We start from the raw sequence: 57,671 nt of genomic DNA, 5'->3' as shown, positions 1-57,671 counted from the left end.
TTTCATGAATTAGTCTCCTTTCAAAATAAAACAAATTGGGTTTTATCATAAGGCAAGTGGATATACGAGCAGAATTCTCTTGTAGGAATATGCTGGTTGTCTCGATAAAAAACAGTCTGCACATTCCCATTTTCGTTGCATTCCCAATGATGCTTCACTTCAAAAAATCACCCCCCCCGAATGGTTAAGCTATACCCTTTACTTCCGGATTGATATTCGCAGGGTCAACTTTTCTCAATACTTTGGTTATTTTCCAAGATCTTGGAGCTGTCGTGATTGTCATTTTTCCAAAGATATTGTAAAGCCAGCAACACGATAAAAGCGGATATCCCAATGATGTCCGATACCGTTTCAGGGTAGATCAATAGTAAACCTACGATTACGGCGAGGACTCTTTCTAACCAGTTCATTCCCCTCATCCAGTAACCTATGACACCCGCCCCAATTGCAATCATACCTGCCATTGCAGTAAGTACTACCCACGCAACCTCCATCCATGTTGTATCGATCATTAGCATTTGCGGGGAGAGAACAAAAATATATGGAATGATGAATGCAGCGATGGCAAGTTTCGATGACTCAATCCCCGTTTTTATCGGCTCGCCTCCCGCTACCCCTGCCGCTGCAAATGCCGCTAAAGCAACTGGAGGAGTTATATCTGCTATAATGCCAAAATAGAAAACGAATAAATGTGCAGATAGATCAGGAACACCAAGCAAAATTATCGCAGGCGCTGCAATCGTCGAGGTGATTACATAATTAGCAGTCGTAGGTGAACCCATACCTAATATAAGTGCCGCTACCATAGTTAGCATCAGTGTTGGAATCAAATATCCACCAGATAAATCAATCAAGCCATTAGCAAGCTTAAGTCCTAGCCCAGTTTTCGTGACGATACCGACAATAATGCCTGCTGCTGCTGTTGCAGCGGCCACTGCAAGAGCTGTTCGGGCCCCATCCACCAATGCATAGATGATATCGATGAATTTCATGCGGACATCCTTGTTTATGAAACCTACAAGAACCGAGATGGCGATGGAATACAGTGCTGCATGTGTTACCGTGATATTAGCCATGAGCAAAATGATAATGGCAAGAATCGGTATTAGTAAATAAAACTTGCCGAACACTTCCTTTTTACTCGGCATCTCTTCTTGCGTTAACCCACGCAGCCCAAGTCGTTTCGCTTCAAAATGGGTCATGATCCAAATTCCTGAAAAATAAAGGATAGCTGGAATCGCAGCCGCCTTTGCTATATCCCAATACGTTATTCCATTCCCAATGAACTCAACCATTAAGAATGCCGCTGCCCCCATTACCGGAGGCATCAATTGACCGCCTGTCGAAGCAGCCGCCTCCACTGCCCCGGCAAATTCCTTCTTATATCCAAGATTTTTCATCATCGGTATCGTAAAAGCTCCTGATGTGACAACATTAGCCACAGAGCTCCCGCTAATCGTTCCTTGAAGAGCACTTGAAAAAATCGCAACCTTCGCAGGTCCCCCTATCCGTCTGCCGGCAATTGCGGTAGAGAGATCATTAAAGTATTGACCGACGCCTGTTCGGACCAGAAAAGATCCAAACAGTAGAAATAGGAAGATGAATGTCGATGACACCGCTAACGGAGTACCCAAAATGCCCTCTGTCGAGAAGAACATCGTTTGCACCAGTCGCTCCAGGGTCAAACCGCGATGAGCAAGGAATCCTGGCATATACGGTCCAAAAACCCCATAGAAAATGAATAATAAAGCAATGACCATGATAGGAAGGCCAACTGCACGCCTGGTCGCTTCCAAAACCAGCAGAATGGCCATTAAACCGACTGCAAAATCCAATACGCCCAAACGTCCTACATTCATGACGATATCTTCGAAAAATAAGGGCCAATATGCACCTACCCCAATACTAAGGATCGCTAATATGATATCGTACCAGGCAATTTGAAATTTTCCTTTTTGACCCTTCTTTCGGTTTGCAGGAAATAGTAAAAATACTAAGGAGAGTGCAAACCCTAAATGTATCGTCCGTTGGATTTGTGCTGTAAAAACGCCAAAAATGGCTGTATATAATTGGAATAACGAAAAAGCTAAAAGTCCAAAAAATGCAATGTGGCCCAAGACACCTGTTAATTTTCTAGTTCCGGCCTCTGGGTCATATTTTTCCAATAATTCCTGTTGTTCTGCTTCGGTTAAATATTTCATTTTTTCATTATCAGCCACTAATCTTCACTCCCTTCAACTGTTCCCATAATGAAATTCTTTCCGAAGAAATTCTCACCCATGTCCCTGGTTTAATGAAGTCTGCCAATGTGTATGTTTTTTCATCATATATTAATCGATGGTTGGCTTTAACTTGTCCTACCCGTAAATCTATATAGGTGAAAGTGCGTTGCATATTTTTTATGAAGTAGGTACCGTCTTTTTCTTCGAATACTTCCTCACCCTCTGCATTGGAAGGCATACCGACCGCAAAATCATCATAGGCAAGTTCGGTTTGTTCGATTTGCTTATCCGATAACCGATATGATTCCAAAACATCTGTGAGGTGGATGGAGTGTGTATACTTAATCTTGAATTCCTTTTCTTTTTCCAAAGGAAAGTATGCGACTAATTCCCCTTGGTCCTCGTATGAAAAGGCTATTACATGCTTATACGGAAAAAAGAATAAAAAAGCGATGAGCAAAGGTGTACCAAAAGCCATGAATCTCTTGAATTTCATAGACACCCCTTTCATAACCAGTTTCACATTTCAGAAAAAACGAAGCCGATAGGCCACATAAAGCGAGCTACCGACCCAATTGCATTACTTGGAAACACCTTTTTCTTTAAAGTATTTTGCTGCTCCAGGATGAACTTCCATTTCCCCTAATCCTTCAAGTGCAGTCTTTGCTGTAATGAACTTGCCTTTTGCATGTGTGATTTGATCAGTGTTGTCATAAACTGCTTTAGTCATTTCATAAACTAAATCTTCATCAAGATCCTTAGTGACCACTAACATCGCTTTAACAGCAACTGTTTTCACCTCGGATTTGATTTTGTACGTACCACTAGGAATTGTATCTTCAGCATAGTATGGGTACTTTTTAACCAATGCTTGAATTTTGTCATCTGCAATAGGCAGAACCAAAATATCATTTTGGACGGATAGCGCTTCAACTGCACCAGTAGGCGTGCCTGCCGTAATGAAGGCTGCGTCAATATTGCCTGCTTGGATTCCTTCCGCCGACTCATCGAAAGATAGATTCTGCCCTTTAATATCCTTTTCAGACAACCCATGAATCTCCAGGATTTGCATGGCATTGATGTAAGCACCAGAACCCGGTGCGCCTACTGATACCTTTTTACCTTTTAAATCCTCGATTGATTTAATTCCGCTTTTTGCAGTCGTTACAATTTGAACAGTTTCAGGATATAAAGAGCTGATCGCCATAATATTGCCAATGGGGTTCCCGTCGAACATTTCTGTTCCTTCAAGTGCATATGCCGCGATATCCGTTTGCGAAAAAGCGATTTCAGCCTCTCCAGCCCTTAACGTTTCCATATTTTCGGCGGAGGCGCCAGATGTCTGAGGTGTTATGTTCGCTTTTGTTTTATCGGAAATGATTTTTCCAATTTGTCCTCCAAGCGGATAATATGTACCACCCGTTCCACCAGTCAACAGACTCAAGTTTTGGTTACCGCTGCCTGAAGCACCTTCATTGCTGTCTTTACAAGCTGTGATAATACCGGTGACCGTCAAAATCATGACCAATAAAAAGCACTTATGAAATCTTTTCATAAAATTCCCCCCTCATATGTTTTCTTCATCCGCAAGAGATGATAGTGTTATTATTCTACCGACCGCCTCACTTTCCCTTTTTTTACAAAATCAGACATATAATCAAAAAGGACTAGTAATTGATTTGAATTTTTTTAAAGAAATCAGAATAACAAGCACAAATATGTATAAACACCTATTAAAAACAAGGAAAATCCGCTATCCAATAGTAATATTCTACCTTTTATTACCTATTCTTCCTTTCTTTAAGGATAATATTGACTCTTCCATTTTAGAAATATATTATTGTTATAAACTTATAAGTCTATATTATAAAATGATCTTCTAACCTTAAATTTTATATCCAGCTTTTTTTTGCGAGGGAATATTAGGGATTCCCCCTTTCTTTAGCCTTGTATACTCAAATCCAATTGAAGTGGGTGATTGTTTGAATTACCTATCCCTCCGCTATTTCATAGAGGTTTCTAACCATCTTAGTTTCAGTGAGGCTTCCAAAACCCTGCATATATCCCAGCCCGGACTTAGCCAACAGATTTTATCCCTCGAAAAACAATTAGGCTTTAAATTATTGAATCGAACGACAAGAAAAATTACATTGACGGAAGAAGGAGAATACATCTATAAAAAGCTTGCGCCTTCCTTTGAAGATATCGAGAAAACAGTGAATTACATAGTTGAAAACAAAACCATCCCCAAGCCTAAACTAAAGATTGCTACCGTACCCTCTGCAGCTAGTATATATATCCCAAAGTTATTGAAAAAGATCGTGGGGCAATACCCGGAAACAGAGTTTTACGTGCATGAAACAACATCTTCAAGAGCAGTAAAACTCGTAAACCAACAAAATTATCACATCGGTTTCATCCGAACGCCCATTCACAGTGACATCATCGCCAATGAAGGATTAAGCATGATTGAATTCATGAAGTTCCCTTTACAATTAGTCGTCTCCATGGAGCATCCACTAGCCCAAAAAGAGGCCATACATTTATACGAAGCAAAAGACGAACCTTTTATCCATTATGATGCCGTTCAAGCGCATTCCCTTCAATTCCTTTTGGAAAAGGCTTGTCTGACGGCTGGATTTTCACCTAAAGAATTATGTAAAGGCTCTGAATTACTGACGATTGCCAATCTAATATCCAATAACTTAGGCGTAGCCCTCATGCCGGAAGATATGGTGAGTTTGTTGGGAAAAAGCCAAGTAAAAGCCTTGAACATCGATAACTCGGAATTAACCAGTTCGATATCGGCAGTATGGAAAAACACGGATGCCTCCATTCTGACTAAGCATATTTTGAAAACGCTTGAAAATGATGATGATTTTAACAATATGTAAGATTCTTGGTTGGGTAATTGCTGTGAAGCGAGGTAATTATAGTAAAATGAATGATACTTATCGGTGTTAAAAAGCCCCATTTCTCTTTTATGACACCGAGAAACGGGGCTATTAATATAGGATCTTTTCACCTTTTAAACTTCTTTTTGGCGATGGGGCGTTCCCCCTTTTATAACTTATGAAAACCTTAAATTAGCAAACTCCCCTTATCGGTAGTGACTAAGTATATCAATGCATAGCATGCTTTGACTTCAGAAAATATAAATACTCTATTCCTTCAGCGGTAATCTTAGTGCCGGCCCTTCCTCTGCCTTTGACGACAAACCCTTCGATTTCTAAAATATCCAAACGGCGACGAATCTGCTGAGGGGACAAGACAAAGTCCGATTCTTTACTTTGACTGGAAATCAGTTCTCTGCTTGCCGCTTTTCCTTTATCGTTGTATTGCTTAATTACTTCCAAGATGAAAGCGCGCTCCTGATTTTCCAACACACTTTCACAGACGGGATAATCAGCCGTCACACTGTCTTCCTTATTCCCGTGCATGAACGGAAGGTCACTTTTCGTCACGACATTCCCCTCACAAACCGTCAACATGTAATCGATTGTACTTTTAAGTTCCCGTATGTTGCCGGGCCATTCATATTGCATGAAATAATCCAGTACGTCTTCCTCTACTTTTACCCACTTCCCGCTTTTTGTGATGAGGTGCTTTACCAAAAGTGGAATATCCGCTCTTCTCTCTTTGAGTGACGGTATGTAAAGATTGAGCACATTCAGCCGGTAAAACAAGTCTGTTCTGAATGAACCGTCCCGCATTTTATCATGAAGATTTTTATTCGTCGCGGTAATCACCCTGACATTAACGGGAATGATTCTCTTGCCGCCAATTCTGCGGATTTCCCCCTCCTGAAGAACTCGAAGCAGATGGGATTGAACTGTGAGACTTATGTCACCAATTTCATCCAAAAAGATAGTCCCTTTATCCGCCATTTCAAACAGTCCTTTCTTTCCTCCCCTTTGCGCTCCTGTAAATGCCCCTTCTTCGTAGCCGAACAATTCACTTTCAAGTAAAGTTTCTGTTAAAGCACTACAGTTAACCGCTAGAAATGGCCCGTTCTTTCGCAATGAATGCTCATGAATCGCATGAGCAAACAGCTCTTTTCCTGTACCCGTCTCTCCCTGAATCAAAATCGGATGCTCCGACAAGGCAAGCTTTTTGGCAATCTGCTTACGCTCTTTCATTACTTCATTCTCGCCGATAATATCGTCAAAGCAGTATTTTGAATAAAATCCTTGATTGCGCATTTCTCTTTGTGCAGTCTTTTCTATTTCAAAGGCTTGATGTACACTTTTGAAGGTTGCGACAATTGTATTTTCTTTCATCATTTGCAACCGGAAAATCACGACATCCACGCCGTATATGTTGAAGAACTTACTTTGATCATTACTTTCCATGATGAAATCGATAATATCACGGCGATTCATTACATGCTCTAGATACTGATTAACCTCATCTTTTGCATCAACCTGGAACAATGCCGCAAGTTGGTCATTGAATACCGTTATCAGCCCTTCCTCGTTAACGACCAATATTCCGTCATCGACAGTACACAACACATTTTGGATATGATCACTCATCTGCTTGGCATCCCACTCCGCATGTAACAGCTTACGTTGTAATTCAATTATATTACTAATATACCTTTCAGAAATCTTAGAGGATATATCCTTGTGTAAACCACAGCATTCTACAACTTCCAGAATTGTTGTTATATCAAAAAGACGCACGCCTATATCGATTACTTCTTTTATGTAAGAGGGGCACAGATGAGTTTCTCCTGGCGATACAGCTATTTGGACATTCTCATAAAATAAAATCCCCTTCCTGAAAGGGATAAATTGAACATGATCGACACCAAGCTGATATAAGGATTCAATAAGACTTATAGTTGCATCGTCATCATCATTCACCAAAAGCACTGTCGAACCCTCTGGTATTCTTAATAGCTTGTCAATGTATTCATGATTAACAGTTCTCTTTCCCACAATTATTTTCTGGGCATTTACGTCATCCATTCCCATTTTCTTTTCATAAGCTGCATCTGATGAATACAAGATAATTCCCTCTCCCAAAGAACGAGGTATTCCCTCATCGGTAGCATGGCTGTTGACATGAACGTAGTCTCCAAGCAGTTGTTCCAGTTGCTCCTGCAAGGCTTCCTTTGTTTTTGAGCTTCCCGCTATAAGTGTAAGTGAGGATTTTGACATAAAAGCACCTACCTGTCTTTAATTGGTTTTATTATATCACCAAAAAGAACCAATAATGACCTTTAACTTCGATCCACCCAATAAGTTCTCATTAAAATCAATTACCCCGTATTGGCACAGAATTTGCTTATATATTTAGTTGTTGTGATTGAGTTGCCGTGATTGAGTTGACGTGCCCATGGATTTGAAAAGGAGGGAAACAGCAGAATACTAGAAAAACAGATGATAGTCGATAGGCTGGAAAATTTTTGTTAGCGTATTAGTTCCATGTACTTATTTTAAATACGAAGGAGAGACACTTATGAGCCAGGTAGAAGAGAAGGCTGTTTCGCTTGAAACAGCGGGAGAAAAAGAGAGAAAAATCAATGTTTTTGTATTGCTGCTCTGCATTCTCGCAATAGCAACTCTATTTACTTACATTTTGCCTGCCGGGGAATATACACGGATTGAAGCAGATGGACGGACTACTGTTGACGCCAATTCTTTCAAATGGATAGAATCTGCACCGGTGGAATTGTTCGATATGATAAAAGCTATTCACACAGGCATGGTTGAAGCCGGCAATATTATCTTTTTCTTATTGATTATTGGAGGGTTTTTCGGTGTTTTAAGAGCTACAGGGACGGTTGATGTGCTCATCGCCACAATGGCCCGGAAGTTGGCGACACGTGAAAAGCTATTAATTCCTGTCGTGATGCTATTTTTTGCTGTAGGAGGCTCCTTAATGGGAATGGCAGAAGAAACACTAGCTTACCTTCCTCTTATCATTCCGCTGGCGTTGGCCCTGGGATTCGATACAATTACAGGTACTGCCATCGTCATAGTTGGGGCATTGTCAGGGTTCACAACTGCTATCATGAATCCCTTCACTGTAGGACTTGCACAAGGAATTGCTGAATTGCCGATGTTCTCAGGAATAGGGTTACGCCTTATCTTATTTATTATCGTCTACCTTGTTTCCGTTCTTTATATCTATCGTTATGCTATGAAGGTCAAGAAAAATCCTTCTATAGGAATCTACGGAAAATATACAAAGGAAGAAGCAAAAAAACTGCTCCAATCAAGTGCGAAATTAACTGCAAGACATAAATTCATCTTAATCTCTTTTTTAATTAACTATATCGTGTTGGCATTTGGTGTCATCAAATTCCAATGGTACATTACAGAAATTACAGCCTTATTCATTGTTTTGACAATAGTAATTGGAATATTCGGTAAATTGTCCGCGGATCAAATTGTCAACTCCTTTACCAATGGATCTGCCGCCTTGCTAGGCGGTGCTTTGATTATTGGCGTATCACGCGCCATTCTTGTTGTATTGAATGATGGGCATATCGTCGACCCTATGCTGCATCAAGTATCTGAAGCTATCCAGCATATTCCGGCCTATTTAAGTGTTGCCGGCATGTACAGCTTCCAAACTCTTATTCATTTTATTCTAGCATCCGGAACCGGTCATGCGATGTTGACCATGCCAATTATGATTCCGCTCGCAGACTTATTGGATATTACACGCCAAACTGCGGTGTTGACTTTCTCTTTTGCGGACGGAATCGGAAATATGATTTTCCCAACCGCTACCACCTTAATGGCGGGCTTGGCAATTGCAGGCATACCTTGGACAAAATGGGCGAAGTGGATTCTGCCACTGGTACTTATTCAATATCTCATTGGATTAATAGCCGTCATAACGGCTCACTTCATCGGATATGGCCCATTTTGATAAAAATCACTAATTCATTACAGGAGGAAAAACGCATTGCTTACTTTAATTAAAAATGGCGAGATATACTCACCCAATTACTTAGGACGGAAAGACATTTTGATTACAGATGAAAAAATTGCATTCATAGATGACAGAATCGAGATTCCTGACAACTTTGCTCCTATCCATATCATTGATGCGACCAATCTTTTAGTTGTTCCAGGTTTCATAGATTCACATGTTCATATTATTGGCGGAGGAGGTGAGGGAGGATTCAAAACCCGCACCCCTGAGCTGATGCTTACGGACATTACGACCTCAGGTATTACAACGCTTGTCGGATTGCTTGGTACGGACGGAACTACGCGTAGAATGGAAAGCCTGCTTGCCAAGGCCCGGGCACTTGAAGAAGAGGGTATTTCCTGTTTCATTCATACAGGCTCCTACCAAGTGCCAGTAAAAACATTGACAGGAAAAATTGAAGATGACCTTATTTTCATTGACAAAATCATCGGTGTCGGGGAAATTGCCATCTCCGACCATAGATCATCAGAGCCCACTTTTGAGGAATTGACCAAAATCGTCGCAGCCGCACGTAACGGGGGTATTCTGTCAGGAAAAGCAGGTATTTTAGAAGTTCATGTAGGAGACGGTGATGGCGAGCTCTCGTTGTTACATGCAATCGCTGATAAAACCAACATTCCGATTCGACAGCTCCATCCGACACATATCAACCGAAATGAAAAATTATTCAAGGCGGGAATCAATTACGCAAAACGGGGCGGGTTCGTAGACTTTACAACAAGCACCATTCCTCAGTTTCTGGATGATGGCGAAGTAAAATGCAGCATTGCCTTGCGCATAATGCTGGAAGAAGGGATTCCGGTAGAACAAATCACCTTCTCCTCAGACGGCCAGGCAAGTCTTCCATTTTTCAACAACCATGGGGAGTATGCAGGCCTTCAAGTAGGAAAAGTATCTTCGCTATATCACGAAGTACGTGATTCTGTTTTAGAAGAAGGAATCCCACTTGAAACGGCACTGAAGGTCATCACCACGAATCCCGCACAAGTGCTGAAACTATCAACCAAGGGCAGTATCCAAACCGGCAATGATGCTGATATTGTGCTATTGCAAAAGGAAACTTTTGCAATTGTCACTGTAATGGCAAAAGGACAAGTTATGGTAGATAAGGGTATTCCGTTGATAAAAGGGACATTTGAATGAGTTTAGACAGGATACCAGATTTCGAAAAATTTTCACGTCTCGCATTAATATTGTGAAAAATCGCTATAGGGGCGATACTTAAACCAATCTAAAAAGTCGAATTCCTAACTGTTGAGGAATTCGACTTTTAATTATAACAGTCATATTAACCTGTTCCCTTGTTAAGTAACAAAACATGTAAAGCCTCGAATATATCAAACTTAACTTTTTTTCGATTTTAACCTGGAAAATCGAGACCCCCTATCCATCACTTTTATCTTAGGGACCCAGCCTATGTACTTTAGTCTTCAGAAAAGTCTTGTTGTTAGAAAGAGGTCATCCAAATAATGAAGTACTATGGAGCGGCTGAACTTTCGCCAAAGGATCAATATAGGCTTTGGCATTATTAACTGCCGTAGGACCTTCACCGAATCCGGAAGCAATTAATTTAACCTTTCCATCATACGTACAAATATCCCCGGCTGCGTATATGCCTGAAATATTTGTTTCTTGCTTGGAATTAACGATAATTGCATTTTTATTGATGTTTAGACCCCATTCTTTAATCGCTCCAAGAGAAGAGACAAAGCCGTAATTAATAATTAAATCATCTACGTCAACAACTTCTTTTTGTTGAGTCTTAGTGTGTTCTAAAACTATTTGCGTAATGTGATCTGTTCCTACCAATTCGGAGGGAATATAAGGTGTTTTGACCTCAACAGAGGAATTCACTAATTTTTCTACACTATGCTCATGTGCACGGAATTTATCTCTTCTGTGTATCAATGTTACCCTTTCAGCAATCGGCTCTAACATAAGGGCCCAATCAACAGCAGAATCCCCACCGCCCAGAATCGCCACTTTTCTTCCTTTAAAACGGTTCATATCATTCACGAAATAATGCAAATTCTTATCCTCGAACTGTGTTGAATCTTCCAATTCTAGTTTACGAGGCTGAAAGGCTCCATTTCCAGCAGTAATGATCACTGATTTAGAGAAATGAGTATCAAGGTTTGTAGTGATCTTAAATGTTCCGTCTGCTTGCTTTTCCATTTGTTCAACTGCTTCTTCAAGACAAATTGTTGGTTCGAGTACTTTCATTTGTTCTATTAAATTCTCTATCAATTCCTGCGCCCTTACTTTTGGAAAACCAGCTATATCATAAATGAATTTTTCGGGATAAAGAGCCGAAAGCTGTCCACCCAGTTGAGGAAGACTTTCGAGGATTTTCACCTTCGCTTGCCTCATTCCGCCATAGAACGCAGTAAACAAGCCAACTGGGCCGCCGCCAATAATAGTTATGTCATAGACCTTCTTTTCTTCTGTCAATGCAATCACTCCTTGTTCTTCTAGGTTGGTTGTTCATACTGAACGTGATTTACTGGTTGTAAGCGATAAACTTGTAATGTTTCCACAAGTAATTCTTCCTTTTCCTTTGTTTCAGAAATGATGGATAAAAGCAATTGAATATCCACCCTTTCAAAGACAATCTGGATATGTCACCACATTAAAAATCTATAAAGCTACTGGACACAAACGCACCTGAAATTATTATTCAAATTTATTAGGGTTACCATCAAAGGATGTATGAGCCACTTTTATAGAATCTGTTGGACATCCTTCTAAAGCATCTATCATATCTTCCTCGAGTTCATCAGGTATAATCGCTGCCCCAACATTATTATCCAATATAACGAACGCAATCCCTTCTTCATCATAATCAAAAATATCCGGAGCTGAAGCACCACAAGCTCCGCAAGCAATACACGTTTCTTTATCAACGATTGTATAATTAGCCATTTTTCCTATTCATTCCTCTCTCTAATCTAGGCCCTGGTTTTACTAAAGTATTTGTAGAAGCCTTTTCCTACTCAATATCTTTCAAAAACTCCAAAATGCTCGAATTAAACTTCCTTGGATTTTCCTGGTAACACAAATGACCGCCATCTGGAATAATCACTAGCCGGGAGTTTATTAGCTTTTCATGAATGGCTTCTGATTCCTTAATGGGAGTTACAGTATCCAACTCACCACAAATCACAAGAACAGGAACAGCTATATGAGATAACATACTCATTTGATTTAGATGATAAAGTGAATATGCTACCGATCGATATCCTGCCGGTCTTATCTGTGTCATAATCTCTTTGACTCGTGTATGGACATTTTCTGAAGCATGGGGAGATAGCAGTGCTTGTATCCTCTTTTCCGCTATCTCCTTTGTAGAAAGGTTTTCAATTGAAAATAATCGATTTTTCAATTTCGTCTCGTTCTCTTCTGGTGATAGAGCAGCAGCCCCCCTTGTCGAATCTGCTAATATGAGTTTATTAACCTTATTAGGGTACAGGCTACAGTACTCTATCGCAATTGCCGCTCCCATTGAATGGCCGAGCAGATGGATTTTTTCCAGCTTTAGCTGATCTAGCATGCCGTTCAGAATACGTGCGAACTCTTTAAAATGTCTATATTCTTCTGCTGGATCTGAGCTTTTCCCATAACCCGGAGCATCCCATGCGATTACTGTATAATGCTCCTTTAATTCCTGGATTTGTTCCTTCCATGACTGTGAATTATTGCTCATACCATGTAATAATACTAGAGGTTCTCCATTACCTTCTATTTCATAATGAATGCTTAAATCTTCTACTTTTACGAATGGCATACGATCAGTCCCCTTCTAAAGGTAAGTCTCTAACTCTTAAAGCCCCCAAACTGTATAACTTTCTTAAATTAGAGAATGATTTACTATTTTTATATTTTGCTTGAAACCCTATAAAGAAAGTGCTTCCTTTCCCGTCTTACAATTCAGCTAACGTATTCAAATACCTCTCCAGCTTAGCCAAGGCCCCGCACTGACAATCCACCGTCGCTGGAAATGACTTCACCGGTGATTGCGCGTGATTCGTCAGAAGCTAACAGTACATAAGCCGCAACGTGATCTTCCGGCATCTGGGCAAGTTGAAGAATATTCCGTTTTTTAATGCTGCTTGCTTTCGTATCATTATCGACGATTTTCACAAATGGACGCAGCGGTGGAATCACCGTGAGTGCTGTCAATGTACCCCCTGGGGCTACGGCATTTACCCGGATGGAAGGCGATAGTTCGAACGCAAGCTGGCGCATCAATCCAATTTGGGCGTGTTTGCTCGCTGTATACCAAACACCGCCGCCATCTGGATAAAAACTTGCACCGGACACGGTAAAAATAATATTGCCATTCGTTTTTTTCAGTTCTTCAAGAGCAGCTTTAGCTCCGAAAAAAGAGCCTTTTACGTTAATATTGAATAGGAAATCATACGCTTCGGAAAGCGCCTCGGGAGTCACATCGGCAAATTTGGCAAATCCATCGAACACGCCTGCATTCGCAACGAAAACATCTAACTTTCCGAATTGCTCAACAGTAGCTTGGACCGCTTGCTCATTATCTTGGTATTTGCTTACATCTCCCTGATAAGTAAGGATATTTTCACCAAATTCTCCTTTCATTTTCGCTAATGTCTCTTTAGAGCGGCCGATAATGCTCACTTTTGCTCCTTCTTGTATAAAACGGCGTGTGACAGCTTCTCCTATTCCAGAAGCTCCCCCTGTAATCAAAACGACTTTATCTTTTAAGGCCATGCCCATTGTCTCCACCCCTTCTGATTTCTTTCAAACATAATGAACGGTTATCCAAAGATCGGTTACAGTTCAAATATACGGTCTTGTAGCGAGGACATAACCCCAATAAACGTTTTATATATAAAACTATGTTTTTTTATATAAACAATTCTAAAATGTAATCGCTTCATTGTCAATGTGAGCTGTAAAAAAAACTGAAACCATCGTTCGGGAATATGTGCCTTGTACTATATCAAGCTGTGTTCATCCTTATTCCTGTGTACACGTCAATGAGTATTCAAGATTTATTGTGGTTCTCAGTAAGAACCTAGCGTCCCTTCTTACTGAGAGACCCTTTCTAAAAAACGTATGATATTACTTTTTTTTGCTCTCTATAAAGTTACTTTGTTTCCTGTTGTATTACTTAGGTGATTTTCGGCAACTTCTTGTTTAATCATAAACAAGTACGCGACAAACCCCAGAGTGGCTGCTACTATCAGCATGGCAATGGAGGGACCAAAATCACCGCCAGACATATCGCGGCTCCACCCCATGATATAGCTTGAAAATCCACCCATAATATTCGTGAATCCCATTAAACCGGCCGCGCGTCCCGCTGTTTCAGGTGTTGAAAATTTGATGATGAAGAAATTGGTTAGATGAAACATTCCCCCCTGAGTTCCCATGGCGAGCCCCATTGAAACCCCGGCCATAATAGGACTAGGTGCAATGACAGCGATTGTCAAAAATACAGCTGTTAGTATGAAAAGAATCGTCGCAAGCAAGCTCGGGCGTTTCGTTTTGTCCGCCAGAAATCCGCCAGCCAGGACAAATCCTAGCGCGAATAGCCATGATAATGAGGTAATCCCAGTCATTGCATCTCTTTCAAAGCCTTTGGCCTCCACAAGATAGGTAGGAAGCCAAATACTGATTCCAAAGAACAGAAAGGACGACATCAAATTGCCAAACCAGACAATCCAATAACGATAATCCTTTGCGAAGAATTGCTTCAACTGCACATCATGCATTTCGTCCTTTTGGCGAATATAGGAGACTTCCTCTTTACTCATGCATGGATGTTCTTCAGGCGTATTACGAGCCAAATACAGGAACATTGGAATATTTATAAACAAGTTAAAGGCGGCAAGAGCAAAGAACGCGGCCTGCCAATGAAATGTTGAAATAATGAGGATGAGCATAACGGTACCCACTGCCGGGCCAAGGTAGTTTCCAGTAATCCAGAATGACTGTGCCCTTCCAAGCTCTCTTTTATTAAACCAATTCGATATGAATTTACCCGATATCGGGATCATCATGCCTTCCCCGATTCCGAGGATGACCCTACTAATTAAAAACATTTCGTATGAGGTGGACAGCCCTCCCATGACCATTGTCGCAGTCCATACCAGTAAACCTAAAACCGCTGTTTTCCGCGCCCCTAACTTGTCGATAATAACACCCCAAAAAATGTTGGAACAGGAGTATGAAATCATGAATATAAAGGAGATCAAGCCAATTTTCGCATTTTTATCCGGGCCAGTCAGACCAAGATCACTTAAAAATCCCGGATCGGTTTGGATAACAGAGATACCTACTTTATCAATCTGACCGAAAAACCAGAAGAAAAAAATAGGAATCGCAATGTACAACCATCTTTTTTGACCTTGTAACATGTTATTTCCCCCTTATAATAGGCTCGTTTGAAGGCGCTTTCATGATTTTCGATACAAAATGGCTATCATGCTATCAAACTTCACCAACTCCCCCTTTCAAAAGATAGCAGCAACTTTTGTTTCATATAAAAAACATCGTTACCGATATTTAATGTTATATTGAATTTTCTTAATAGTCAATAATATTCCGAATAATATTTTTCAGCAGAAAAAAAATAGTTTTATATACAAAACTAGATAAGGTGGAGTTTCGATGAAAACAACCCGAAACAATACCTTACCCATCTATCACATAAAACCAGCTAATGTTTCTGCAAATCCTCGTACCTTAGGTAATGCATCTCCATAATTATTTGAAACATCATGATTTGCAGCAATAAAATGTCCATCATGTGACTGAAGCGCTTCTTAGTCTAGTTCCGTTCAAATAAAGAGTTTTAACCGGGAATAGTATGACGGTTTTCTGTCCATCACCCCACCTTATGCTGCAGCTTGAGGTGAATAAGGCATACAATTCGTGAACCGCCAACCAACGTTTCCTTAGATAGGTAAACCCAAAATTGAAGAATGATTCTTCTTCCGCTCATTCGGTTGCCGTCTTTCTTTTATAACCATTCTTTATAAATATATAAAAATTAACTATTTTTATTATTTATCATTCAATGTTAGCATTTTGTTATAAGTTATTTGAAAGGATGAGAGATGAATGACTATCCAATATTCTGAATTCGCAGTATTCGGGCTTGGTCCCATCGGAATTGAAATTCTACGCAGTGCTTATCAAACGAATCCTCAATCTATTATCGGTGTTGTCGATATTGACCCCGATAAGGTAGGGAAAGATATTGGCTTCCTGATCGATGAAAAGGAAACGAACAAGTGTGTAGTTCCCCATATCCAGGACGTAAATACTGAAGCTGACCACCCTATCGCCTTACATGCAACCGGTTCCAATGCACAACAAGTATGGCCCCAAATCAAAGAGCTGCTAGATCACGGTTTTTCAGTGGTTTCCACCTGTGAACAGCTTTCCTTCCCTTGGCATCGCTACCCTTTACTTTCAAAGGAAATAGATGATTATGCTAAAGCAAAAGGACTTAGTGTCATCGGGACCGGAATCAATCCAGGGTATATCATGGATACTATGGCCATTTCTTTTACAACAGTATTGACCACTGTTAACCAAATTAAGGTCATCCGTAAAGTGGATGTTTCGAAAAGGCGCCTCCCTTTACAAAAAAAGGTCGGAATCGGTATGACCAGAGAAGAGTTTGAATTTTTGGCCCAACGGAATGAAATTGGGCATGTAGGTCTTGAGGAGTCTGTAAGGTTAATCGCTTATGGGCTGAATTGGGAACTTTCAAATGTTATCAATACCATTGAACCAACGATTGCAAGCGAAAATATGACCGTTCCGCTAACTGCCTTAAAACGAGGGGATGTTATGGGGCTCCATCAAATTTCCACAGGCAAGACTGTGGACGGAAAGGAAATTTCCTTGGATTTAACGATGTCTGCAGGTATTAAACAGGAAGATGAAATCGTTATTGAGGGGAACGAAACCCAAAGGTTGATTGTTCCAAATGGCATCTTTGGAGATACTGCAACCGCAGCAATGATCATCAATACCGCTAAGCAAATTGATGCCCTCCGTAAACCAGGTTTACTTACAATGGCTGACATCGGGGTGCCAAGAAATATAAATCAATCACACTTTGTGCGTATTTAATGGCTGACTAACAATCTTGCGATAAAGTATTACGATATAGGAAAAGGTGAACCCCTAATGGGTCACCTTTCAGTTTGTAGACAAAAGGGGTTCGGAATTAAAAAATTCTGAACCCCTTTTGAAATTCCCTTTGAATTTCCGCCTAAAGTTAAGAGATTGCGACTCTACGAGCCCACATGTTAGGCCATTTTTGGACCTCGCCATGTCCAATTGGCCATCTTCTTTAAATTAATGGCAGCGAAAGTAAGCATCGCCTGCATTGACAATTTTTTAAGTCCCCTTAAAGTAGTCCAACGCATACCATGCTTTTCTTTTGCATCTGCGAATACACGCTCAATCGTTTCTTTACGTTTTGCATATATAGGTTTTACATCTTGATGATGACGCAGATGATCTGCTTCTTCCACATGTGTTTGCCAGATATGCCGGGGCACCACTTTTTGACAGTCTTTGCTTTCTGTACACCGAGATAAAAATGAGCATGTTGTACAAATTTGTTTTGGCGATTTGTACTCGCGATAGCCCTCTTTATTAGTTGTTGAGTACTTTAAAGTTTCGCCCGAAGGGCAAGGGTAACAATCAAAATGTTCATCGAATACATAGTCCTGTTTGCGGAAAAATCCTTCTTTGGTGCGAGGACATGTATAAGGTAAAGCCGGTATGATTTCTTTGTTAAATAGGTAGCTTGTAATCGCTGGTGTTTTATAAGCTCCATCTGCGGCAACGGCTTCCGGTTTTCCAACTTTCTCAATCACTTGTTCAACTAGTGGCTCTAAGATCTGACTGTCATGTGTATTTCCAGGTGTTACAATCGTTCCCAATACAAAACCGTTGCGGTCTGCTGCCGCGTGGTATGAATAGGCAAACTGTTTTGTTCGTTCATCTTTCACATAGTTGCAACTCTCAGAATCCGTTATACTTTCTTTAATCTCTTTGGTCTCTTCTTTATCAAATTTATCTGGTGGAAAAGGCTTTTTTCCATGGTTTTCACGATCTTGTTTGATTTTATCTAAAAGGTAAGACAAAGTTGATTGGAACGGAAGGTACGTGACTCCTGCGGGAAAAGCGCGTCTAGGGGAGACCCCGCAGGCGAAAGCCGAGGAGGCTCCCCGACCGCCCGCGGAAAGCGATGCCCTTCGTTCCAATCAACGTCCAAATTGTAAAAGCCATAAAAGTAGACAAACTCGATTTTCATCGAGTTTGTCTACAGTCTGAAAGGTGAACCCCTAATGGTTCACCTTTTCGTTTTGGTTCAACTGGGCATGTGACATGACAAAAAACCACCATAAGCGGTGGCTTTACTTCCTCTATGTAGAATGCAGGAAACGACTATCTTAAATAAGTTTTCTTATTTAAGAAAAATATATTCCGAAAATGAAATGACTTTACTATTTTCATTAATGTGTTCGAGAACCAAGTTTCACGGAAATGGCTTTGGCAGCTTTCGTTACTTTGTCAATCAATTCAGGCAAGCGATCTTCCTGAAATCGTGCTTCAATCCCAGCGACACTAATACCGGCTACTATTTCACCTTTACCATTGAGTATCGGTGCACTCACCGCTTTTGTATAATCCTCCAGTTCTGATGAAGTTATCGTGTACCCATTTGATCTCGCTTCATCCATTGCATGACGGAGTTTAGTTTTATCCGTAATCGTTCCCATGGCGATTGGTTTTAATTGGATGTTTTCCAAATAATTTTCACGCTCTTCTTCTGGCAAAAACGCTAGGATGATTCGAGAATCGCCAGCGTACAATGGCGAACGCCTTCCAATGGATGTATAAAGTCGAACTGGCTGCAGGGTGTCCACCTTTTCAATATACATCGCTTCATCCTTATCCCTTACAATTAAATTCACTGCTTCTTCAACATCATCCCGTAGGTCTTTCATGATCGGATAGGCGATTGACCTGATATCCAAACGCTCCCCTACCAGTTGACCAAACTGCAGGAATATCAATCCAAGTGAATAGCGGCCATCCTCGTCCTTTGTCAAAAACCCCATTTCCTCCAAAGATCCCACCATACGGTGTAACGACGTTTTCGGCAAATTGGAAAGTTCCATCATTTCATTAAAGGTCAGTTTTGGATGATTTATGAAAAGGGTTAGGATTTGCATGGATTTCACGACCGTTTTGTTATGTGCCTGCATACAATGTCTCCTTTCATGATACATGTTTTCCTTAACTATCATTCTATTATAAAACATGGAAGAAAGGATGTAATGAAAATAACCGTATTGATTGTTTTTCGAAATGCTCTGTTTGTATTCTCATTTGATTAACCGGCATTTTTTTAAATTTGATCGAATCATTTTATCATCCCGAAGCCCATGGAACGAGTAATAATGTGAAATGCTAAAGCGTTTAGCGGATTAAGTTACTTGATCATTACGAAAGCCCATCCACTACAAAGGCATTTTCAATGTTACTTTTGTCCCTTTCCCTTCACGAGAATGAAGGATAAGGTTTCCGCCGCAAACTCTGGCTCTTTCCTCCATACTGAATAAGCCTACTCCTCGGGTAACTTTTTCGATATCAAAGCCCTTTCCTTGATCTTCTATTTCTACACGAACTTCTTCCTCTATTTCCTGGATCGTCACTGTAGCTTCCTCGGTATAGGCATATTTCCTAATATTTGTTAGTGCCTCTTGAATAATACGGTAAATGGTAATTTCTTTGTTTGCATTCAGACGGCAGTTCAAATAGCATTCAAAATGGACCTTGATATGATGATGCTCTAAAAATTGCGCCACTAAAGAGCGTATGGCAGGGAACAGTCCAAGATCATCAAGTACCGATGGCCTTAATTCCCAGGATAGATGCCGGAGTGATTCGATAATTTCGGTCGCTTCATCTTGCATTTGATCTAACAGGGGATGATCCATTTCTGTCTGAAGTCTGTTAATCGTTATGAGGTGGCTGTATAAGTTTTGTCCGATATCATCATGAAGCTCTCGGGAAATGCGTTTTCTTTCTTCTTCCTGCACATCAATGATTTTACCGGTCATTTTCTGAATCTCTTCTTCCGCAAGCTTACGCTGGGTCACTTCATAACGAATCGCTAAATATTGATAAGGTTTCTGGAACTCATCAAGAAATGGAACGATTGTCGTATCCACCCAATAATAAGTATTATCCTTGGTCTTATTTTTAATCTCGCCTTTCCATACTTCCCCTGATGATATTGTTTTCCAAAGATTGTTGAAAAACTCTTTCGAATGAAATCCCGAGTTAATGATTCGATGATCCTGTCCGATCAGCTCTTCTTTTGAAAACTTTGAAATCCGGCAAAATTGATCATTGACATATTTAATCGTCCCTCTTTGATCGGTTATTGCTACAATTGAGGAAGCATCCAAAGCAAATTGGAAATCGGCCATTTTATTTACGAATTTCCCCAATTCCTCTAAAACTCGTTTATATTCGGTAATTTCCTTGCGAATTGCCAGGTATTTATATGGGTTCCCTTTTTCATTTAAGAAAGGGACAATTGTGGTATCGACCCAATAATGAGTTCCATCCTTCGCTTTATTCTTGATTTCACCCCGCCAAACTCTTCCTGATGAAATTGTCCGCCAAAGCTCTTGCATAAATTCCTTTGAATGATGACCTGAATTGATAATTCGGTGGTCCTTCCCGATAAGCTCTGTTGCTGAATATTTGGATACCTCACAAAATTTCTTATTAAAGTTTATTATCTTGCCCTTTTCATCAGTAAATGCAACAATCGTTGATTCATCAAGTGCGTAAATTAAATCAACCAGTTCATTGATCGGATAGGATTGCTGCTGGTTAATCCGTGATTGGTCTTTCACTTTATGGACTACAATTAAGTAATAAAGCTCTTTCGCAAGCTGAAAGGAGTTCACCCTGAAAAAAAGCGAAAAAGCATGACCATCCCGGTGGATCCCCAACTGGTGGATAATCTCCCCTGCCCCGCTGTGTTGCAGGTTTGCCCCTGGTATAAGATTCAGAAGCTTTTCCCCGTTCAATTCATGATGTTCATAACCAAAGTTGTCATATACCTGTTGATTCGCAAAAGAGATGACTCCAGATTCATTGACAAGGATTGTCGCATCGCTGGATCCAGGCGTAACCCCTTTTTCCATTTCCAAATGTTTATTCAAGTCCATACATAATCCTCCTTGTTGCCATGTTAAATTAAGCTGTTCAATTCCTTTTCCAGTTTTTTCGCTGCATCAAGGATCTTATGCTGGTCACTTTCAGAAATGGGCTGAACTGTTCGTTTACCTACTAATAATACCCCTTTGGGAACACCTTTAAATTGAATCGGAACCGCGAAGGCGCAACGGAGATTTTCCGCAAGCATGATGGGATAATCTAAAGCTTTGCCGTGGATATTATTGGGGAAACCCTCAATCTTCATCGGCGTCCCCGTTGATATGACCCTGCCTGCAATTCCTTTTCCATATCGAACAGTTATCCTTTTGTACTTATCATTTCTGTTGCCGGCGGCATAATGCCAGCTTATATCAGGACCTTTTCTGTTTTGTAAGGCAAGTCCTACAAAATCACCGTTCATTTCATCTAATACATATTCACACGCTTTTTTAAATGGTTGTTCCTCTTTCGATTTACTGTCCAAGTTAAATTCCATACCCTAATAACCCCTTTTTTAAAGCGAATGCAACAAGTTCATGCCTTGTTTTCATCTTGAGCTTTTCCATTAGGTTTCCTTTATGGCTTTCAACCGTTTTCACGCTTATGACAAGCTGTCCGGCAATTTCTTTATTGGAAAACCCTTTCGCAATCAACGTAAGTACCTCTTTTTCACGGTCAGACAACAGATTGATAGAATCAGCGGTTCCCTGCTTCACACTGCCTAAATATTCTTCCATTACCCTTTTTGTTGCAGATGGATGAAGGTAAGCATTTCCGTTTGATAAAGATCGGATGGCTACCAATAGTTCTTCATGGGGCGCACTTTTTAAAATACAGCCTGAAGCCCCGGCTTGAATGGTTCTGAACAAATATTCATCATCATCATGCATGGTAAGTATCAATATGGCTACCTCGGGCATGAGTTTCTTCAGTTCTGAAGTAGCCGATAAGCCATCTTTTCCATGTGGCATGCTTAAATCCATGACTACCACATTAGGCTGAAGCTCTAGTGCTCGTTGTATTCCTTCATTCCCCTCTGAAGCTTCCCCAATGACTTCCATATCAGGATGATTGTTTAGTAGCATCTTTAAGCCCATTCTTACAACGGCGTGATCATCGCAAAGCAAAATTTTTATCAAAGAAGCTCCCCCTAGCTTTGTTCGTGTTTGTATCGTTATATGAAACAACAAGGGGGATTGCACAATTCGCAAACCCCTTGTTTAGCATTTTAATATAATGGCAGAGAAATCTCTATAGAAGTCCCATGATCTATTTTTGAAAAAATGGTACAATTCCCGCCAATCAAATGCATTCTTTCACACATGGCGGCAAGCCCGCTCAGCTTATTCATGGCGGCTTCAACCTCAAATCCTTTCCCTGAATCTTTTATCATAATTAATAACATGCTTTTTTCCCATTTGAATAGTATACTTGCTTTTGTTGTATCAGCATACCTCGCTATATTCACCAATGCTTCTTGGCAGACCCTGAAAAGTGTAATGCTCTCTCTATCAGAGATTTGCGATTCAATTCCCAGATTCTCCATCTCAACCTCAATACCATAGGTTGAGGTGTATATTTTCATGTAGCTTTTAATAGCTGAAATAAGCCCAAAAGTCGTAAGGGTAGGAGGATGCAATTCTACAGCCAAAAGCCTGATCTCTTTAATTGCCTTCTCCAATAGCTGTTTCATATCACCTGCATAAATTCTCATGGCAGGCTGTTCGATTGCCGTTTCAATGAGCTGCATTCCGGAAAAGAGACTGGAAAGGGACTGCCCCACACCTTCATGAAGCTCCATCGCAATTCTTTTAATCTCTTCTTCATGTGTTTGTATGATATAAGAACTGATGTTTTTTTTAAGTGGCTGAGTATTCATTCCCACCCTCCTTTTTCAATTGTCGCTGATTATTGGCGATGCAAAATGCGGCATGCTCCCCCATTACACTTTCGGCAGAGTGGTGAGAAAACTGACGTATACCTTTTTTCCCACCTGAAACCTAGCATTAGAACTTCTAGTTCTTGAAAACTCCAATTCAGCCTTCAAATCCAATAATTTAATGCGCGCAGTTCATTTTATGCTTTTTTCACTCTATGACTTGAAATGTCACTAAACATACCTGCATATTGAACGACATCCCCCGCATCATTCTTTATCGAACTAATGGTCAGCCATTGCAGATATTGCTGTCCATCCTTTCGGCTATTCCAGATTTCACCTTGCCAAAATCCATTTATCTCAATGGATTTCCACAAATCCTCATAAAAAGTTCGAGACTGTTTACCCGACTTAAGTATACTAGGGTTCTTACCAATTACTTCATTTTCCTGATAACCCGTAATACTGCAAAACGACGGGTTTACTGAAATGATCTTACCGGTGGTATCGGTAATTAGAATCCCTTCTATTGTATGATCGATCACTTCTTTGGCAAGCCCCATTTTGCCTTGGAAATACATCCAAACAACTAAAATCAAACTTGCAAGGGCAACTTCTGACAACGCCATGAACCCGATTGCATAATGGCCTGTGATATTGAATAACAAGGATAAAATTAATGGCGGAAAAAAACCACCCAAACCGCCCATAGCGGAAACGATCCCATTCACAATACCAGCCTGCTTTTGGAAATACATCGGCACCAGTTTAAAAATAACACCATTTCCCATTCCGGCACATAGGGCAATACTCAAACAGCCAATAGTGTACCAGCCAATTGATGGAGCAAAGGATAGGATCATCGCTGAAACTGTATACACTCCAAAAACGAACATGAGCAAAATGAGGAAATGAAAACGATCTGCAAGCCATCCGCCAATTGGTCTCATAAGGGTAGCAAGAACAATAAAGCCTGCTGTCCTTAGACCGGCATCAACCTTATCCAATCCAAAGTTAGCTACAAGAAAATTTGGCAGATAGATAGTAAATGCAACAAAAGAACCGAATGTTATAAAGTAAAATAAACTTAGCAGCCATAGTTTTTCATTTTTGTAGACACTCTTCACTTGTTCTAAAAGCGGTGTTTTTACTTTCAGCTCTTTTTTATCCCCTAACAGAAAGTTACCTGCGATAAAGACCGCCAAGATCACAAGATAAAGCTGTACAGTTGTTGACCAACCAAAATTCTCAGCTACAACGGGTGCTGCAAATGCCGATACTGCCGTGCCAAGGTTTCCTGCACCGTAAATTCCATTTATAAAGCCATGACGTTCCTTTGGATAATACTTAGGTAAAGAGGTTACTCCAACAGAGAATACGGCTCCTCCAATACCAAGGAAAAGTCCTCCAATCAACAAATCGACAAGGGAATCGGCAATGCTGATATAATAAACAGGGAACAATAGTAACATAAAGCTAATCAGGAAAATTTTCCTGGCTCCGAACTGATTGGCGTAAAAGCCAAGGGGGATACGAAGTACAGATCCCAAAATAACAGGAACGGCTGTCACCAGGGCAAGCTGACTCTCCGGTATAGCAATATCTTCTTTAATAAAGGGCATCAGGGAAGAAATTAATACCCATACCATAAATCCGACTACTAAGTTTAAAGTCTGTAATGGAAGCTGTATTTTCTTAATCATTCTATTCACTCTCTCTTCTAATTACATATTGTAAACCCGTGTTTGCGTCAAAAGCTGACCACTCATTTTTATTTCGAGCCATATTGCATGTCAGGGGAACAGCGAAAAAATTCAGGTGATCAAAATAAATGCGTAGATGGGTCATGTCAGGACAAATCTCCACCTTATCTATCGTTTTAGTAACAAAAGGCGCTTTATCCTGCCCATCATCATCCAATATTGCCACTCTGGCTTTTTCCGAGACTAATGATTGTAAACCGTCCAAATTAATGTGTCCCACATGTATTGCACCCTCTCTTTGCACTGTATACATTCATTTGAAAACCCTGCAAATATTCCCAGAATGTATCTTCTGCATGATTCTCGATAAATTCAATCGTTTCCACTACAGACTCCCAATTGCTCATTCCCTTTACTTCGGCAACTACAATATCGGCCCCATCTATTGACTTTTCATCTAAATACCAGTTAAGACGGACATCTTTAAAAAGGTCTGAAAGGAGCTTATCGATTTCAGCAGCAAAATTTCCAGTTGCTTCTTTTACAAAACAAAAATCAAAGTATGTTTCACTGTTCATTTGATTCACGCCTTTTCGTTTTTCGTTTTTTTATAAGTAAATAACGCTAAGGGAAACACCACTATGTTTAATCCCCCAAATATTAGTACTTTTATATAATTTTCATAATAAAATTGGTGAACCATAAATTGGGTAAATACAATATTCATCATCAAGAAAGCACAAAGCAACGCGACACCGATGTACTTAAACTTCATAACGCTTCACCCTTACAGCGTATACTGCGCCATTTTCAACTTTCACTTGAATTTCAGGCAGGGGCCTCCTTGGAGGTCCGGCAGTTGGAGCACCTGTTTCAACATCAAATTTCCCATGATGGCAAGGACAGATCATTTCACCTTCTTCTTTCACCCAAAATACCGGGCAACGAAGATGTGTGCATGCATTTTGGTATGCTACGTATTTCGTTTCAGACAATCTGATCAAAATGGCATCATCATGCTCCCCTGGAAATTTAAACTCCACTGCGTCACCAATTGGAAGTCCGCTTACATTAGTTATTTTTTTGTGAGGATACTCCTTTTCCCCAAGACCCATCAATTCTTTAGCCGCAATCGCCCCCCAAGGAAGGGATGAAATCGCGAATACTCCTGCAGCTCCCACTAGTGTTTTCATGAACCCTCGTCTGTCGAGCTTTCTTTCATTATCCCGTTCAATATTATGGGTGTAATTATCTTCATTAAAGGGGATTTTATTATTTTTATCCGACGGCATATAAATCCCTCCTAAAATAGCTTTTCAATTCCTTGTAAAATACCAGGCAAATTTACCTTAACGTTCGTTTCACTTTCAAGATAAGGCAGGCTACTCACCCATTTTCCATTATCTAGATTAAATTGTTTTTTTCTATTTCCAATTTCCTCATCGGTGAGCCACTGAAGTGTGTTGGATGGACAAACACTTGCACACATTGGCGGGATACCGTTTTTTGTCCGGTCAATACATAAATCGCATTTATACATTAAGTTTTGCTCTGTGTCAAATTTTGGTATTCCATACGGACAAGCGATCGTACAGTTTTGGCAGCCAATACATTTTTCAACTAGAGCTGATAAGACGGCCCCTGTCTCATGTATTTGGATTGCCTGGGCAGGACAACTTCTTGCACAGGCCGGATTCACACAATGGAGGCACATAAGAGGCATCGTCTGCCGATTGACTAGAGGGTTTACATCATAAACGTAGTTCCTGTTCCGCTCTTCATGACCTCCGCATTGTGTACAAGCAGCAAGGCATGACCGGCATCCTATGCAGTTTTCAAGTTCTAAATAGAGCCTCTTTTTCATTTATTGCACCTTCTTCATTTCGACTTTTTCCATTTGAGCCGCACAGACCTTAAACTCCGGCATACGGGATATTGGGTCAAGTGCTGCAATCGTTAATAGGTTGATAGATTGCTCGTGCCCAAAGTGGTATGGAACAAATACAGTGTCCTTACGAATTGCCGCTGTAATTTTCACTTTATAAATTGCCTCGCCTCTCCGGGTGTACAGGCGGACCTTATCCTCATGGTCCATATTGTATTTTTTTGCTGTTTCCGGATGCACTTCGACGTATGGCTCCGGGCACATATCACGCAGGAACTGGATTCTTCTCGTCTGGTTTCCAGATAAGTAGTGGTAAACGACACGACCGGTTGTTAAACGGAGTGGATATTTTTCATCTGGCTCTTCAGCAGGGGGACGGTAAGGAAGCGCACAAATTTTCGCTTTCCCGTCTGCGTGATAGAATTTTTTATCCAGGAACATATGCGGCGTTCCCATATCATTTTCATCCTTACAAGGCCAAAAAACTCCGTCCTGTTTGTCGATCTTATCCCATGTAGCGCCGTAATAATCGGCATTTCCGCCTTTACTGGCCAGTCTGAATTCATCTGCCACATCTTTTGCCGTTATCAAATGGGAAAAATATCTTCCTCTCCCAAGACGTTCTGCAAGCTCTACTTGTATTTGCCAGTCGGGCTTAGATTCACCGATTGGTTCTTGTGCCTTATTTATCTTAATAATTCTTCCTTCAAGGTTTGTAACAGTTCCTTCATCTTCTGACCACGTTACAGATGGCAGGATCACATCCGCAAACTCCGCTGATTCAGAAAGATAGAAATCCGAACACACCATAAAATCAAGATTTTTCATCGCAGTTCTGACGAAATTCAAATTCGGAGCAGATACTGCAGGATTAGAACATAGCAGATACAGTCCGCGAATCGTTTTTTGTTCCATCAACTCAAACATTTCATATGCAGATACACCCGGCTGGGGCATTTCTTCAGGAGTGATTTTCCATACTTTACAAACTTCTGCTACATGTTCAGGGTTTGTAATTTTACGGTATCCTGGCAATAAATCGGCTTTCTGGCCATGCTCCCGTCCCCCTTGCCCGTTTCCTTGACCGGTGAATGTCGCTACACCAGACTTTGGCCGTCCGATTTTACCTGTCACAAGCGCCAAGTTTGTATATCCAGATACATTGTCGACACCCTTATGCTGCTGTTCGATTCCACGTGCGAACATGACAACTGCATTTGGTGATTTCCCATAAATTTCTGCTGCACGAATGATTTTTTTCGATGCCACACCTGTAAGCTCACTCGTATATTCCGGTGTAAATTCTTTTACAAGTTCTTTTGTTTCTTCAAACCCGTTCGTATGATTATTAATGAATTCTTCATCAGCATAACCGTTTTGAATTAATAGATTTAAGATTCCATTAGCAAGGGCAAGATCCGTTCCCGGTTTCAAGTCAAGATGAACATCTGCTCTTCTCGCAATAGGAGTTTCACGGGGATCTGCCACGATAATGTACCCTCCTCTTTCTTGTACGTTCCAAACACGGAACATAGAAGTTGGATGGCATTCTGCTGTGTTGCTTCCTGCAATAAATAAGCAATCTGTTTCATGAAGATCAGTCCAAGGTAATGTTGAACCTCTATCAACTCCAAAAGAACGAAGGAATCCCCCGGCTGCACTCGACATGCAAAATCGGCCATTATAATCAATGTAACGAGTTCCAAGAGCCACACGTGCAAATTTCCCTGTTAAATAGCATTTTTCATTTGTCATTGATACCCCGCTGAAAACGGATAATGAATCTTTTCCATATTTAACTTGAAGTTCCCTGAACTTATTTGCGATTAAATCATACGCCTCATTCCAGCTTGCTTCACGGAAACCTTCCTTTGTTCCCTTTAATGAAGCATCATCACGAATAAGCGGTTTTAAAATACGATCATCATGATTCGTCTGCTGGTAAGCTGTAACCCCTTTTGGACACATTTTCCCTACGGTTACAGGCCAGTCATAACGGGGTTCAACCCCAATGATTTTATTCGTCGCTACATTTACCCTTAAATTCATTCCGCACTGCATTCCGCAATAAGCACAATGGGTTTTGACCAATGTTTCATTCGGGTGTACCACATTACTTTCTGCTTTAAAAAACTTATCCTTTTGCATCCTGGTTTGCCTCCTTAACTTTTACTTCATGGATGGGGAACCCGGAAAATTGGGCAATCCTGTATTTTCTTCGACAAGGAAGGCACATTTCAGCGAGATGGTGGCCTTCTTTCGCTTGGAATTCTATATCATTCCTGCCGAGTACCTCTATGACATCTTTTGATTGTTCTGTTGAAATAAACTCATTACCGCATACTTTGCATCCTTTCATGGATTGTTCCGCATAATGTTCTCTGTAGTTTCTTGCAAATACACTCATTGGGCGGAAAGGTATGTGCGCAAGTTTTCCAAACGGAAGATAAATCAATGTAATGATGACTGACCATTGGTGAATCAGTGACATGGCCGGCTGTCCTGCACCATGCATAAAAATGTTCATGAACGTTAGTGCCAATCCTGTAACGCTGACCAATAACAGCATGAATAATGGAAGGAAGTCATACATGAATTGTTGCTCTGCCCTTGCCTGCATATTTTTCAAACGGCGATAAAGGGCCATGCATACTCCGGAAATGACCATCACTGCTGTTATGTTCAGTGCGTTATATGATAACTTCGCAATGAGCCCATCAGCTGGCACTGTCATTACTTGGATCCCCATTGCGATGATGTTGTAGTAACCGTTCTCGTCCATTGTGAAGTACATCCATCCAAATACTAGAGGAAAGGTCACGAAGCAGGAAAGAATGCAGCCCCAGCCCATAAGAACGTGCTGAGTCCATCGGTAAATTCCCCTGTTCCAAATGAAATTGTATGTTGCTAAATGTTCAACTGTTGTTTTTGGCGTTGATCTTCTTAAGAGAATTTTGATTCCTTTTTTTATAAAAACCTTTGTTGGCGGCCTTTCCCCCCAAGCGATAAATCTGTAAAAGAAACCCCCAATAAAAATAAACGTCCCCACCATATAGCCATAAAGGTTTAAATCCACGTGTGTAAACATTCTCGTACCTATAAACGATAAGAATACAAGTCCGCAAACTGCTAGAAACATAGACTTTGCAAAATGTGATGCAAAAGCATCATCAATCGATTTTCCTGTTTTTTGATTTACGGCGACTTTTGCCTGCATTATTATTCCTCCTCATTACAAACAATTACCATACCCTTATTGTAAGATCTTGTCTGATTGTTCGATATCGGGGAACTTCCCCATCCTTTTGGAAAAATCCCCTTAACTTTTGAAAATAAACAGAAATTCAGACGTCAGAATGGTGATTAGTCCATATTTCCTTCACTCTAATTTCATAACTTCTTATTTGGGATTGGGGTAATAATGTAAATAAGTACGTATGAGGATGTTGGGTTTCAAGATTTTTTTGGAGAAAAAATGCATGTCAACTTCTCCTCACTTACGAATTGCAAACCGGTTTTGGAAAACATTATTAGACATAGTGGAAGAAAGGGACCTTCTTTATCATGAACTTTGTTTAATGAAACAAAAAAGAAAGCACTCTTTAAGAGTACTTTCTCCAGTTTGCAGACATAAGTTCAACGGTAATCCATATGTGTTTCAGCTTCTTCAATCGTTTTACACATAGAACGAATATCGAAGGTATAATGAATGAAAAATAACAGGATCAATAATTGGGCGTCCTACCTCTGAATACATATCTTTCACCAAGTCATAAATGAAAGTGAAGCCAAGGAAGCCTCAATTTTACCAACCAATATGGTTCGGTGGCACCAGTTGATCTAAAGTAATCATTTCAAGTTGATCTCGCTGAATAGAATCATGTTTAGAAAGCATCCTCTTCACCTCAAGTTTTAATAGACCTATTTTAAAACAAAATTGATTGGAGCGGGTGTTCGAGACTCCAGCGGGAAAAGCGTGTCCAGGGGAGACCCCGCAGGCGAAAGCCGAGAAGGCTCCCGCGCCCGCGGAAAACGAGCCTTACTTTCCACACAACGTCAAGTTGTACAAGCTATAAAAAAATGTAGACAACCTCGATTTTCATCGAGGTTGTCTACAGTCTGAAGAAAGCACCCTTTAAGAGTACTTTCTCGTCTTTTGCGTTAATTGTTGAAGCATTATATATCCAGCCATTTTTTCAAGGCCAATGAAATTGAAACTTTCAATTCCTTCAATTGCCGTTCTTTTTGAAGGAACAGCCGTTCAGCCTCCTTTAAATTCACCCGTGAGAACTGAATCGATTCCCCTGGTTTAACCTGAGCGATAATTGGTAAATCCGCCGTAATCACCTGAGCTATCTTAGGATATCCGCCCGTTGTTTGGCTATCTGAAAGGAGGATGATCGGATTTCCATCTGGAGGAACCTGAACGGACCCATTTGTAACCGCTTCAGATAATAACTCCCCATTATCCTTTAATTTCAGTGCAGGGCCCGATATTCTATATCCCATGCGGTCGGATTGATTGGAAACTTTAAATAACCTCTCTACAAAACTATCTTTACTTGAATCTGTGAAATATTCATATTGGCTTCCATCGATGAAACGGATGTGAGGTTTTCCTCCTGGCATGAACTCCTTCTCATTGACAAACCACTTTGGGAAGGAAAATGAACCTTTGAACGTTCGATCATCAAGATTCTTCGAAGGTTCATTAAACTGCAAGACATCGTCAGCCTTTAATGCCCTCCCCATATAACCGCCAATCCCAGCCCTTAGATATGTGCTTTTACTCTCCATAATTTCAGGAATAGCAAAGCCTCCCGCTACAGTTAAGTACGCCCTGCAACCTGATTTACACCCTTCAAATCGAAGAATCGATCCATTTTTCACAAGAAGGGGCTTCCACATCGGTACCACCTTATTATCAAGTGTAGGTGATAAATTTCCACCTGTTATCGAAATCAGGCAATTTTTCTCTACTTTAATGGTCGGACCCATTAATGTAATTTCCAAGGCCGCTTCTCCTTCTTCATTGCCAACCAACATATTGGCAATTCGTAAAGAATGTGCATCCATCGCCCCGCTTACAATCACCCCATGTTGCTTGAATCCTTTTCTTCCAAGATCCTGTATACTGGTCAATAATCCTGGTTTGATTACGCGCAGGCTCACTGTATCCCCTCCTTAAGAATCATTTCTTTATATTCTTGATCCGTAATCGGATGGAACTTCACAATGTCCCCTGCTTGTAATAGACTTGGAGGATTTACATTTGGTAAAAATAGTTTGGTTGGCGTTTGTCCGATCAATTGCCATCCACCAGGCGTTGATATGGGATATACTCCCGTTTGCATACCGGCAATCCCTACTGCCCCTGCCGGAATGGCCATTCGGGGAGAGGATCGCCTAGGTGTCGCGATGTTCTCTGAAAGTCCGCCAAGAAACGGGAAACCCGGTGCGAACCCGATCATATAAGCCAAATATTCACCGGTTGAATGAATATGAATGACTTCATCAGTAGTCAAATCATTATAGCGGGCAACATATTCCAAATCGGGTCCATATTCATTCCCATAGCACACGGGAATGGTAACCGTTCGATGTATCAGTTTCTTATCTTCTTTTAAATCCTGTAATTTCATTTCCAAGATGGAACGGACCACTTCAAAGGGAGATGTGGTTTCATTACCATTACTTTTATTTTGATTCTTATAAATAACGAGTGGATCATAAAAAACCGTCAAATTGGTATAAGCCGGTACACATTCTATAAACCCTGCAAACGGTTCGTCTTCCAGCAAATCCTTTACCAATTTTATTTTTTTGTGAACGCTGTATTCCATTCCATTCCCGAATGTTATCACGATTGCGGAATCGCCTAATGGAGAAAGTGTACATGCAGTTTTTTTCAAAAGCTTTTCCGGCATAGGAATCATCTCTTTCTGTCAGTTATAAAACTCCTAATTTTTCATCACGAATGTCCGTTATGAACATATGTCCAGGTGCATGCGTGATCATGATCTCCGGTTTAGTCTCCATAGCAATGGATTGAGGTGTTACACCACATGCCCAAAATACTGGGACTTCCCCTTCACGAATCGTTACTGGATCACCAAAATCCGGATGCTGAATGCCGGAAACACCGATCACTTCAGGGTCGCCAATATGGATTGGAGCGCCATGAACGGCCGGAAACCGCGATGTCACTTGAGCTGCCCTCACCACATCCTTTTGTGGAATCGGCCTCATGCTAGCCACCATTTTCCCATGAAAAATCCCTGCTTCAATACAAGGGATATTGGTTTTATACATTGGTACATTGCATCCCTCTTCAATATGACGAACCGATATATCATTGTTTAAAAGGGCGTGTTCGAATGTAAAGCTGCACCCAATTAAAAATCCAACCATATCCTCTTCCCAGTAGTTTGAGATATCCGTTACTTCTTCTACTAATTCTCCATATTTATATACCCTATATTTCGGAATATCGGTGCGGATATCCCCAGACCTCGCTGCAAATGCGGGAATGGGTGAACCAATTTCCGTAACATCCAGCAATGGACAGGATTTAGGGTTACGCTGACAGAATAATAAGAAATCAAAAGCATGCTCTTTTTTTAAGATGGCTAAGTTCGCTTGTGCATAACCGTTAGCCATGCCAGCGGTCGGTTTTATCAATTCGTTGTTTCGAATCATTGAACGCAACTCAGCCGGGGTAGCTTGAGAAAGGTCGATCATTAGTATTCATCTCCTATTACAAAGTGGCAGAAAGTGACAAACTGGCACGCCACTTCCACTTTTATTTATTGGATTTTCATTCATTAATCATTAAAAAAGTGCTGGCAGTTGTTTCATTAATGTATATACGCCCATCAACGCCATGATGACTACCACGAATACACCGGAAATCGTTAACCATAAAGGATGCTTATAATCACCCACAATATTTTTCTTATATGCGGCAATAAGCAATGTTCCAAGAGCAATTGGTAAAATCAGTCCATTAATGGCACCAACTATAAGCAATACCTTAACCGGTTGACCAATCAATAGAAAGCAAATGGTCGATACCGCTATAAAGCCAATGATTATCCAGTTTGCCTTATTATTTATCTTTTCGCTGAAAGTTCTGATAAATGAAACCGAAGTATAGGCCGCTCCAACAACAGACGTGATCGCTGCAGCCCACATGACGACACCAAAGATTTTATATCCTATATCACCGGCAGCGAGCTGAAAAACGGATGCTGCAGGGTTATCCGGATTAATTTGTAAACCTTTCGATACAACACCAAGTACTGCCAGAAATAAGGCAACGCGCATGACAGTCGTTATGAGGATCCCCATTACCGAGCTCTTCGTGACCTGAGGTAATGAGTCAACGCCCTTCACGCCTGCATCCAATAGACGATGGCCCCCCGCAAAAGTAATGTAGCCGCCAACGGATCCGCCCACTAATGTAACGATGGCGATAATATCGATTTTATCAGGGACAAAGGTCTTCACTACCGCTTCCCCTACAGGAGGAGAGGTTGTCCAAGCAACGTAAATCATCAAACAAATCATGAAAAATCCAGCGATTTGCGTAAAACGGTCCATCGCTTTCCCTGCTTCTTTCACTACAAAAATCAGTACGGCGATGACTGCGCTTATTGCCGCCCCCGTAGTTGGGGATATTCCCGTCATCGCATTCAGACCTAATCCGGCTCCTGCGATATTTCCAATATTAAATGCCAGCCCGCCCATGACGATCAGTGCTGCCAGTACATAACCCAGCCCAGGAAGGACCATGTTTGCAATCTCTTGACCCCGCTTTTCGGATACAGCAATAATCCGCCATACATTGGTTTGGGCAAATATATCAAGAATGACCGAAATAAGGATAACGAAACCGAAACTTGCCGCAAGACTTTGGGTATAAACAGTCGTTTGCATTAAAAAACCTGGTCCTATTGCCGATGTTGCCATTAGGAATGCTGCACCTAACAATAAAGTGCGGTTCGTTTTTGGCTTAGTCAAATTCTTTTTCTGTGCTGTTGTATTTTTGATTGGCTCCATTGGAATCTTCCTCCTGATTGTTTAGTTTTTTCAAGAAAAGGATTTGACTGTTATTTCAGATAATTGCAAAGATTCCCTAACATGCCGTGCAAAGGATAAAGCATGTGCCCCGTCCCCGTGAATACAGATGGTATCTGCTTTTAAAGCCACATCTGAGCCTTGCTGGGACAGTACCTTCCCTTCCTTCACCATGCGAATGACTTGGGCAACCGCAACATCATCGTTTTCAATCAGTGCGTCCTTTCCCAATCGGGAAGTCAATGAACCATCATGTTGGTAGGTGCGATCGGCAAATACTTCACTCCCTGTTTGCAATCCGATAGCCTGTCCGGCGCGTATTAATTCACTGCCCGACAAACCAAATAAGATAAGCTCGGGATTCACTTTATATACCGCTTCGGCAATGGCCATGGATAACTCCTTGTTCTTTGCGGCCATATTGTACAAAGCCCCATGCGGTTTCACATGCTGCATACTTCCGCCTTCGGATTGCAGGAAGCCATTTAATGCTCCAATTTGATAGACGACAATATCATAAGCTTCCTGTGGAGAAATATTCATATTGCGCCTGCCAAATCCTATTAAATCCTGTAAACCTGGGTGGGCTCCGATTTTGACTTCTTTCCCTAAAGCAAGCTGAACCGTTTTTCTCATGACTGTCGGATCACCAGCGTGGAATCCACAAGCTACATTAACAGATGTTACATAATCTAAAATCTCTTGATCATTACCCATCCGGTAAGCGCCAAAACTTTCTCCTAAATCACAATTCAAATCAACCTTGTTCATACTACCCTCTCCTTTAATAACGGAAATTTTAGTAAACCATAAAAATATGTAAGTCCTCTTTCAATCAAAATAATACACATGTTCCGAAATTCGGAACCCAAGTTTCATATTTCGGAATATTCTCATTCTAGCATATTTTAATTATTTCGACAATATTTTGTTAGAAAACCTAACATTACAGTTTGATACAAAAAAGCCGTTGTTTCCTTTGAAAGGAAGCAACGGCCATGATTACAGCTTTTAAGTTTGTAGTCTATTAATTCAAAATCGGTTAATCGAAAACAATGAAATATCTTCCTTGGTCGTTCCAGAGATAATCAAGTCACTCAAAATTTCTCCCATGACACTACTGAATTTAAAACCGTGTCCTGAGAAACCTGCCGCTATAGCAATATGTGGATAATAAGGATGTTTATCCACTATAAAATGCTCATCAGGGGTCATGGTATAGATGCAAGTTTTCCCATATTTCATTTTTTGATCAGCAGGCATATATTGCCCTAAAAACCTCATCAAATCGCCCTCATCCTCATCCAATTCACCAAAACCCTTGATACAGCCATCAGGATTGATCCGCTGTCCTCCATCATGTCTCCCTATTTTCAGCCCAGAACCATTTATACTAGGAAAGCCATAATATGTACCAACTGAAGTATCAAAAGTAAAAGCCGGAAAATCATTATGATTATATAATTTTTCATTTGCATGAAACCAGGCAAATGTTTTTCTGATGGGTTCCAGCGGGAGATTCAAATCTAACATCGCCAATATTTTCGGTGCCCATGCCCCAACTGTAACCACTAAAGACTCCGAGTGGAATGTCTGTTCATCCGTTATAACCGTGACCCCGTTACCATGAGCGACTATCTTCCTTACTTCACTGTTTACAATGATGTCGGCACCATGGGATTTCGCAAGTTGTTGATACGCCCTTAAGCACTCTTCACTTTTCAACACGCCCGAAGTCGATTCATAGCACCCAATGTAGTCTTCCGGCAGTGTTATTCCTGGCCACCTATCATGAATTTCATGGTAATCCAATATTTTCATAGGTAAACCATATTCCTTTGATCCTGCTTTCACTTGTTTAATGAAAGTGGAATTTTGGCTTCCAGCATTCAGGACCCCCGTTGGAAGAAATAATTGTTGACCCGAAATTCTTTCCAATTCACCCCAAAGCTTTTGTGATTTAAGTGCCAAAGAAACATACTCCCTGCCTTCACCATAAGCATGTCTAATAATTCTTGTTGCCCCGTGATGGCTCCCCTTATTATGAGGAGGAGCAAAGGAATCCAATAATAATACTTTTTGTCCTTTTTTTGATAAATAATAACCTGAAGACATTCCCATGGATCCAGCTCCAATTACAATTACATCATAATGCATCTTTCATCCCTCCTCCTTTAAATATGGTCCTTCATTTTAAAAAAAGGAAGCCATTTTACCTTATAAAATAAAGTAAATCAGCTTCCACATGGTTTTAGAACTCTATTTCCCCGATCGCCCTTTCAACGAGCTTCACTATTTCCCCTTCATGAATTTGCCTATAAATCGCTTCAATGTCAGGATGAAAAAAGCGATCTTCTTCAACCATCGGGACTTCGCTCCGAACTAAATGATATACCTCCTCCGTAACCGGTGACGGTTTCAAAGGTAGATGAAAATCCATTGCTTGTGTTGCCGTCATCAGTTCAATGGCTAAAATATATTCAAGTTTCTTCGAAATCCGATATGCTTTCCTCGAAGCAAAATAGGCAAAACTTATCACGTCTTCTTGATTTGCACATGTAGGGATATTATCTATTGTCGCTGGATGCGAGAGCACCCTGATTTCATTTAATAGCCCGGCAGCTGTATATTGCGGAATCATGTAGCCGCTATTTAAACCTGGATTAACCACTAAGAAATTAGGTAATTCACTAAGGTGATGGTTTACAAGCCGATCTATTCTGCGTTCTGTTATTTTTGCTAAGTTTGCTAACGCTATGGATATCGCATCCGCATAAATCCCAACAAATGAACCATCAAAATTCCCAGCCATCAGGCCAATTCCATCTTCCTCTTCAGGAAAAATCAGAGGATTGTCACTTACAGAGTTCATTTCATTCTCGATTGATACAGCAGCGTCTTTCAATACTCTTTTTATGGCTCCATGGACTTGTGGAATGCATCGTAAGCTAAGTGCATCTTGTAATCTATGTTCCTTGTATGTATCAATGATTTGGCTGCCTTCAAGAATCCTTGATACATTTCTGGCTGTCTTAGCCTGTTCCTCATGCTTTTTCAATGAGTGGGGACGAGGATCAAATGCTTTTATAGTACCTTTCAGCACTTCTAAGGACATAGCTCCCGTAATGTCAGCGGTTTTCGCCGCCTGAATGCTATTGTATAAAGCCAGGACAGCCATCGCGGTGACGGAAGTAGTCCCGCTTGTAAGTGCCAATCCTTCTTTAGCACCTAACGTAATAGGTGCTAATCCCGCTTTCCTTAAAGCTTCCATGCCAGGTATGAGCTCATCTTCATACCATGCCTTCCCTTCACCCATCACCACTAAGGCCATGTGAGCTTCTGGAGAAAGATACCCCACTGACCCATCACCTGGAACAAACGGAATGATATCGTGATTTAATAGTGAAGCAATTAGATTTAATACCTGTAAACGAACTCCTGAATACCCTTGGCCTAAATTCACTAGTATCATCAACTGAATGGCCCTTACGACTTCTTTTTCAAGAGTTTCCCCAACAGAAACGGCATGTGAACGAACAATGTTCCGTTGAAGGGTTTCTGCGTCCTTTGGAGAAATCACCTCGGTCATATTACTGCCAAAACCCGTAGTTACACCATAAATCAATCGATTTTCATCTAAAAACTTGTCTATTAAGCTACGTGATTTATTCACCCTATCACAATATGTTTGTGTAAAGGAAACCATCGCCCCATATCTTGCAACGGCAATTACCTCTTCGATCGAGATTTCACCATCACCTAGTACAACCTCTTTAATATTCTTCGGTTGTAAACAATCGGCAGTTGTCATCCCTATACATCTCCTCTCCTATGACTTATCAAGAAGGAGAAAAAAGTTTTGGTCCTTCTCATTTATTTACTGGAAGTTATCTTATGTTATTTTTTCATTTTTTGTAAAGGGAATTTCGGTTCCTTTCGGAGAATTCTCCGTTTCTAGCAATGGGTCACTTGCTTCATGTAATGAAAGATTCTTCGTTTCAGGTGCCCAGGCTATCGATACGATCAAGCCCACCAGCAGAATGGCTGCCATTCCTGCCATTGAGGCACTTAATCCGAATGAACTTAAAGAAACAGGCAGCAGAAATGTTCCAATCGCAGAACCAATCCGACTAATTGCCGTAACCATACCTATTCCCGAGCCACGGATTTCAGTTGGAAAAAGCTCTGCTGGGTATACTAGTGTAAGGTTCGATGCTGCTGACATGAAAAAAGTAAAAATCAAGAAGGCTACCAACATTAAGAATTGAGAACCATTGTGTAAGAAGCTGAGTGAAAACAATGAAACAGTAAGTATCGTGAAGGCCCCGATGGTAAATCCTCTACGAGAAAATTTTGCTAGCAGCCAAAGACCAATAATTGCCCCAACAAGCAAGAATAGATTTAACATGGTATCGGCAAAAAAGTTCTGTTCAAACCCCATTGTACTTAGGATGGAAGGCAGGAACGTGTAAATGGCAAAGTATGGAATAACAAGAGTCAATTTGAATATTCCACCAAAAGCCAACCGCTTACGAAGCCTTTTACTGAAAAGCCCACGAAACCCAAGAGTCTTTTGACTTTCTGTGCCAGTCGCCGTTTCTCCCATTTCAACGTTCGCTCCAAGGTGTTTTTTTACGATCTGGCGAGCTTCTTCGACACGCCCCATGCTGACAAGCCACCTTGGTGATTCAGGCGTTCCTATTCTTAAGATTAAAACCACAATTGCCGGAATGGCTGCGCTGACAAGCATCCAACGCCATGAGTCTGAACCAACCTGGCCCAAGTAATGACCAACAAAGTTTGATGCAACATATCCAAGCGTCCACACTACGTTTATAGACGCGAGGAGCGAGGAGCGATATTTTTTGGGAGAAAACTCGGCAAGCAAAGTCGTACCTACAGCGTAATCCCCTCCAAGTCCAAAACCAATCAGCAACCGTAAAATAAAAAGCTCTTCCGGGCTGCTAACAAAAAATTGTAAAATGGTAGCTACCGTGATGAGTAAAAAGTTTACGAGAAAGATTTTCTGTCGGCCTACACGGTCAGAAAGTCTTCCAAGTATTAAAGATCCCGCAAACAGACCGATTAAAGCAGAGCTGCCGATCAGCCCTGTCCACAATGAATTCATATTCATCTGAGGCCCGAATACTGTCAGGGCCATCGCAATGATTCCTAGAGAATAGCCATCACAAAAGCTAGAACCGAATGTAAGTCCTGCAATTCGAAAATGAAACCTATTAAATGGGGCATCGTCAATCGTGAATTTTTGTTCGTTCAAAGAATCCCCTCCATATTTTGATTTATTAGATATATTGATTCAAAAAAAACACTAGAACTGTAACACCCCGTGAGTAGCGCTGAAATTGAATGGAACGATTAAGCTTAATACTATAAAAAAATTGAGCAAAGAATATTTTGAAATATACTCTTTTTATAAACTATATCAAAATCATTCTACCTTTTAATTTCTATCATTGAAATAAATGACTTCACTAAGGATTTTACAGCCTTCCATTACCTCAAATCTATCCCTTGCTTCATTTTCTGTGCTAAATTCAAACATTTTTATGCCTTTTTTCGAATGGATAGTGATTATCCACATAAAATTCCCTCCACATGGAAGATTCATTTCCACGAATTCCTTAAAACACTTTCATTTAATCTCACTGTAAAGTGGTAAAGTGTTTAATGCTGAAAATGAGTAGGATGATAAACCACCATCCTACTATGCAACACCATTACATTTGTTAATACTTCTAAAAGCCCATTCCATCCCCTGAATTTTCCCCAGCGGATGGAATGGGTAGACATTGATTGAGAATACTGATTTTTAAAGGCCCGTAAGGCTTTTGGAATCAGACTTCACTCTATCATTCACAACTTGAACACCGTTTTTCCATACTGTCTTAACATGGTTAACCCCAAATAAATATTGCAACTCCTGATAGTTTTCAACATTCCATAAAACGACATCCGCTTGTTTTCCGACTTCAAGGGATCCGACCCTTTCTTCCCTGTTGATTGCACAAGCAGCATTGTATGTCGCCGCCGTAAGAGCTTCTGCAGGGGTAAGCCGCATCGAAATGCATGCCAGATTCATGACAAGCGGCATGGATGTCGTCGGTGAAGATCCGGGATTGCAATCGGTCGAAATGGCAACAGCCACACCTTCATCAACCATTCGTCGTCCAGGGGCCGCTTCTTCCCGTAAATACAAGGCAGTGGCTGGAAGCAAGCAAGCAATCGTGCCTGACTTCGCCATAGCAGTAATCCCCTCATCGGAAGCTTTTAACAAATGCTCAGCTGAAATGGCTCCTATCTTCGCAGCTAATTCAGCTCCACCGTATGGCTCAATTTCATCAGCATGAATTTTAGGGATCAAGCCGTACTTTTTCCCCGCCTTTAAAATCCGCTCTGATTGTTCAGGGGTAAAAACCCCCTTTTCACAAAAGACATCATTGAATTCTGCAAGCTTTTCTTCAGAGACGATTGGAAGCATATCATTAATCAGATGATCGACAAATTCATCCTCGCGGCCTTTATAATCCTTTGGAACCGCATGGGCTCCCATAAAAGTAGGAACCAGATCAATCGGATGCTCTTCCTGTAGCTTCTTCATCACCCGCAACTGCTTTAATTCGGTTTCCAAATTCATTCCATAGCCGCTTTTACCTTCTACTGTAGTCACGCCATGAGCGAGAAATGAATCAAGTCGTCGCGTGGTTTGCTCCATCAATTCTTCTTCACTTGCTTCCCTTGTCATGCGGGTGGTAGCATGAATGCCCCCACCTGCGTTCATAATGTCCATATATGTTGCGCCTTCAAGACGCATTTCAAATTCACGTTCCCGACTCCCGCCATATACAACATGCGTATGTGGATCAACTAACCCAGGTGTCACCAAATGGCCAGTTGCATCAAAGACTTCAGCTTCATGCATTCTATCAGCATAGAGTTTTTCCAATTCCTTGGTTGTCCCGACAGCTTGGATCAGCCCTGATTCCATCCATATACTTCCATCCTCTATCAAACCAAGCTCCGACATTGCCTCTTTGGAACGCGGACCTTTCCTTTCAGAGGTAAGGGTAGCAAGCTGAGCGGCATGTTTTATCCAAATTGGCTTTGTCATTTTTTATCAATTCCTTTATCAAGCATCGGGATATTAATACCTCTTTCACGGGCTGTTTCCTCTGCAAGTTCATATCCTGCATCAACATGGCGTACTACACCCATCCCAGGGTCCGTTGTCAACACTCGCTCAATCCTGGCTGCTGCTTCTTTTGTGCCATCTGCCACAATTACAACGCCTGCATGCATGGAGTAACCCATTCCTACGCCGCCACCATGATGTACGGAAACCCAGGTTGCACCGCCCACAGCATTCACCATTGCATTTAAGATTGGCCAGTCAGCCACTACATCGGAACCATCCTTCATGGCTTCCGTTTCACGATTCGGCGAAGCGACAGAGCCAGAATCCAAATGGTCACGCCCAATCACGATCGGGGCCTTCAATTCACCGCTTGCAACCATATCATTGAGGATTTTACCAAAACGGGCGCGCTCCCCATAACCAAGCCAGCAAATACGGGAAGGAAGACCTTGGAACTGGATTTTGTCTTGAGCCATTCTAATCCAGTTACATAGATGTTCATTATCAGCGAATTCACGTAAAATGGCTTGGTCTGTTTTATAAATATCTTCTGGATCTCCAGATAAAGCGACCCAACGGAATGGACCTTTACCTTCACAGAATTGTGGACGGATATAAGCTGGAACGAAGCCCGGGAAGTCAAAAGCATTCTCTACCCCTTCATCTTTCGCAACTTGACGGATATTGTTGCCATAATCAAACGTCACAGCTCCTTTTTCCATCATTTCAAGCATCGCCCTTACATGTTTGGCCATTGAAGCTTTAGAGAGTTTAATATACTCTTCTGGATTTGCATTCCGTAATTCTGCAGCCTCCACCATTGACAGGCCTGAAGGAGTATATCCATTTAGCGGATCATGGGCCGAAGTTTGATCAGTCAAGACATCAGGAATGAAGTTCCTTGCGATCATTTCCGGAAGAATATCTGAAGCATTCCCAATCAAACCAATCGATAATGCTTTCCCTGCAAGTTTAGCTTCATTCGCTAAACGAATGGCTTCATCCAATGAATCCGTTTTCACATCGGTATAACGAGTCTCAATCCTCCTGTCAATTCTTGTCTCATCTACATCGATCCCGATACAGACTCCACCGTTCATCGTAACTGCCAGCGGCTGTGCCCCTCCCATTCCGCCTAAACCTGCCGTTAGAGTGATGGTGCCTTTTAACGAGTTATTAAAATGTTGTTTTGCAAGCTCGGCAAAGGTCTCGTATGTACCTTGTACGATCCCTTGAGATCCGATATATATCCAGCTGCCAGCTGTCATCTGCCCATACATCATCAATCCCTTTTTATCAAGTTCATGGAATGTTTCCCAGTTCGCGTATGCAGGGACGATATTTGAATTTGCAAGCAGGACACGTGGTGCATCCGTATGCGTTTTAAAAATGGCCACCGGTTTCCCTGATTGGACAAGTAAAGTTTCATCTTCTTCAAGCTCTTTTAGTGATTTGACGATTGCATCAAAGCATTCCCAGTTACGAGCTGCTTTCCCAATCCCTCCGTATACCACCAAATCTTCTGGACGTTCAGCAACTTCGGGATCCAAATTATTCATAAGCATTCTAAGCACTGCTTCTTGTTGCCATCCTTTAGTATGCAATTCTGTTCCAGTATAACGGATAACCTTATTTGTAATCGTGTTCATTTTCATTTCCCCCTTGTTTTTGTTATATATTCATTCTATAAGAAAAATTCAGAATAATTAATTATAGTTTAATGATTATTTTATAATTTGTTTCAACCTTTTGTAGTTAACTTTATTATTTTATGAATAATCTCATTAATTACATTGTTATGAAATAAATAAAAAAGGACGATTCATTTTATTGAATCGTCCTTTTTTATAATCCAGACCGATATGCTGATGGTGTACAACCTTCAAGCAGTTTGAATTTGGCATTGAAATAAGTTTGATGTGAATAGCCGGCCAATTGTGAGATTTCCTCCAATGATAAATCCGTTTCCTTTAATAAACGTTTAGCTTCCCTAATTCGAACTTGATGCAGCGTATTTCGAAAAGACTCGCCGGATTCAGCCGCAAAACGACGGCTGAGTGTGCTTTTATTGATACGCAGAGTATCTGCACAACTCGCTAGATTCCACTGTGCGTCCCAATAGTTGGACTCGATCAGCTCCCTTGCTTTTTCGCTAAGTGTGCGTGCCCCTTCCTGTAATTGTCCATGATCCTGCAGAAGCATATGGGTGGTGAACGCATGCAGCTCTTTTACTATTTGATGGATGACAGGTTTATGTACAATTTGCTGAAATACCTCATAGTATATTGCTTCCAGGGAAGCATTTTGCAAGTTGTATGATTTCATATGCCTACGAATCTGTGCGAGTACACTTGTAAGGCGGATACGAACGATTTCCGGGTCGGGGTATGGTCGATCAAAAGTAAGGAATTCACGCTCAATCCAGTTCCTGATGGCCTTCGCATCGCGTCGTTCAAGCATTTCTATCCATAGTCTTTGTTCAAGAGGAGTGAGGAATGGATCCATCTCTCGCGGCGAAGTCTGTTGACTTTCGGCTAAGATGATATCATATCCATCGAAAAAGATTTGTCTCGTAAATTCACGAGTTTGCTGATACATCCTTTTTAAAGACTCATCTGAAGTTGCCGCCTTTATTATGATGGCAAGGGGCTCATCCATTCTTTCTTTCCAATGGGCAAGGAAAGCCTGATACTCTTCCTTATATATCTCCATTTCCTTTGTTTCCTGGACACATAAAATAAAATCCGATAAAGCGAAGATTTGATTCTTCCCAGTAAAAGAATATCGTTGCAGTTCATCATAAACTAATGGAAGGGTCCTATTATCAGGTGTCAAAAAAGCGACCATGGTTATTCGGCTTTCATGCTTCCGGTCGGTCAAGAAGAAATCTGGATACCCAATATCCAGAGCATTCTCATCATCCATGGTGTTTGAGGAGATAAGACCTGGACCATTCCTCAATTGAAAACGTAATTGTTGGATATGTTTTACCAAATCTGCCGAAGAAAAAGGACGGAATAAAACATCTTCAGCACGAAAACGTAAGGCTCGATAAGCCGTTTGAAAGATTCGCTCAGATGAAATCCCTAACCATCGAATTCCCCTCCGCTTTAACGAAACACCCATCGCCTCACTTTCATCCGTCCAAATATCCATATCCAAAATAACGAATTCAGGTTGCTGATTGCGTATGCCCTTTTCGAATTCTTCAATCGTTTTCCATAAGATCAGTCTAACTCCCGTTAGGTGGGACTCCACGATCCAACGAATTCCTTGAGCCTCAATCTCATCTTTTGCCACCAAATGAATTTCCACATCATCACCTCATTTCTGCTGTTATCCCCCTAATGAAGAAATATGAAGTCAGCACATGAATAGAAAAGGGATCCCTGATCTTTTCGAAAGCACTTTCATCTCATCTCCATTCTAATCCCGCCGAAAACTACAAACAAGTCTTATTAGGCAGAACCTGCGATTTAGATTAAACTATGACATGCTCAACTAGTATTTTCACCCCATATATATGTGCTTAAATAAAGGCTCTTTCCGTAAAGATTGTTGTTTTTAAAACGAAACTATTTAAGGTTGATTGGAGCGGAAGTGCGAGACTCCTGCGGGAGCAGCGGGACAGGTGAGACCCCACAGGCGTTTACGCCGAGGAGGCTCACCGCCCGCCCCGCGGAAAGCGAGCATCTGGAGGGGAAATCAACCACACCTCACTACTTGGTAAATAGCAACAAAGTATGTGAAAACAGCCTAAATAAAAAAAGAAACATCATGGAAATCTGTGATTTCCAATGATGTTTCTTTTTTTATCCCTTTTAATCTTCAATGCATTTAGAACCTTTATAATCGATTAATATTGACTTCAACTTCTTTACCTATGTTTTCATTTGAAGCATCCGTCAATTTTAATGATAATAGGGTGATGACACCTATTATAAGTAATCCAGATAAAATAAACATCCCTTGAGTAAAGGCAACAGTTCCGAGAATCATCGGTCCTACAAAACCGCCTAAAGCCGCCAATGAATTGACAATGGCTATTCCAACTGGGGCAGTGGACTCAGTGAAGAAAAATGTCATATAGGCAAAGAAACATCCACTGAACCCGTATAACCCGAAAGATGTAATCGTTAACATAAGCACCATCATAAAAACACTACTTGAAAAGCCGCACCCGATAAATCCAACAACCGCTATCATGAGGCAAACGAGCAAATGTGTTTTATGTTCATTGGTCCGATCTGAATTCCAGCCTACAAACATAACGGCAGGTATACCGACTAACGATGGAATCATCGCTAACCAGCCTATTTCTAAATTAGTTGTTGCGTTTTCCGATAAAGATTTTATGATGGTTGGCATCCAGAATGACAATCCATAGATGGATGTGTATCCTGCAAAATAAAAAAGGGCCAATTTCCAGATTTTCGAATCCTTCAGCATATCAAGCTTCGTGACTTTATTTATTTTCGAGCTAACTTTTCTTTCCGCACTCAATTCGCCTTCTAACCAATCACTTTCTTCCTTTGATAACCATTTAGCGTTAGACGGTCTATTAGTTAAATAAAAAACAACAACAATTCCTATAATAATGGCCGGAATGCCTTCAAGAATGAACATCCATCTCCACCCTGCCATACCGAACCAGGAAATATTGTCAAGAATCCATGTCGACACAGGCGCACCAATCAATCCGCCAATCGGTAGGGCTAAAAGCAAAACCGCTGTTGCCCGCCCTCTTTCGCGGGCCCTGAACCAATAAGTTAAATACAAAATTATACCAGGGAAAAAACCAGCTTCGGCAACACCTAATAAAAAACGGAGAATATATAAATGCATCGTTGTTTGTGCAAAACCTGTTAATATTACCACAAGCCCCCACGAAATCATTATACGGGCAATCCATATCCGAGCTCCCACTTTATTCATGATCATGTTGCTAGGAACTTCAAAAAAGAAATAGCCGATGAAGAAAATACCAGAAAGCAATCCAAAAACTTCAGCGGATAAGGCTAATTCTGCATTCATTTGTAAAGCAGCATAGCCTAAATTGACCCTGTCCAAGTAAGCAATGATATACAAAAGCAGGATAAATGGAAGAATGCGTTTCATCGTCTTACTGATCGTTCGTTTCTCTATTTCACCACTGGAATGATTCAAGATTATTTCCTCCCTTTTCATGCTACTATTTCCCAAAAAAGTTTACTACAACTCTTTTCCAGCTTCCCGACACTCTGGTTCATTCCTAGCTCTCAATTTATCCTGAAAACCACCACCCTTCATTTACATATACTGAATCCAACAATATTATAAATACAATCCATATACTCAGGGCTAAAGAGGAATAAGCCTTTCGGCAAGACAGTAACCGATTGTATAGGAATCCTTAAAAACCTCCTATTTAAAATGAATTAACCTTCCCCATACTTGACCCCAAATTATTGTAAGCGCTTTCCGAATGCGCGAAAACCATTTAAAATAGCGTTGTGATTATTCATGATCTACGTTAGATTAAATAGACCAGCAATCATTTAACTAGACTGTAGTCTGATATTAAACTATATAGGAATATTCTGTCAATTATCATTTGGAGGTTTTTTATGATTGAACCCAGAAAGAAACAACTTAGGGGAAAAAAGACTCGTGAAAAAATTTTACAAATATCTCTAAAGCTATTTAGCGAAAAAGGTTACGATAAAGTTACCGTTGACGAAATCGTGAAAAAAAGCGGCACATCAAAAGGGTCATTTTACCAACACTTTTCAGCGAAATCGGACATTTTTTTAGTGAGATTCATAGAAGTCGATGATTACTATCGCGAAGTCTTCCGTTCGTTCCCAGTCGATATGGACGCTACCGAGAAATTGTTTATTTTCATTCGCAAATTGATGCGTTTTCTGGAAGTAGAAATGGGCAAAGATTTAATGAAAGTGATTTACAGTTCCGCTTTAGATTCGAAAGAACATACTTACTTTTTAAATTCAAACCGCTCACTCTTCAAAATCATTCGTTCATTAATTGAAGAGGCGAAAGAACAAAACGACATTGGCACTGACCAATCAGTTAACGAAATTTCACAACTTATCATCCAAAGCCTGATGGGAATCATCTATCATTGGGGATTAAACAACTCAGAACAAAGCTTGGAATCACTATCCATACCGCTAACCAAAACAATCATTAATGGGCTGAAAACCAAGAACTAATACATAAATCAAAAGATTCATTTTTAAAAATTTGACATTTAATTCAATATTAACCCCAACCTTACTGAATAGTTAGGGAAACTCCATTAATATATAAGGTTCATACATTTTCTTTATTTCAATTAAGTGTCAAACAAAGTAAACGAGGAGTAGAATTCCAGATATCATGAAACGATTTTTATTTATCACCCTATATGCACTATTATTTGGATTATCGCTGCAGGCTTTTAATTTCAAGCTTGACCACCCTATTGCCAAAGATATAAGCCGTCTGATGCCAGTTAAAATGAAAGTGATAAAGGCAGAAGATAGTGAAGAAGAAATCAAAAAAGTAGTTTTGGATGCCGAAAAAAACGATGATCCCATTTCCATTGCCGGAATGCAGCATAGCCAAGGAGGGCAGACATTATATCCAAACGGGATCCTCCTCGATATGAAAAACTATGATAAAATACTTGATTTGGATGTAAAAGAAAAACGCATCACGGTCCAAAGCGGAGCAACCTGGGCTGCTCTTCAGGAATACATCAACCCATATGGACTTGCACTGAAGGTCAGTCAATCTCAAAACATTTTTACCATTGGCGGTTCTTTGAGCGTTAATGTCCATGGCCGGGATATCCGTCATCATGCCTTGATAGAAACCGTGGAATCTTTTAGATTGCTTGACGCAAAAGGACAAATCCTAACAGTGAGCCGCGAAGAAAATTCAGAGCTCTTCCATACGGTTATTGGCGGGTATGGATTATTTGGAGTCATACTCGATGTAACAATCCACCTTACCGATGACGAACTTTATAACATTAAAACTAAATCACTTCATTATGATGAATATACGTCGTACTTTAAAAGAGAAGTTCTTCAAAACGATGATGTTAAAATGCATCTTGCAAGAATATCTGTTGCTCCTGGCTCCTATTTGGATGAAATGTATGTAACGGATTATTATAGGACAAATGACCAAACAAGGCTATCTGACTACGATACTCTCAAACGGGAAACGATCATTGCCGTTCCTAAATTCTTTCTTAGCCTCTCACGTTATAATGACTGGGGTAAAAACAGGTTTTGGGAAACTCAAAAAGCCTACACGGCCAATATTGATGGCAACTTGGTTTCGAGGAATAATGTGATGCGGTCGGATTCAGCATTCATGGATTACAGCAACCCCACCAAAACGGAAGTGCTGCAAGAATACTTCGTTCCGATTGATCAATTTGCTGATTATATCGATGACTTAAAAAGAACCTTATCTGATGAGAAAGATTTTAATTTATTAAATATCACAATTCGTTATGTGGAACATAATGATGAATCACTCATGTCCTATGCCAAGGATGATATGTTCGCTTTAGTGATGCTCATCAATCAAGGGACAGATGACGAAAGCAAGGATAATACAGGAAGGGTCATCCGTAACATGATCGATGCGACGCTTGACCATAACGGCAGCTACTATCTGCCCTATTATGGGTATCCAACCAAGACACAATTATTTGAAGCGTATCCGCGTACTGAGGAATTCTTTCGATTAAAGAAGAAATATGATCCTGATAATCGCTTCATGAATCTTTTCTATGAGGAGTATCATCCATGAATTATAAACGTTTTGTTTTTTACCAAGGCACTGTTGGAATGGCTGCCAGCATGATTTTCCCCTTTTATATTTTGCTAATCAAAAATGTAGGCACCAGTTATTCGCAATTCGGGTGGGCATATGGAATATTCTCATTGACTGCAGCGCTTAGCTATCCTTTAATCGGAAAATTCACTGACAAAACAGGTGACAAAGCATTTCTCATTATCTATTCATGGGGGATGGCACTTATCCTGCTTGCCTTTCCTCTCGCATATGAAATTTGGCATGTCTATCTACTGCAAATCATTATGGGAGTACTTGGGGCAGTACAAAAAAACACTGAAAAAACGGTACTGGCAAGATATGTAACGAAGAAAACAGCGGGTGCGGAAATCGGGAACTACCATGTTTGGACATCCGTCGGTGCTGCAGCTGCGGTGATTGCAACCGGATATTTAGTCGACTTTTTAACGATCGGCAGCATCTTTTACATAGCCTCCCTTATGTTTGCCTGGAGTGGGTTTATTATAATGAAGATGGAGAAAAATACATCACAATCTAATACAGAAAGACTAAAAATATAAGCCTTTATTATGGTAAGAGCCAATAAATCAGTTACCCCTTAAGAAAAGCATCTGCTAACCTCAGCAGATGCTTGTTTTACTATATAATCATTTGTTGATCAAAAAACTAAAAATGATCCTACAAAAAAATTTTAATCCTTCTGCCCATTTTTCAATTTGGTTTCGTTATATATACGAATATATTAGTACAATTAAAGATAACGGACATTAGCACATATAATGAAATACTACTTTCTTTTCAATTTGATAATTATTTTTTCGTCTAAAAAAACCAATGACATCATTATTATACCCATTCCAATCAATTGATGAATGGACAACGCTTCATGTAAAAAGAAAAACCCTAAAATCATTCCGATGACTGGCACTATATAATTACTATATGAAGTAAATAATGCGCCTTCTTGCCGAATCAACCTATTAAATAATGCATAAACAACCCCTGCATGGAAAATGCCTAAAATCGCTAAGTAGATGGATTGAGATCGTGCTATATCCAATTTGAAAGATTGCTCAAACAAAAGGGATATGGGTATGAGCAATGCACTGGCAATCAGTAATACATTTCTCATATGAATGACGGAAGAACCTTCGTTTAATTTCTCCATGAAAGTCAATGATAATCCAAAACTCATAGCAGCCAATATCAGGAGGATGTTCCCCTGAATACTGTTAGAAAGGTCTTGGATTCCTTGTGTCGGCCAGGAAAGGAAGACAATACCTGCAAATCCGAATAGGATACTTGTAATCTGCGGCCTTGTGCTTTTTCTTTTGAAAAATGCTAGTAAAAAAAGGATGGTAAAGATGGGAACCATTCCAATCAGCACCGCTGCGATGCTGCTAGGCACCGATTTCTGGCCTTGTGCAATAAAAACGAATGGGAGTACAACCTCGAAAAAAGCAATGATAATATACCATTTATAATAACCCCTGGGTACTTTTCGCTCTTCTTTTGATAAAAACAAACCAAAGAAGAGTAAACAGATACCGCCGATGCATGCTTTGATGGCTGATAATGTAATAACCCCAACATTTTCTATGACTAATGCAATAAAGAAAAATTGAGATCCCCATATACCACTAATCAAGAGTAACAATACATATTTATTCATTACTTTACCTCCCTTTTTGGCAATGGGTCGGCGAAAGTCTTACTATTATGCTTGGATTGAATTCCACCAAAATAATTCGTGCCGATTACCCCAGCAAGAATGATCATTGCACCTATTACATGATAATAATGAATCGATTCATGTAAGAAAATCACCCCTGCCATTATCGTAATCAATGTCGCTAAATTACTAAAAACGCTCATTTTAGATGCTGGTAATATAGATAATGAATAGTTTGATAAAAAAGCAGTAAGCAAAGACGATAATACCCCAAGATATACGATTGAAATGAGGAATGCACTACTTGTGAAGGGTAATAAAAAGCTGCTGATGGAATGGTTAATTATATGGTTAATGACGGCCATACTATTAAAAGTCACAAAACCAAAGAAAGTCATCACATACGTTAACGCAAATAGTGAATATTGCTTTGTTACCTTCCTCGCTATCACATTATAAAGAGCGGCAGCAATCGAGGATAATAAGATCAGGATCGTTCCTTTCCAACTGTGAGCCGCATGTTGCAAGTCATTCATGACAAAGATAAAGATAACCCCCGTAACAGATAAATAAAGAAAAAATTTCTGAGCTCTACCTGCGTATTCTTTCAAAAATAATGAAGCTGATAATAACGTAAAAATTGGTATGGTCGCTTGGATAATACCCGCTTCTGAAGATGAGGTATAAATGAGACCAAACACTTGAAATGTAAAAAATAAAATTGGATAAAGGAACACCAACGGAAGAATTTTCACAGAATCCTTTGCACTCATTTTCACTGATGTCCTCCTTAATAGCTTAATAATTATGGCGATCAAGAAAGCCATCGTAAATCGATGTGCCAATGTATCTAGCGGACTAGCTTCCATTAATGATATTTTTGTAAAGAAAAATGAAAATCCAATAATAATGGCATAAAGTATCGCCGCAAGATAGGCTTTTTTATTTTCTGGCATATTGAGTAATCCTCCTTTTCAACACCCGGCCGGTTGTTAGTATCGTATTAAAAGTTCCACTACGATACAATACAAATATGAAGCATCTGTAACGGTACAGTTTTAGGAGGTAATCATGCTAAAATACGTAGCTTTGTTTAATGAATTTGAATCTCTCATCCAGAATGGACGGCTCAAAGCGGGCTTTAAACTCCCATCTATCCGTCAATTAAGCGGTCAACATCAATGTAGTAAAAGTACAGTCCTGAAAGCCCTGCAAGAATTGGAAAAGAGGCATTTAATCTACGCCGTTCCTAAAAGCGGATATTATGTCGTACAAAAAGAATTTGATGGTAAATGCGAACCCACAAAGGACATCGACTTTGTTACCTCCGCTCCCGCTTGGCATCAATTTCCGTATCATGACTTTCAACATTGCATTAACAAAGCCATCGATACCTATCAGCAAGAATTGTTTATCTATGGCACTCCAAAAGGACTGCCCTCTTTAATTAAAGTGATACAAAAACAATTAGAGCAGTATCAGGTTTTCGCAAAAGAAGAACAGATTTTCATTACTTCTGGCGTGCAGCAAGCACTTTCCTTATTAACGTTAATCCCCTTTCCAAATGAACGTACTCATATACTTGTTGAGCAGCCTAGTTATCATCTATTTGTGGAGCAATTGAAAGCGTACAAGATTTCCGTGCTAGGAATCGAACGAACAGCAGAAGGTATTGATTTAGGGGAGTTAGAACGGATTTTTAGTGATCAGGAAATCAAATTCTTTTATACGATGCCTCGTTTTCATAATCCGTTAGGGACTTCTTATTCTAAAATGGAAAGAGTGGAGATACTAAAACTTGCAGTAAAGTATGGAGTCTATATTGTAGAAGATGATTATTTAGCAGATTTCGAAGAAAATATGAAGGTAGACCCTATTTTTTCCGAGGATACCGATAACATGGTCATTTATTTAAAAAGCTTCTCAAAAATAATGTTTCCAGGATTACGCATAGGTGTTGCCGTATTGCCTAAACCATTAACGGACAGCTTCCAACTATATAAAAGAACAGCTGATATTGATAGTTCCATGATTTCACAAGCAGCCTTGGAAATCTACATAAAAAGCGATATGTTTAAACACCATAGAAACAAAGTGCGACTTTCCTATTCATTGCGTGCAAACATGCTATATGATGCTCTAGAAAAGTACTCTGCTCCAGGCTTTTATCGCCCAGCATCCATATGTATGAACGCTCATATCGTACTGCCTCATCGTTTAAATAGTACTCACCTCATCAATAACTTACAGAATCAACAAGTACTGGTAGAGACGATGGGGCAAAATTATATAGATGGCTTTCACCAGGAAAAAATATTAAAACTAAACGTGTCCAATACAAATATACAAAAACTTGAGCAAGGAATAGCTCTTATTTTCAATGAATTGAATAAAAAGGAGAATTATTACTTATAAAACTTTTACATAAGGTATAGTCACTTTCCACACACGGCAATAAACAAAAATAGTGAAAATATTTTTTCTTATTGTAAAACTGAAAAAATGAGCACAAACAAAAAAGAGCCAATTAGAATTGGCTCTCAACAAAGTTTTATTTATAAAATTTGATACGATCCTCAAGTGGTTTGAATTCTTTATCACCCGGTTGAGCTGTTGGATTTCCAAATGGCATTTGCGCAATCAATTTCCAATTGCTTGGAACATTCCATTCTTTTTTCACTTCATCATCAATTAGAGGATTATAATGCTGTAAAGTTGCTCCCAATCCTTCTGATTCAAGTGCCGTCCAAACAACTAATTGATGCATGCCTGATGTTTGTTGTGACCAGATTGGGAAGTTATCGGCATACGTTGCAAATTGTTCTTGAAGTGATTTCACTACAGATTCATCTTCAAAGAATAATATTGACCCATATCCCGCTTTGAAGGAATCCATTTTTTGTTGAGTGCCAGAGAAATCTCCCTCACCAACCGCTTTCCTTAATGCCTGCGTCGTAATATCCCATAATTTATCATGTGCCGATCCTGTCAAAACAACAAGGCGGGAGGATTGGGAATTAAAAGCCGATGGCGTGTGTTTTACCGCAAATTCAACTATTTCTTTAATTTTCTCATCCGATACTTGGACTTCTTTATTGATTCCATAATATGAACGTCTCTCTTTAATGGCTGTGTAAAAATCTTTTGTCATGATTCATTCCTCCGGAACATTTTTTCTATTTCAAATGATTATTCCATTTTTTATTTCTACCTATTTTAGTATGGGCATAAACCAATATATCATTCGCAATTATTCTTTAATGTATTCCTTGGTGCTTCTTACTGTATCAATGGGACGGACCAACTTTTCGATTTGATCCCTTTTCGGTTCCAAGAACGGTGGTAAAGATAACTTTTCCCCAAGCGTTTCATACGGCTCATCCCCCATGAATCCAGGACCATCCGTGGCAAACTCGAATAAAATTTGCGGCGCCACTCTTACGTAAAGCGACTCAAAGAAGTGACGATCGACATAACCGGACGTATGAAATTGGAAGCTTTCCATTCGTTTGATCCATTCTTCCAGAACGGAACGGTCTTCAACACGGAAGGCTGTATGGTGAACAGTCCCAAAACCCTGCCGTGCCTGAGGGAGGATCGAATTATGCTCGACGATCACTTGTGCACCATTCCCGCCTTCCCCTACCTCAAATAGGTGAAATGATCCTTCCTTGTCTATTTCTTTGAATAATAGGACTTTTTCCATCATTTCTTTAAAGTAATCGAAATTAGCGATCCGAATGAAAATTGGTCCTAATCCTGTAATAGCGTATTCCAGAGGAATCGGCCCTTTTTGCCAAGGGATTCCAGCTGCAACCCCTTCATTATTTTCATCTGAGATCAATTGATATTGCTGATCATCAAAATCCACAAATGAAATGATCTTTTTACCAAATTGTTCTTGGATTCCTGTATTCTTTACCTCTAATCGGTCAAAGCGTTTAACCCAATACTCCAATGCCGCATCAGTCGGTACACGGAAGGATGTTTTTGAGATCTCATTAGTCCCATGCACCCCTTTTGGAATTCCAGGAAAATCGAAGAATGTCATGTCAGTACCCGCACCGCCAACATCGTCGGCAAAAAACAGGTGATAGGTTTGGATATCATCTTGGTTAACGGTTTTCTTAACTAAACGCATGCCTAATATATTTGTGAAAAATTCATAATTTTTTTCAGCACTACTTGTTATGGCCGTTACGTGGTGTATACCTTTTAAACCATTCATACATTATTCCTCCCATTAAAACGATTCAATTTTTGGATACTTAACGATTTCCTTAATCCCCTATATTTTTCCTTCAAAAAGAGTGGCTATTCATTATAGGGGTTTGATTAGGTATTTCTTATTATCTTGAATTAATATATCTTTATTTAAAGGTAATTTATCATGAATACCATCCACTGTCAATAACATTGTCTCAAATCAATATATCTCAATGTCGAAATAATTACAGGACAAAAAAATACAGTCAATTTTCCTTAAAATATAGACCGTTCTGTATATGGGTTACTGCCTATAGCTTAACTAGCGGTCTTTGGCAAAAATGAAGTAAAACTATTAATGTGTTCCCATACGAAAGCCCCCAACATAAAGCAAACTCTTTACGTGAGGGCTATTTCGTTTTGATTACTTATTTTACGTGATGAATATCCGCTTGTTTTCCAGATGAAGAGTTTGTGCCATCATTTTCTTTTGACCTCTTAGAGGAAAGATAAACTCCTGCAAAAATAATCAGCAGGCCAATGATTACATTAGGATTAATCGCTTCTCCAAGCAGGATATACCCCCAAACCATAGCGGTTGCAGGAATAAGGTATGTAACAGATGCTGCTAACTCAGGGCTGCCATTTTTATTGATGTAGAAATAGATCAGCTGGCCGACCCCAGAGCCAAAGCACCCAAGTCCGACTATGGCGAAAATCGTCAGCGGCTCCATCAGCATCACTGGCTTAAAAGGCTCTGTTAGTAGCATCCCGATCAAACCGATAACGGCACCCGTGAGCAGCGTAAACATCGTAATGATCAATATGCTGGTACTGGAAAGAAATCTTTTCGTAAAATGACCGGCAAAACCATAACAGATGGACGCTAGCAGCATTGTCCCAATCCCGATGAATTCCTTTCCGAAAAGCTGACCGATTTGAAAATCCATCAATACTAGAATTCCGAAGAAACCAATTAGAATGCCCATCCATTGTCGGGCGGTTAGAACGTATGAAAAAATGATAAATCCGATGATCCCCGTCCAGATCGGAGTGGTTGCATTTAGAATCGATGCCGTGCTGCTGTTAATCTCCGTTTCACTTAAAGGTATTAATCCCCATGCTAATCCACAATTGAAGATTCCGACAACGACCAGTGCTTCCCACGGCAATTTCCAATTGATTTCCCTGCGCTTCCACCATAAGATGGGAAGCAGAACAACAGCACCAGCCAAACAGCGAAGAAATACAATCCCCCAAATGCCCGCTGGCGGTAGCAGCCACTTCATAAAAACAAACGATAAACCCCATATCAAACTAAGACCGATTAAAGCCCCGTATAATCTAAACATGATCTCCCCCCTTGCCACTTTCAATATTTGCCAATCACTGTCCTGCATTCAACATCAAAAATTACAATACCCATTACTAGTATATTGAATTTTTGCGTGACTTTAACAATTACAAGTCCATAATATGTACTTTCAAACACCATATCTAATAGTTTAAAATTGGATTATTGTCCATTATTCATCCATATGATACCACGCATTCTATATATAATATATATTTACAAATCACTAAGTTTTATATGCTCTATCTATAGTAATCCAACGAAATATTATTCTCTATATATTATTATTCAGCGAAAAAAAAGCCTGGCAACTTTTTTATAGTTGCTAGACTTACGTTGATTATTAAAACCAATCCCAATATAAACAGAAATTTTAACTGATGTGAAAGGTTCGTTCCTCCATGCAGACCATTTAATAGGCAACCAGGTCCCGCAGTGCCTTTTCCACTTTTTCAGGATTCACCATGAATGATTTCTCTAATGATGGTGAATATGGCATGGCA

49 protein-coding genes and 2 pseudogenes (2 of these 51 only partly in view) are annotated in these 57,671 nt (G+C 40.3%); 8 read left to right on the top strand and 43 right to left on the bottom strand.

What is annotated here, in order from left to right; all coding sequences use genetic code 11:
* From ggt to NYE65_RS23460, 4 genes are all read right to left on the bottom strand, one after another.
* Positions 1 to 6: the 5' end (the start) of a gamma-glutamyltransferase gene (ggt, locus tag NYE65_RS23475; RefSeq protein WP_268591808.1), read on the bottom strand. It extends 2,070 nt beyond the left edge of the window; the window shows 6 of its 2,076 coding nt (coding positions 1–6); it begins with the start codon at positions 4 to 6; its stop codon lies beyond the left edge, outside the window.
* A gap of 218 nt (positions 7 to 224) precedes the next feature.
* Positions 225 to 2,201, bottom strand: a complete 1,977-nt coding sequence (locus tag NYE65_RS23470) for a TRAP transporter permease (protein WP_268591856.1) — start codon at positions 2,199 to 2,201, stop codon at positions 225 to 227.
* A gap of 10 nt (positions 2,202 to 2,211) precedes the next feature.
* A complete protein-coding gene (locus NYE65_RS23465) occupies positions 2,212 to 2,718 on the bottom strand; it encodes a DUF1850 domain-containing protein (protein WP_222619738.1) in 507 nt (168 codons plus the stop codon).
* An 84-nt stretch (positions 2,719 to 2,802) separates the two neighbouring features.
* Complete coding sequence (locus tag NYE65_RS23460; RefSeq protein WP_328177232.1) at positions 2,803 to 3,777, bottom strand: TAXI family TRAP transporter solute-binding subunit; 975 nt, start codon at positions 3,775 to 3,777, stop codon at positions 2,803 to 2,805.
* A gap of 427 nt (positions 3,778 to 4,204) precedes the next feature.
* Here NYE65_RS23460 and NYE65_RS23455 point away from each other — a divergent pair, with 427 nt between their 5' ends.
* A complete protein-coding gene (locus NYE65_RS23455) occupies positions 4,205 to 5,116 on the top strand; it encodes a LysR family transcriptional regulator (RefSeq protein ID WP_340861837.1) in 912 nt (303 codons plus the stop codon).
* Positions 5,117 to 5,344: 228 nt separating this feature from the next.
* On the opposite strand, the gene NYE65_RS23450 is transcribed toward NYE65_RS23455, so the two are convergent.
* Positions 5,345 to 7,387 (bottom strand): sigma-54 interaction domain-containing protein, encoded by a 2,043-nt coding sequence (locus tag NYE65_RS23450; protein ID WP_340861836.1) that lies wholly within the window; start codon positions 7,385 to 7,387, stop codon positions 5,345 to 5,347.
* A gap of 301 nt (positions 7,388 to 7,688) precedes the next feature.
* On the opposite strand from NYE65_RS23450, the gene NYE65_RS23445 reads away from it, so the two are divergent.
* The gene (locus NYE65_RS23445; protein WP_101221845.1) at positions 7,689 to 9,110 is read left to right on the top strand and encodes a YfcC family protein; all 1,422 of its coding nucleotides are present in this window, start codon (positions 7,689 to 7,691) and stop codon (positions 9,108 to 9,110) included.
* Between the two features lie 36 nt (positions 9,111 to 9,146).
* Complete coding sequence (gene iadA / locus NYE65_RS23440) at positions 9,147 to 10,319, top strand: beta-aspartyl-peptidase (RefSeq protein ID WP_340861835.1); 1,173 nt, start codon at positions 9,147 to 9,149, stop codon at positions 10,317 to 10,319.
* A gap of 315 nt (positions 10,320 to 10,634) precedes the next feature.
* Here the strand turns inward: iadA and NYE65_RS23435 are convergent, their stop codons facing one another.
* From NYE65_RS23435 to NYE65_RS23415, 5 genes are all read right to left on the bottom strand, one after another.
* Entirely contained in the window at positions 10,635 to 11,627 is a 993-nt protein-coding gene (locus NYE65_RS23435; protein WP_340861834.1) for an NAD(P)/FAD-dependent oxidoreductase, read from the bottom strand.
* Between the two features lie 222 nt (positions 11,628 to 11,849).
* Positions 11,850 to 12,098: a ferredoxin gene (locus NYE65_RS23430; RefSeq protein ID WP_340861833.1), complete on the bottom strand. Its 249-nt coding sequence runs from the start codon at positions 12,096 to 12,098 to the stop codon at positions 11,850 to 11,852.
* A 67-nt stretch (positions 12,099 to 12,165) separates the two neighbouring features.
* Positions 12,166 to 12,960: an alpha/beta fold hydrolase gene (locus NYE65_RS23425; protein WP_340861832.1), complete on the bottom strand. Its 795-nt coding sequence runs from the start codon at positions 12,958 to 12,960 to the stop codon at positions 12,166 to 12,168.
* Between the two features lie 173 nt (positions 12,961 to 13,133).
* Entirely contained in the window at positions 13,134 to 13,922 is a 789-nt protein-coding gene (locus NYE65_RS23420; protein ID WP_340861831.1) for an SDR family NAD(P)-dependent oxidoreductase, read from the bottom strand.
* A 365-nt stretch (positions 13,923 to 14,287) separates the two neighbouring features.
* Complete coding sequence (locus NYE65_RS23415) at positions 14,288 to 15,568, bottom strand: MFS transporter (RefSeq protein WP_328177240.1); 1,281 nt, start codon at positions 15,566 to 15,568, stop codon at positions 14,288 to 14,290.
* A gap of 706 nt (positions 15,569 to 16,274) precedes the next feature.
* On the opposite strand from NYE65_RS23415, the gene NYE65_RS23410 reads away from it, so the two are divergent.
* On the top strand, positions 16,275 to 17,297 hold the full coding sequence (locus NYE65_RS23410; RefSeq protein WP_328177241.1) for a hypothetical protein: 1,023 nt from the start codon (positions 16,275 to 16,277) through the stop codon (positions 17,295 to 17,297).
* A 179-nt stretch (positions 17,298 to 17,476) separates the two neighbouring features.
* Here NYE65_RS23410 and NYE65_RS23405 read toward each other — a convergent pair.
* From NYE65_RS23405 to NYE65_RS23280, 27 genes and pseudogenes are all read right to left on the bottom strand, one after another.
* A pseudogene (locus tag NYE65_RS23405) lies at positions 17,477 to 18,292 on the bottom strand (transposase); the annotation flags it as partial.
* A 402-nt stretch (positions 18,293 to 18,694) separates the two neighbouring features.
* Entirely contained in the window at positions 18,695 to 19,450 is a 756-nt protein-coding gene (locus NYE65_RS23400) for an IclR family transcriptional regulator (protein ID WP_278089374.1), read from the bottom strand.
* A 255-nt stretch (positions 19,451 to 19,705) separates the two neighbouring features.
* Complete coding sequence (locus tag NYE65_RS23395) at positions 19,706 to 21,433, bottom strand: sensor histidine kinase (RefSeq protein ID WP_340861830.1); 1,728 nt, start codon at positions 21,431 to 21,433, stop codon at positions 19,706 to 19,708.
* 23 nt (positions 21,434 to 21,456) lie between these two features.
* On the bottom strand, positions 21,457 to 21,918 hold the full coding sequence (locus NYE65_RS23390) for a GAF domain-containing protein (RefSeq protein ID WP_034312603.1): 462 nt from the start codon (positions 21,916 to 21,918) through the stop codon (positions 21,457 to 21,459).
* On the bottom strand, positions 21,908 to 22,561 hold the full coding sequence (locus NYE65_RS23385) for a response regulator transcription factor (RefSeq protein WP_034312606.1): 654 nt from the start codon (positions 22,559 to 22,561) through the stop codon (positions 21,908 to 21,910). The genes NYE65_RS23390 and NYE65_RS23385 overlap by 11 nt, the downstream gene beginning before the upstream one ends.
* Before the next feature lie 89 nt (positions 22,562 to 22,650).
* Positions 22,651 to 23,301: a sensor histidine kinase gene (locus NYE65_RS23380; protein WP_328177243.1), complete on the bottom strand. Its 651-nt coding sequence runs from the start codon at positions 23,299 to 23,301 to the stop codon at positions 22,651 to 22,653.
* A gap of 197 nt (positions 23,302 to 23,498) precedes the next feature.
* Positions 23,499 to 25,004, bottom strand: coding sequence for a nitrate/nitrite transporter (locus NYE65_RS23375; RefSeq protein WP_340861829.1), 1,506 nt, complete (start codon positions 25,002 to 25,004; stop codon positions 23,499 to 23,501).
* 1 nt (position 25,005) lies between these two features.
* Positions 25,006 to 25,284 carry a hypothetical protein gene (locus NYE65_RS23370; RefSeq protein WP_328177245.1) on the bottom strand — a complete coding sequence of 93 codons (279 nt, stop codon included), beginning with the start codon at positions 25,282 to 25,284 and terminating at the stop codon, positions 25,006 to 25,008.
* The gene (locus NYE65_RS23365) at positions 25,271 to 25,582 is read right to left on the bottom strand and encodes a hypothetical protein (protein ID WP_054396283.1); all 312 of its coding nucleotides are present in this window, start codon (positions 25,580 to 25,582) and stop codon (positions 25,271 to 25,273) included. The genes NYE65_RS23370 and NYE65_RS23365 overlap by 14 nt, the downstream gene beginning before the upstream one ends.
* Positions 25,583 to 25,768: 186 nt before the next feature.
* On the bottom strand, positions 25,769 to 26,296 hold the full coding sequence (locus NYE65_RS23360; protein ID WP_053534759.1) for a Rieske (2Fe-2S) protein: 528 nt from the start codon (positions 26,294 to 26,296) through the stop codon (positions 25,769 to 25,771).
* Positions 26,297 to 26,307: 11 nt separating this feature from the next.
* Complete coding sequence (locus tag NYE65_RS23355) at positions 26,308 to 26,868, bottom strand: 4Fe-4S dicluster domain-containing protein (RefSeq protein WP_034312626.1); 561 nt, start codon at positions 26,866 to 26,868, stop codon at positions 26,308 to 26,310.
* Complete coding sequence (locus NYE65_RS23350) at positions 26,869 to 29,037, bottom strand: molybdopterin oxidoreductase family protein (protein WP_340861828.1); 2,169 nt, start codon at positions 29,035 to 29,037, stop codon at positions 26,869 to 26,871. It abuts the gene before it with no gap.
* Positions 29,024 to 30,106 (bottom strand): hypothetical protein, encoded by a 1,083-nt coding sequence (locus tag NYE65_RS23345; RefSeq protein ID WP_328177248.1) that lies wholly within the window; start codon positions 30,104 to 30,106, stop codon positions 29,024 to 29,026. Before NYE65_RS23345 ends, NYE65_RS23350 begins: the two co-directional genes overlap by 14 nt.
* A gap of 422 nt (positions 30,107 to 30,528) precedes the next feature.
* A pseudogene (locus NYE65_RS27355) lies at positions 30,529 to 30,784 on the bottom strand (IS5/IS1182 family transposase); the annotation flags it as partial.
* 281 nt (positions 30,785 to 31,065) lie between these two features.
* Complete coding sequence (locus tag NYE65_RS23340) at positions 31,066 to 32,061, bottom strand: 5-oxoprolinase subunit C family protein (RefSeq protein WP_327078006.1); 996 nt, start codon at positions 32,059 to 32,061, stop codon at positions 31,066 to 31,068.
* On the bottom strand, positions 32,058 to 32,816 hold the full coding sequence (gene pxpB / locus NYE65_RS23335) for a 5-oxoprolinase subunit PxpB (RefSeq protein WP_328177249.1): 759 nt from the start codon (positions 32,814 to 32,816) through the stop codon (positions 32,058 to 32,060). Before pxpB ends, NYE65_RS23340 begins: the two co-directional genes overlap by 4 nt.
* Positions 32,817 to 32,838: 22 nt before the next feature.
* A complete protein-coding gene (locus NYE65_RS23330; protein WP_340861827.1) occupies positions 32,839 to 33,630 on the bottom strand; it encodes a putative hydro-lyase in 792 nt (263 codons plus the stop codon).
* 90 nt (positions 33,631 to 33,720) lie between these two features.
* Positions 33,721 to 34,950 (bottom strand): NRAMP family divalent metal transporter, encoded by a 1,230-nt coding sequence (locus NYE65_RS23325; RefSeq protein ID WP_445670433.1) that lies wholly within the window; start codon positions 34,948 to 34,950, stop codon positions 33,721 to 33,723.
* Between the two features lie 30 nt (positions 34,951 to 34,980).
* Positions 34,981 to 35,739 (bottom strand): LamB/YcsF family protein, encoded by a 759-nt coding sequence (locus NYE65_RS23320; RefSeq protein ID WP_328177252.1) that lies wholly within the window; start codon positions 35,737 to 35,739, stop codon positions 34,981 to 34,983.
* Positions 35,740 to 36,000: 261 nt separating this feature from the next.
* Positions 36,001 to 37,125 carry an N-methyl-L-tryptophan oxidase gene (gene solA / locus NYE65_RS23315; RefSeq protein WP_340861826.1) on the bottom strand — a complete coding sequence of 375 codons (1,125 nt, stop codon included), beginning with the start codon at positions 37,123 to 37,125 and terminating at the stop codon, positions 36,001 to 36,003.
* A gap of 94 nt (positions 37,126 to 37,219) precedes the next feature.
* A complete protein-coding gene (gene hutH, locus NYE65_RS23310; protein WP_340861825.1) occupies positions 37,220 to 38,779 on the bottom strand; it encodes a histidine ammonia-lyase in 1,560 nt (519 codons plus the stop codon).
* A gap of 81 nt (positions 38,780 to 38,860) precedes the next feature.
* On the bottom strand, positions 38,861 to 40,246 hold the full coding sequence (locus NYE65_RS23305; protein WP_340861824.1) for an MFS transporter: 1,386 nt from the start codon (positions 40,244 to 40,246) through the stop codon (positions 38,861 to 38,863).
* 183 nt (positions 40,247 to 40,429) lie between these two features.
* Positions 40,430 to 40,570: a hypothetical protein gene (locus NYE65_RS23300; protein ID WP_340861823.1), complete on the bottom strand. Its 141-nt coding sequence runs from the start codon at positions 40,568 to 40,570 to the stop codon at positions 40,430 to 40,432.
* 228 nt (positions 40,571 to 40,798) lie between these two features.
* On the bottom strand, positions 40,799 to 42,097 hold the full coding sequence (gene hutI, locus NYE65_RS23295; protein ID WP_340861822.1) for an imidazolonepropionase: 1,299 nt from the start codon (positions 42,095 to 42,097) through the stop codon (positions 40,799 to 40,801).
* Positions 42,094 to 43,770, bottom strand: coding sequence for a urocanate hydratase (gene hutU, locus NYE65_RS23290; RefSeq protein ID WP_098187652.1), 1,677 nt, complete (start codon positions 43,768 to 43,770; stop codon positions 42,094 to 42,096). Before hutU ends, hutI begins: the two co-directional genes overlap by 4 nt.
* A 196-nt stretch (positions 43,771 to 43,966) precedes the next feature.
* Positions 43,967 to 45,436, bottom strand: a complete 1,470-nt coding sequence (locus NYE65_RS23285) for a helix-turn-helix transcriptional regulator (protein ID WP_340861821.1) — start codon at positions 45,434 to 45,436, stop codon at positions 43,967 to 43,969.
* A gap of 531 nt (positions 45,437 to 45,967) precedes the next feature.
* Positions 45,968 to 47,287 carry an MFS transporter gene (locus NYE65_RS23280; protein WP_340861820.1) on the bottom strand — a complete coding sequence of 440 codons (1,320 nt, stop codon included), beginning with the start codon at positions 47,285 to 47,287 and terminating at the stop codon, positions 45,968 to 45,970.
* A 440-nt stretch (positions 47,288 to 47,727) separates the two neighbouring features.
* Between NYE65_RS23280 and NYE65_RS23275 the strand changes: the two genes are divergently transcribed.
* The 3 genes from NYE65_RS23275 to NYE65_RS23265 all read left to right on the top strand — a co-directional run bounded on the left by NYE65_RS23275 (position 47,728) and on the right by NYE65_RS23265 (position 50,496).
* Positions 47,728 to 48,333 (top strand): TetR/AcrR family transcriptional regulator, encoded by a 606-nt coding sequence (locus NYE65_RS23275; protein WP_328177261.1) that lies wholly within the window; start codon positions 47,728 to 47,730, stop codon positions 48,331 to 48,333.
* A gap of 166 nt (positions 48,334 to 48,499) precedes the next feature.
* Positions 48,500 to 49,930: an FAD-binding oxidoreductase gene (locus NYE65_RS23270; protein ID WP_340861819.1), complete on the top strand. Its 1,431-nt coding sequence runs from the start codon at positions 48,500 to 48,502 to the stop codon at positions 49,928 to 49,930.
* The gene (locus NYE65_RS23265) at positions 49,927 to 50,496 is read left to right on the top strand and encodes an MFS transporter (protein ID WP_340861818.1); all 570 of its coding nucleotides are present in this window, start codon (positions 49,927 to 49,929) and stop codon (positions 50,494 to 50,496) included. Before NYE65_RS23270 ends, NYE65_RS23265 begins: the two co-directional genes overlap by 4 nt.
* Before the next feature lie 227 nt (positions 50,497 to 50,723).
* Here NYE65_RS23265 and NYE65_RS23260 read toward each other — a convergent pair whose 3' ends face one another.
* Positions 50,724 to 51,608: a DMT family transporter gene (locus NYE65_RS23260; protein ID WP_328177263.1), complete on the bottom strand. Its 885-nt coding sequence runs from the start codon at positions 51,606 to 51,608 to the stop codon at positions 50,724 to 50,726.
* Positions 51,608 to 52,564: a DMT family transporter gene (locus NYE65_RS23255; RefSeq protein WP_328177264.1), complete on the bottom strand. Its 957-nt coding sequence runs from the start codon at positions 52,562 to 52,564 to the stop codon at positions 51,608 to 51,610. The genes NYE65_RS23260 and NYE65_RS23255 overlap by 1 nt, the downstream gene beginning before the upstream one ends.
* 115 nt (positions 52,565 to 52,679) lie before the next feature.
* Between NYE65_RS23255 and NYE65_RS23250 the strand changes: the two genes are divergently transcribed.
* Entirely contained in the window at positions 52,680 to 54,023 is a 1,344-nt protein-coding gene (locus tag NYE65_RS23250) for an aminotransferase-like domain-containing protein (protein WP_340861817.1), read from the top strand.
* A 136-nt stretch (positions 54,024 to 54,159) separates the two neighbouring features.
* On the opposite strand, the gene NYE65_RS23245 is transcribed toward NYE65_RS23250, so the two are convergent.
* The 4 genes from NYE65_RS23245 to NYE65_RS23230 all read right to left on the bottom strand — a co-directional run.
* The gene (locus tag NYE65_RS23245) at positions 54,160 to 54,759 is read right to left on the bottom strand and encodes a nitroreductase family protein (RefSeq protein WP_328110563.1); all 600 of its coding nucleotides are present in this window, start codon (positions 54,757 to 54,759) and stop codon (positions 54,160 to 54,162) included.
* A 99-nt stretch (positions 54,760 to 54,858) separates the two neighbouring features.
* Positions 54,859 to 55,836: a ring-cleaving dioxygenase gene (locus NYE65_RS23240; protein WP_328110564.1), complete on the bottom strand. Its 978-nt coding sequence runs from the start codon at positions 55,834 to 55,836 to the stop codon at positions 54,859 to 54,861.
* Positions 55,837 to 56,242: 406 nt separating this feature from the next.
* Complete coding sequence (locus tag NYE65_RS23235; RefSeq protein ID WP_340861816.1) at positions 56,243 to 57,166, bottom strand: DMT family transporter; 924 nt, start codon at positions 57,164 to 57,166, stop codon at positions 56,243 to 56,245.
* Positions 57,167 to 57,580: 414 nt separating this feature from the next.
* Positions 57,581 to 57,671, bottom strand: the end of a protein-coding gene (locus tag NYE65_RS23230) for an alpha-ketoacid dehydrogenase subunit beta (protein ID WP_095679607.1). The gene runs 893 nt beyond the window's last position; only the last 91 of its 984 coding nucleotides appear in the window; the start codon falls outside the window, past its right edge; its stop codon occupies positions 57,581 to 57,583.

The sequence above is a fragment of the Peribacillus sp. FSL R5-0717 genome (assembly GCF_038002945.1).
Taxonomy (GTDB): domain Bacteria; phylum Bacillota; class Bacilli; order Bacillales; family DSM-1321; genus Peribacillus; species Peribacillus frigoritolerans.
The sequence above is the reverse complement of the archived record's forward strand: the minus strand, read 5'-3'. Positions and strand labels throughout refer to the sequence as shown.

What these genes read in the sequence shown, in the direction of transcription:
- NYE65_RS23470 (WP_268591856.1), bottom strand. Translation starts at nt 2,201, where the DNA reads ATGAAATATTTAACCGAAGCAGAACAACAGGAATTATTGGAAAAATAT.
- NYE65_RS23465 (WP_222619738.1), bottom strand. Translation starts at nt 2,718, where the DNA reads ATGAAATTCAAGAGATTCATGGCTTTTGGTACACCTTTGCTCATCGCT.
- NYE65_RS23460 (WP_328177232.1), bottom strand. Translation starts at nt 3,777, where the DNA reads ATGAAAAGATTTCATAAGTGCTTTTTATTGGTCATGATTTTGACGGTC.
- NYE65_RS23450 (WP_340861836.1), bottom strand. Translation starts at nt 7,387, where the DNA reads ATGTCAAAATCCTCACTTACACTTATAGCGGGAAGCTCAAAAACAAAG.
- NYE65_RS23445 (WP_101221845.1), top strand. Translation starts at nt 7,689, where the DNA reads ATGAGCCAGGTAGAAGAGAAGGCTGTTTCGCTTGAAACAGCGGGAGAA.
- NYE65_RS23430 (WP_340861833.1), bottom strand. Translation starts at nt 12,098, where the DNA reads ATGGCTAATTATACAATCGTTGATAAAGAAACGTGTATTGCTTGCGGA.
- NYE65_RS23425 (WP_340861832.1), bottom strand. Translation starts at nt 12,960, where the DNA reads ATGCCATTCGTAAAAGTAGAAGATTTAAGCATTCATTATGAAATAGAA.
- NYE65_RS23420 (WP_340861831.1), bottom strand. Translation starts at nt 13,922, where the DNA reads ATGGGCATGGCCTTAAAAGATAAAGTCGTTTTGATTACAGGGGGAGCT.
- NYE65_RS23415 (WP_328177240.1), bottom strand. Translation starts at nt 15,568, where the DNA reads ATGTTACAAGGTCAAAAAAGATGGTTGTACATTGCGATTCCTATTTTT.
- NYE65_RS23410 (WP_328177241.1), top strand. Translation starts at nt 16,275, where the DNA reads ATGACTATCCAATATTCTGAATTCGCAGTATTCGGGCTTGGTCCCATC.
- NYE65_RS23400 (WP_278089374.1), bottom strand. Translation starts at nt 19,450, where the DNA reads ATGCAGGCACATAACAAAACGGTCGTGAAATCCATGCAAATCCTAACC.
- NYE65_RS23395 (WP_340861830.1), bottom strand. Translation starts at nt 21,433, where the DNA reads ATGGACTTGAATAAACATTTGGAAATGGAAAAAGGGGTTACGCCTGGA.
- NYE65_RS23390 (WP_034312603.1), bottom strand. Translation starts at nt 21,918, where the DNA reads ATGGAATTTAACTTGGACAGTAAATCGAAAGAGGAACAACCATTTAAA.
- NYE65_RS23380 (WP_328177243.1), bottom strand. Translation starts at nt 23,301, where the DNA reads ATGAATACTCAGCCACTTAAAAAAAACATCAGTTCTTATATCATACAA.
- NYE65_RS23375 (WP_340861829.1), bottom strand. Translation starts at nt 25,004, where the DNA reads ATGATTAAGAAAATACAGCTTCCATTACAGACTTTAAACTTAGTAGTC.
- NYE65_RS23365 (WP_054396283.1), bottom strand. Translation starts at nt 25,582, where the DNA reads ATGAACAGTGAAACATACTTTGATTTTTGTTTTGTAAAAGAAGCAACT.
- NYE65_RS23360 (WP_053534759.1), bottom strand. Translation starts at nt 26,296, where the DNA reads ATGCCGTCGGATAAAAATAATAAAATCCCCTTTAATGAAGATAATTAC.
- NYE65_RS23355 (WP_034312626.1), bottom strand. Translation starts at nt 26,868, where the DNA reads ATGAAAAAGAGGCTCTATTTAGAACTTGAAAACTGCATAGGATGCCGG.
- NYE65_RS23350 (WP_340861828.1), bottom strand. Translation starts at nt 29,037, where the DNA reads ATGCAAAAGGATAAGTTTTTTAAAGCAGAAAGTAATGTGGTACACCCG.
- NYE65_RS23345 (WP_328177248.1), bottom strand. Translation starts at nt 30,106, where the DNA reads ATGCAGGCAAAAGTCGCCGTAAATCAAAAAACAGGAAAATCGATTGAT.
- pxpB (WP_328177249.1), bottom strand. Translation starts at nt 32,816, where the DNA reads ATGCCGGAAAAGCTTTTGAAAAAAACTGCATGTACACTTTCTCCATTA.
- NYE65_RS23330 (WP_340861827.1), bottom strand. Translation starts at nt 33,630, where the DNA reads ATGATCGACCTTTCTCAAGCTACCCCGGCTGAGTTGCGTTCAATGATT.
- NYE65_RS23325 (WP_445670433.1), bottom strand. Translation starts at nt 34,950, where the DNA reads ATGGAGCCAATCAAAAATACAACAGCACAGAAAAAGAATTTGACTAAG.
- NYE65_RS23320 (WP_328177252.1), bottom strand. Translation starts at nt 35,739, where the DNA reads ATGAACAAGGTTGATTTGAATTGTGATTTAGGAGAAAGTTTTGGCGCT.
- solA (WP_340861826.1), bottom strand. Translation starts at nt 37,125, where the DNA reads ATGCATTATGATGTAATTGTAATTGGAGCTGGATCCATGGGAATGTCT.
- hutH (WP_340861825.1), bottom strand. Translation starts at nt 38,779, where the DNA reads ATGACAACTGCCGATTGTTTACAACCGAAGAATATTAAAGAGGTTGTA.
- NYE65_RS23300 (WP_340861823.1), bottom strand. Translation starts at nt 40,570, where the DNA reads ATGTGGATAATCACTATCCATTCGAAAAAAGGCATAAAAATGTTTGAA.
- hutI (WP_340861822.1), bottom strand. Translation starts at nt 42,097, where the DNA reads ATGACAAAGCCAATTTGGATAAAACATGCCGCTCAGCTTGCTACCCTT.
- hutU (WP_098187652.1), bottom strand. Translation starts at nt 43,770, where the DNA reads ATGAACACGATTACAAATAAGGTTATCCGTTATACTGGAACAGAATTG.
- NYE65_RS23275 (WP_328177261.1), top strand. Translation starts at nt 47,728, where the DNA reads ATGATTGAACCCAGAAAGAAACAACTTAGGGGAAAAAAGACTCGTGAA.
- NYE65_RS23270 (WP_340861819.1), top strand. Translation starts at nt 48,500, where the DNA reads ATGAAACGATTTTTATTTATCACCCTATATGCACTATTATTTGGATTA.
- NYE65_RS23265 (WP_340861818.1), top strand. Translation starts at nt 49,927, where the DNA reads ATGAATTATAAACGTTTTGTTTTTTACCAAGGCACTGTTGGAATGGCT.
- NYE65_RS23260 (WP_328177263.1), bottom strand. Translation starts at nt 51,608, where the DNA reads ATGAATAAATATGTATTGTTACTCTTGATTAGTGGTATATGGGGATCT.
- NYE65_RS23255 (WP_328177264.1), bottom strand. Translation starts at nt 52,564, where the DNA reads ATGCCAGAAAATAAAAAAGCCTATCTTGCGGCGATACTTTATGCCATT.
- NYE65_RS23250 (WP_340861817.1), top strand. Translation starts at nt 52,680, where the DNA reads ATGCTAAAATACGTAGCTTTGTTTAATGAATTTGAATCTCTCATCCAG.
- NYE65_RS23245 (WP_328110563.1), bottom strand. Translation starts at nt 54,759, where the DNA reads ATGACAAAAGATTTTTACACAGCCATTAAAGAGAGACGTTCATATTAT.
- NYE65_RS23240 (WP_328110564.1), bottom strand. Translation starts at nt 55,836, where the DNA reads ATGAATGGTTTAAAAGGTATACACCACGTAACGGCCATAACAAGTAGT.
- NYE65_RS23235 (WP_340861816.1), bottom strand. Translation starts at nt 57,166, where the DNA reads ATGTTTAGATTATACGGGGCTTTAATCGGTCTTAGTTTGATATGGGGT.